Below are 57671 nucleotides of genomic sequence, written 5' to 3' on the forward strand. Positions count from 1 at the left end.
AACCGCAAGTATCAACAATCTGTATCGGTATGGCTGCATCTATGGGTGCATTCTTACTTGCAGCAGGTGAAAAAGGAAAACGTTATGCACTTCCAAACAGTGAAGTAATGATTCACCAACCACTTGGTGGTGCACAAGGTCAAGCGACTGAAATCGAAATCGCTGCTAAACGTATTCTATTCTTACGTGAAAAACTAAACCAAATTCTTGCTGACCGCACAGGTCAACCACTTGAAGTGCTACAACGCGACACAGACCGCGACAACTTCATGACAGCAGAAAAAGCTTTAGAATACGGTTTAATCGATAAGATCTTTACAAATCGTTAATAGATATTTAAAGCGGAAGCGGCTTATTTAGAGTCGCTGGAGCTGGATACATAAAAAAGCGCCTATTACAGGGCGCTTTTTTATAGTTAAATCTCCGCACGAACATACCCCACTCAGTATCCCTCTAAATATATCGGCGATTTTTCAAATATATCGACCGTAACTCCAATTATATCGGCGATTATTTTAATATATCGACGTTTCGACACAACTTATCGACTTACCGACAATCCTCGACAAGAACGCACATCTCACATACCCCCACCAACAAGCCCCAAACAACAAAAAAGCTATCGCACATGCGCGATAGCTTCTTATTGTACATATGCAGCTAATGCCTCTAAAGCCTCTTCTGCATCTGAACCTTCTGTTGTAATTGTTATCATGCTACCAGTTCCAATTGCTAAGCTCATAATCCCCATTATGCTCTTTGCATTTACTGTCTTCCCATCTTTTTCGATGAAAATATCTGCATGAAAGCGATTGGCCTCTTGTACAAACAACGCAGCCGGACGTGCTTGTAAACCGTTTTTTAATGAAACCTGAACTCTTTTTTGAACCACAGCTCCATTTCCCCTTTAACCTCTTATTTTTTTGCTACCGTTTCCCCCGCGCGTAATTTCTCTGCAATATCATCAATTTTACGCAAACGATGATTAATACCCGATTTACTAATTTTCCCCCCGGATACCATCTCACCTAACTCTTTCAATGTTACATCTTGATAATCTCTTCGTAATTGCGCAATTTCTCGTAATTTATCCGGCAATATATCAAGACCAACTGTCTCATCAATATAACGGATATTTTCAATCTGCCTTAGCGCTGCACCAATTGTTTTATTTAAATTAGCTGTTTCGCAGTTCACTAAGCGATTTACAGAATTACGCATATCACGTACGATTCGAATGTCTTCAAATCTTAAAAGTGCATTATGAGCACCTATAATATTTAAAAACTCTGTAATCTTTTCTGCTTCTTTCAAATACGTAATGTACCCTTTTCTTCTTTCCAACGTCTTACTATTTAAATCAAATCCGTTCATCAGTTCACATATAGCATCATTATGTTCCTTATATAACGAAAAGATCTCTAAATGATAAGATGATGTTTCTGGGTTATTTACTGAACCACCTGCTAAAAATGCACCGCGTAAATACGATCGTTTACAACATTTCTTCTCAATTAATTCTTGTGATATATTTCGAATAAATGAAAAGTCGTCTCGAACGATATGAAGATCAGCTAATATTTCGCGTGACTTCTCAACAAGCCTTACGATATATACATTGTTTTTCTTCAATCGCATTTTTTTACGAACAAGTAATTCTACCGTCACGTCATATCCTTTTTTCAAAAGCGTATAAATCCTTCTTGCAATTGCCGCATTTTCCGTTTGAATATCGATTGATAGACGACGATTTGAAAAAGAAAGCGATCCGTTCATGCGAAGTAACGCTGATAATTCTGCTTTCTCACAGCATTCCTTCATCTCCAGATTCGTCAACTCTTTCTTTGTTTCTGATGCAAATGACACAGTCAACACCTCCTTATACGATTATTGTGGAACAAAAATCTTGTCCTATATGAAATGAGGAGCGTTACCTCAAACGAGGCAACGCACATCTACAACAGTGAATATAAAATAGAAGCTAGTTTTAATGTATCGTGTCTTACAACACGGTCATCATACTTCGCTAATTGATCTTGAATCACGTTAATATTATTTTCAGTAAAACGCTCTTCATCTACTACAACTGGCGCTGACATTTCTTCCTCATATAACTGACGTAATTCACAAGGAATATCACGGTTATTTACAATTGCAGTATCGATAAATGGTTCACCTAAATGATCATGTAACGCCTGCACATGATCAAACGCAGTATATCCCATCGTTTCACCAGCTTGCGTCATAACATTACACACATATACCTTCTTCGCTTTTGCAGCAAGAACAGCGTCCCCGATTTTGTTAACAACTAAATTCGGTAATATACTCGTATACAAACTTCCTGGACCGAAAACAAGTAAATCAGCTCGTTTAATCTCAGTCAACGTTTCATGTAACGGCTCTACATCTTCTGGAGTTAAAAAGACACGGTTAATCTTCTTTCCGAAATAAGGAATCTTTGATTCACCTGTTACAATTTCTCCATCTTCTAGTTCCGCATGCAGTACTGCACTTTGATTCGCCGCCGGTAATACACGTCCTCTAACATTTAAAACTTTACTCGTTTCTGTAATAGCATGGAAGAAGTCTCCTGTAATCGAGGTCATACCTGCCAATAATAAATTTCCTAACGCATGACCTTTCAGCCCATCTCCCGTTGTGAAACGATGCTGGAATAAAGCTTCCACCAGTGGTTCTACATCTGATAACGCAACAAGTACGTTACGAATGTCACCTGGGGGTGGAATTTCTAGCTCATCACGTAATCTACCTGAACTGCCACCATCATCAGCGATTGTAACAACTGCTGTAATATCAACCGGATATTGTTTTAATCCTCGTAATAAAACAGAAAGTCCCGTTCCGCCTCCCATGATAACAATTTTAGGTTTTCTCTCTTTTTTCATCCCTTAATGACCCTTTCTCTTCTCCACATCACGATGAGATACATGAACGCTATACTCTGGTTTCAGATGTTTCCCAAGGTATTCTGTAAGCGTAACAGAACGATGCTGTCCACCTGTACATCCAATTGCAATTACAAGTTGACTCTTGCCTTCTCTTTTATAATGAGGCAGCATGAAAGTGATAAGATCAGTCAATTTCTCTAAAAACTTATGCGTCTCATTAAATTTCAGCACATACGATGAAACTTCTTCATCTAGTCCTGTTAATGGCTTCATATGTGGAATGTAATATGGATTTGGTAAAAAACGAACATCAAATACTAAATCTGCATCAATTGGAATACCGTACTTAAATCCAAATGACATAACATTTACACGAAATGCTTGCTCAGTTTCAGTTGAAAATAGGTGAACAATTTTTTCACGTAATTCTTTCGGTTTTAAATCAGATGTATCAAGCACAATATTCGCGCGTGCCTTCATATCTGTTAATAAATTACGCTCTGCTTCGATTCCCTTTAACGGCAGACCAGTTGGTGCAAGTGGATGCGAGCGTCTCGTTTCTTTATAACGAGTTACAAGTGTGCTATCTTTCGCATCTAAGAATAAAATATGAGGAATAATCCATGTACGTTCTGATAAATCATCAAGCGCTTCCCATAAATGTTCGAAAAACTCTCGGCCGCGTAAATCAATACCAAGTGCTACTTTATTCATTTTTCCTTTTGAATCCGCCATAAGCTCAATAAACTTTGGCAATAACATCGGTGGTAAATTATCTACACAGAAATATCCTAAATCTTCAAAACTTTGTAAAGCTACTGTCTTTCCAGCTCCAGACATTCCTGTAATAATTACCATTTTTATATCATTATTCTCTGTCATCGTATCCTCTCCTTGACGGTTTAACTCGGATCTAATCGATATGAAAGCAACTCAAAATCTGGGGTATATACAAATGTACCGTAGATTATGCCATTTCCTTTAATTAAATAATCAATAATGTGATAATCTCCTGGTGCCATTGCTAAATCATCAATTTTATCAAATGTATGCCAACCAATGATGCCTTCTTCGCTCTCTAGTTTGTTTTCTCCTGCAAAATCTGTCGCTAAAAAGGAGAACATCATCCATTCAGAAACAACTTTATCACCTTCTTGGATGACAAAGGTGAAGACCCCCTTTAACGCTGGGTTCTTTAAATAAATACCTGTTTCTTCACGATACTCGCGAACAACGGAATCTCTTACAGTCTCACCACGCTCCATTTTCCCGCCTGGTGCAACCCACCAATTCCGGCGAGGTTTTTGGAGTAAGAGTACTTCATTATCTCTAATTAACACACAGTTTGTCACTCTTTGCATGTTTCTTCACCTCAGCTACTTGCAGCAAATTTCTCACTGCATACTCATTTCATTATACTATCAAAAACAGTTTGCTACAACGAAGGAGCCAGTCCCCCTTTCGCTAAGCACTGCTACTCAACAATTTTAAAAAAGCTTTTTATAACAAGCAATGTAAATGCCTGGACTTTCCGTGAATAGCATGAAAAATCCCCTTAACGACTTTTATCGCCAAGGGGACTCCAGCGCCCTTACTTCTTACCGAAATAAGTAACAATCGCAAATCCTAAAATAAAGGTAATAATTGAACTTATAATTGAAAATCCTCCAGTTGGAATACCAGGGAACACAATTACAATCGAACCGATAACTAGTCCAATAATTGCCGCAAATGTCATACTTTTATATCGATCTAATAAGAAACTAATTCCTTTACTACTTACAACGAACCCTACCATAACGCCAGCACCAATAACTGCAATTAAAGGTAAGTTGAGTGTAGTTAAAGCATTAATTGCTGTCGGATATACACCAATAATTAATAAAATAAACGATCCGCTAATTCCAGGAAGTAACATCGCCATACTAGCCATCCATCCTGCGAAAAATAAACCAATTGCATTTAAAATTGTTAACGTCGTAATTGGATCTGCTGTCTTATCTGGTTTAAAGAAAGCTGTGATGGCAACAAGAATTGCTGCAACGATTAATAAAACAACGTGCTTACCTTTAAACGACGACTTTGCATCAGCTTCTCTCATTAACATCGGTAATATACTAATAATTAAACCGAGGAAGAAAAATTGAGTCGGTTCATAATGATTTGCAAGTAAATATTTAATAACGTGACTTAACGTTAAAAACGCTGCTGCCACACCAGCTGCAAGTGGAATTAAAAATCCTAAATGTTTTTTCCATTCACGACTAAAGAATCCGCTAATTGCCGCAAGCAATTGTTCATAAATCCCTAACACAACAGCGATTGTACCGCCGCTCACACCAGGAATTAAATCACTAACACCCATACAAAATCCACGATATATATTACGCCATTCCATACTGAATAAATTCCTCATTTCTTATAGTGATTTTTTCCGTAAAGTCCAGTATATCAATAAGAAAGCTTATAATCCCAATATTTTTTGACAAAACTTTGACATTTTCACACAAAAAAAGAAGAAAGCTCCTATCGGTAGCTTTCTTCTCAAAAGGTATATTATCCCTTATTTTTCTGATACAGTTTTTAGTTCTTCTAATAATTCTTCTACGTAATGTTGTGCACTTTGTGCTGCAATACTACCATCACCTGTTGCAGTTACAATTTGACGTAGCATTTTTTCACGAACATCACCTGCTGCGAAAATACCAGGAACTTTCGTTTCCATACGCTCGTTTGTTTCAAGGTAACCATTTTCATTTGTAATACCTAGTTCAACAAATGGTTTTGATAGTGGTAACATACCGATGTATACGAATACGCCGTCAGTTTTGACTTCTTTCTCTTCTCCACTGTTTACATCTACAAGTGTTACACTTCCTACTTTACCATTTGCTTCGTTAATTTCTTTTATCGTGTGGTTCCAAATGAAGTCTACTTTTTCGTTTTGGAAAGCACGATCTTGTAAAATTTTCTGTGCGCGAAGCGTGTCACGACGGTGAACGATCGTTACTTTTGATGCGAAGCGTGTTAAGAACACACCCTCTTCAACAGCAGAATCTCCGCCGCCAATAACTACAAGTTCTTTACCTTTAAAGAATGCGCCATCACATACCGCACAATATGATACACCGCGGCCGCCAAGTTCTGTTTCACCTGGTACACCGATTTTTTTATACTCTGCACCACTTGCAACGATAATTGCACGTGCTTTATATTCTTTTTTACCAGCAATAATTGTTTTGTATTCTTTACCATCGATGACTTCTTTCACATCACCGTATGCATATTCAGCACCAAATTTCTTCGCATGCTCGAACATTTTATTTGATAAGTCTGGTCCTAAAATAGACTCATAACCTGGGTAGTTTTCTACATCTTCTGTATTTGCCATTTGCCCGCCTGGAATACCACGCTCAAGCATTAATGTGCTTAAATTCGCACGAGATGTATATACTGCAGCTGTCATACCAGCTGGTCCTGCACCAATAATAATGACATCATAAATTTTTTCTTCTGACACACTATTCACTCCTATCCATTCCTACACAATTAAGTTACCCTCATTATACTGTTCGCATCATTTTTTTCCCAATGATTTGCTTATCTATGTGTGCGTACGCTTAACAGCTTGCACATACTTTCGAACAGTCGCTACAGATACATTATACACATCTCCGAGCTCCGACTGTGTCATCTTATTTCCTTGTTCACTGCGTACGATATATTCAACCGCAGCTGACCAGCCGTATACATTTGTAAAAACTGCCCCAGATGTATATAAACGTATGAACGTACAAAACCAAAATTGTAAACACTCTTCGATTAATTCATCATCTTTTTTCGTATAATTGTATAAAGCATCCGCGATTCGCGCGCACTGTTCAAATTGCTGTAAATCAGCTGGAATACTCTTATGGCTATTCAGTAAAAAGAAATACTTTGCAAGTTGCGATACGATTGGAACACCATTCTTCGCCTGCGTTACATCAAAGAAGAATCCAACCTTCTCCGGCGTTGATAATTCATTCATTAAATATAAAGCTAGCATTTGTTCCTCTAGCGTCGCACTTTGCTGGAATGATTTTCGTAATTCTTCAAATAACACATTTTGTCCTTCATCCGCTAAATTCAATGCATTCCACGGTTCTTTTCCCTTTTTATCAGGGTGCAATTCTACAACATGTTGCCACATTTTTTCAGCTACTTGCTGATCTTTCACCATATACGCAGAATATGCAAACCAATAATAGAAACTAACGTCTCCTTCGTATCCTTGACGCTTTAATAATTTGAACCATTTATATGCAGGCTCGAAATGACCAATTGTTGCAAGTGTCGTCCCAAGTTTCAAACGATGTTCAAACGAAATCGGATATACCGAAACTAACTGAGCAGCTAACACCTCTACTTGTTTATGCTCTCCAATTGAATATAGAAAAATAAGTGTATTACAAAGCGCATGTATATTACCAGGATTTTTCTCTAAAATCATTTCCGTTAATTTCAGTGCCTTATCTACATTACCAGATTGAAAATGCGCAATGGCTAAATTATTATGCCCTGACCAAAATTCCGGATAGTCTTTCGTAACAATTTCTAATGTAGCAATTGCTTCTTCCAATTGTCCATTACGAATATAACGATTGGCTTCTTCCTGCATAACAATTAAATCATCTTCATCCTCAATCTCTTCCGCACCCATCGCTTCTTCTTCCATAATTTCAAGTAATTCTAATGTATCTTCAACAAATTCCTTCTCTTCTGCAACTTCTAAATAGCGATCCGCATACTTCTTCGCCTGCTGAAATAGACCCATATACGCATAATTATTTGCAATAAAATAATAACATTGTTCAAGTTCTGGATTAGATCTAACAAGCTTAAAGAAGGTTTGATTCGACTCTTGATATTCACCAGCCTCAGATAATACTGTTGCTAATTGACATAAAATAAACGGCTCCTTCTCGCTTTGTGCCGCTCTTCGAAAATATTTAATTGCATCTTGCAATTTTTGTCCTTTGTAAGCCCTCATCCCTTTTTTATAAAAGAAGTCCGCTAATTGATTAAAAGAGATAACTTGTCCGTTCTCCTTATATATTCTTTGATTTTTCCCCATATATCCTCCAGTTTTTTGTTTTCTTCGTTCACACATTCTTCTATCTATAAGTATAAACGATTCCGTAAAAAACAAAACAGTATATTATACTCAATTATTTCCTTTTTATTCATTAAAAAAGAAGAGAAATGTTACATTTCTAGTATGAACCTTCTCTAGCCTCCATTTGCTCTTTCGTATAAATAACACGCATTGGATTCCCACCCACGAAAGCACCGCCTGGCACATCTTTATGAATAAGTGTGCCAGCTGAAACAATCGCGCCATCCCCAATTTTCACACCTGGTAATATAGTCGTATTTGCCCCGATCATCACTTCGTTTCCAATAACGATCTCTCCAAGTCGATATTCGCGAATTAAATATTCGTGCGCTAAAAGCGTCGTGTTATAGCCAATAATCGAATTATCTCCCACAGTTATCTTTTCCGGGAACATAATATCCGGCATTACCATGAGCGCAAACGATGTTTTCTTTCCTACTTTCATCCGCAAAAATGTGCGGTACAACCAATTTTTTACAGATAAAAATGGCGTGTAACGTGCAATTTGGATAATAATAAAATTCTTCATTACCTTCCAAAAAGACACTGTCTTATACACATTCCATAATGAATTTTCTCCTGAAACAGGATAGCGCGTTGTCCGTCGCACTTCACTCGCTCCTCTACTTATCTTTACGAACGATTCATGTCGGACAAAATCGGCAATAAATCACTCATTTTATCTAGCATAAAGTCTGGCTTGTAAGCCTCTAAATACGCTCTACCTTTCAATGTCCATGAAACCGCAGCTGTTTTCGTACCCGCATTTTGTCCGCCAACAATATCATGATGATTATCCCCAACCATCAATGCTTCTTCCGGTTTCGCATCTAATAACTGAAGCGCTTTTTGAAGTGGCTCTGGATGTGGTTTCACATGCTCGACATCATCAATTGTCACAACAACATCAAAAAACTCATCAAGCTTCGATAACTTTAATCCCATCTCAACAGTTTGTCGTGCTTTCGTTGTAACAATACCAACCTTATAGCCTTGTTTCTTCAACTCTTGAACTGTTTCATATACAGTTTCATATTCTTCTACTAATTCATCATGATGATCATGATTAAATTGACGATAACTCGTAATTAACTCTTCAACCTTGCTTTCATCAATCTTACTGAACGTATCATGCAAAGACGGACCGATAAATGGTAATACATCTTCACGCTTATATTGATTTGGATAATATGTATGTAAAGTATGTAAAAAAGAAGAAATAATAAGTTCATTTGTATTAATTAACGTTCCATCTAAATCAAATAACACTGTATTTATTTTCATTGCCTTAGTCCTTTCTCTTTCCTGAATATGAAAGAAGCAGCATCTTATAATAAGATGCTACTTTTCTCTAATTTTCTAAATATCTTTTATCAGCTTGCCCCATTTTTCGTCTCACAATAATGAAAATAATAGAAATAACAACAAGTCCAATTGACATTACTTGTGCAATACGAAGTGGCCCTAGCATTAAACTATCTGTACGTAACCCTTCTACGAAGAAGCGTCCTACTGAATACCAAATTAAATATGTGAAGAATAATTCCCCGCGGCGTAAATTCACTTTTCTTAATGCAAGTAATAAAATGACACCTGCAAAATTCCATAATGATTCATATAAAAACGTCGGGTGATAGTAAACACCATCAATATACATTTGATTAATAATGAAATCCGGTAAATGAAGGCCTTCTAAAAACTGTCTTGTTACTTCATCACCATGTGCCTCTTGGTTCATAAAGTTTCCCCATCGGCCAATTGCTTGTCCTAGTAAAATACTTGGTGCAGCAATATCTGCCAACTTCCAGAATGAAACCCCGCGGTGTTTCGCAAAAAGAATCCCTGTAATAACAGCCCCGATTAAACCACCATGAATCGCCAAGCCACCTTGACGAATATTAATAATTTGACTCGGGTTTTGCGCGTAATATTCCCATTCAAAAATAACATAGTACATTCTCGCAAATAGAATAGCGATCGGTACTGCAATTAATACAAGGTCAACAAATGTATCTTTTGGAATACCTAGCCTTTCTCCTTCGCGAGTTGCTAGCCAAAGACCTAATAGCACACCTGTACCGATAATAATCCCGTACCAATAAACAGGAAACGGTCCAAGTTGGATAGCTACGCGGTCAAGCTGTGGTACAGAACCTAACAGCATATGTATGACCTCCCTCTCCAATGTTTACTCCTGATTTCCTAACTCAATCGCACTCATTAATCGTTCTGAGAACTGCTGTGCTGCATTGACTCCCATACGTTTTAAACGGAAGTTCATCGCTGCCACTTCAATAATAACAGCTAAGTTTCGACCAGGACGAACTGGAAGTGTAATCTTCGTAAGTTCTGTATCAATAATCTTCATCTTCTCTTCATCAAGACCTAAGCGATCATAATTTTTCTTTTGATCCCAAATTTCAAGATTAATAACAAGTGTAATACGCTTATAATTTCGCACTGCTCCTGCACCGAATAACGTCATAACGTTAATAATGCCTAGACCACGAATTTCTAATAAATGCTCAATTAAATCTGGTGAGCTTCCGACTAACATGTCTTCATCTTCTTGGCGAATTTCTACACTATCATCCGCAACAAGGCGATGACCACGTTTTACAAGCTCAAGAGCTGTCTCACTTTTACCGACACCACTTTGTCCTGTAATTAAAACACCAACGCCGTAAATATCTACTAACACACCATGAACAGCTGTTGTTGGTGCTAACTTACCTTCTAAATAATTTGTTAAACGACTTGATAATCTCGTTGTCGTTTGAGAAGAGCGTAATAAAGGCATGCCTGATTCACGTGATGCTTGCAGCAACTCATCTGGTACATCTTGATTACGAGTTACAATAATACATGGCGTCTCCTCAGTACAAAGCGCTTTCATTCTCTCTTGTTTTTGATCTGACGTTAACGTGTCAAAGAACGTCAGCTCCGTCTTCCCAAGAAGCTGCACGCGATCAGCTGGATAATATGTAAAAAATCCTGCCATTTCAATTCCAGGTCGTGATAAATCACTTGTATCAATCGGACGATGAATTCCTTCTTCACCACTTATTAACTCCAATTGAAATTGTTCAATTAAATCTTTTGTCCTTACTTTCGGCATATGTATAAACCTCCACTCCGCTGCGGGTTCAGTCTCATTTGATGTAAAATTCCATTCTATCGGATATTGTACCATTTTTTTCTGGAAACAAGAAATACGGTTTCTAATAAATAGAAAAAAACATTTCATACATATCATGAAATGTTTTTCTTTTTGTCATTTTCTCTTTTTTTCATATAAAGGTTCCACAATTGCCTTTTCAATAATCATATTAAAAATTGAAATACAAATTGCCGCAACGATCGCTACACCGAAACCCGATATATTAAATGCGTCTCCTAATAATGAATCTGCTATTTTTAACGTAATCGCATTAATAACAATTAAGAAGAAACCGAAAGTTACAACAGTAATTGGTAGCGTAATTAAAATTAAAAACGGTTTTACGAACACATTTAAAACAGCCAAAATAATACTCGCAATAATTGCAGTTTGTATATTTGCTACGTAAAACGCGTCTGGTGCAATCCCTTTTAAAAGTCCCGATACAGCGATTAACACAACGCTATTTACAAGAAGTGATACAATCCATCTCATTTTCTTACACATCCTTTTAAACATATATCTTTCATCATACGCTAATAGACAATAAACGCAAGTATGATACGGACACTTATATCAACTTATTCTACTCTTCATGCTTGTATACCTACTAGCACTTCTTTGCGAAATAAGGCCCACACCATCTATGTTCATGCGTTTTTACAAAAGTCCAAGTGAACTCTCTATCTACAATGTAAATATCGCCTTTATACATATCATCCATACTTAATAAACTTGCATCTTTTATTAGTAGTACATCATCACAGTGTTGATAGAAGATGTAGCACTCCTTTTTCCCTTCATTATGAAACGTGTTTTCCGCTTCTTTACCCTCTAAACACTTCTTTTTCTCATCACTTACATGATTTTCAAAGTTATCCTCCCAGCGCTTGCGAAAACATACACCCCAACTTTGAAACTCTCTCACCTTCATATTTTTCTTTCTTAAAACATCTATAAACTCCATGTTCTCCCCCTATGAACGAAAAACCGAGTGTCATTGCCACTCGGTTTTTCATAATACCTTATTGTGATAGTTCTACTTCTTTTATCTTCTCTTTCATTCTTGCTTTATCACGATTTAAAATCTCTTTTAAATACTTACCCGTATACGAACGCTCTTCTTTCACTACTTGCTCTGGAGTTCCGGAAGCAACGATTTGTCCACCTTTGTCTCCGCCCTCTGGTCCAAGGTCAACGATATAATCTGCTGTTTTAATTACATCTAAATTATGTTCAATTACAAGTACCGTCTCACCGCTCTCAACAAGACGTTGCAGCACTTCTAGAAGACGCGCGATATCATGCGCATGTAAACCAGTCGTTGGCTCGTCTAAAATGTATAGTGTACGCCCTGTAGAACGACGGTGTAATTCAGAAGCTAATTTCACACGCTGTGCTTCACCACCAGATAACGTCGTAGCTGGTTGCCCTAATTTCATATAACCAAGTCCAACATCTACAAGCGTTTGAAGTTTACGCTTAATTTTTGGGATGTTAGCGAAGAACTCTACCCCATCTTCAATTGTCATTCCTAATACTTCAGAAATGTTCTTATCTTTATATTTCACTTCTAACGTTTCACGGTTGTAACGTTTACCATGACAAACTTCACACGGCACGTATACATCTGGTAAGAAGTGCATTTCGATTTTAATAATTCCATCACCACGGCACGCTTCACAACGTCCACCTTTTACATTAAAGCTGAAACGTCCTTTTTGATATCCACGCACTTTCGCTTCATTCGTTTGGGCAAACACATCACGAATATCATCGAATACACCTGTATAAGTCGCAGGGTTAGAACGCGGTGTACGACCGATTGGCGATTGATCAATATCGATTACTTTATCTAAATGCTCAAGACCTTTAATCTCTTTATGAGTACCTGGCTTCGCTTTCGCTTTATATAACTTTTGCGCTAACGATTTATATAATACTTCATTAATCATCGTACTTTTACCAGAACCAGATACACCCGTTACCGCTACAAACGTACCAAGCGGGAATGACATTTTCGCGTTCTTTAAATTATTCTCTTTTGCACCGACGATTTCCACTTTTCGTCCGTCACCTTTACGTCTTTCAAGTGGAACTGGAATAAACTCTTTACCGCTTAAATACTTACCGGTTAGCGAATTCTCGTCTTGCATCACTTCAGCTGGTGTACCTGCTGATACGACTTGTCCACCGTGAATACCTGCGCCAGGCCCGATATCAAGTAAATAATCAGCTGCCATCATCGTATCTTCATCATGCTCAACAACAATTAACGTATTACCTAAATCACGCATTTCTTGCAATGTACGAATAAGACGATCGTTATCGCGCTGATGCAAACCGATAGAAGGCTCATCAAGAATGTAAAGTACGCCAGTAAGACGAGAACCAATTTGCGTTGCTAAACGAATACGTTGCGCCTCACCACCTGATAAAGTTCCTGCGGCACGACTTAACGTTAAATAATCTAAACCGACGTTCACTAAGAACCCAACGCGCTCCTGAATTTCTCTTAAAATTAAATGAGCAATTTTTTGTTGTTTCTCTGTTAGCTCCACACTTGAGAAGAATTCCTGTACTTCTTGAACAGAATATTTCGTTACATCAGCAATCGTTTTTCCGCCAACGAAAACAGCTAAACTCTCAGGCTTTAAACGTCCACCTTTACACTTCGGACAAGCTTGCTCTGCCATATACTTTTCCATTTGCTCACGAACGTAATCCGAACTCGTTTCACGATAACGACGTTCAATATTTGGAATAACACCTTCAAATAAAATCTCATTTTCCTTTACTTGACCAAATTCATTCACATAACGGAAATAAACTTTCTCTTCTCCGCTTCCGTACAACACTTTATCAAACAAATCTTTCGGTATATCTTTCACAGGCACATCCATATCAACGCCGTAATGATTACATACAGATTGTAAAAGTTGTGGGTAATATTGTGAACTTGTCGGCTCCCAAGGCGCAATCGCATGTTCATTTAATGATAAATCCCAGTTCGGAATAACAAGTTCTAAATCTACCTCTAACTTTGAACCAAGCCCATCACAAGAAGGACATGCCCCGAAAGGACTATTGAATGAGAACATACGCGGTTCTAATTCTCCAATTGAAAAACCACAATGCGGACAAGCATGATGTTCACTAAATAGAAGTTCCTCTTCTCCCATAACATCGATTAACACTCGTCCCCCGCCAAGCTTTAATGCACTTTCAAGAGAATCTGCAAGACGGCTTGCGATCCCTTCTTTTACAACAATACGGTCTATTACAACTTCAATGGAATGCTTCTTATTTTTATCTAACGCAATATCTTCAGACACATCAAGCATTTTACCATCAACACGTACACGAACATATCCTTGCTTCTTAATATCTTCAAGCACTTTCACATGTGCACCTTTACGACCAGAAACGATAGGAGCTAGCACTTGTAATTTCGTACGTTCAGGATATTCAAGTACACGGTCTACCATCTGCTCTACTGTTTGTGACGTAATTTCAATGCCATGATTCGGACAAATTGGCGTACCAATTCGCGCAAATAATAAACGTAAATAATCATAAATCTCCGTTACCGTTCCAACAGTTGAACGCGGATTACGACTCGTCGTTTTTTGATCAATTGAAATTGCTGGTGACAATCCTTCAATCGTATCTACATCCGGTTTATCCATTTGCCCTAAAAACTGGCGTGCATACGCAGATAACGATTCTACGTATCTGCGCTGCCCTTCTGCATAAATCGTATCAAATGCTAATGATGATTTCCCCGAACCAGACAATCCCGTTACAACGACAAGCTGATTTCTCGGAATGGTTACATCAATATTTTTTAAGTTATGTGCTCTAGCACCTTTTACAACGATAAAATCCTTGCTCTTACTCACTCTTTTCACCCTTCCGCTTTTAATTCTAATAGTAAATCTCTTAATTCAGCTGCACGCTCGAAGTCTAACGCTTTTGCTGCTTCTTTCATTTCTGCTTCCATCTTCGCAATTGTCTTTTCACGCTCTTTTTTCGTCATCTTCTTAGCTGGCGTTGCTTCATATGTTTCTGTCTCTTCAGCAGCTGTCGTTGCACGTATCACATCACGCACACCTTTTTGAATCGTTTTCGGCGTAATACCATGCTCTTTATTGTAAGCTTCTTGTATAGTGCGACGACGCTTCGTTTCTTCAATCGCAATTCCCATCGATCTCGTTATACGATCTGCGTACATAATAACGCGGCCGTTTTCATTACGTGCTGCACGGCCAATTGTTTGAATTAATGAACGTTCTGAACGTAAGAATCCTTCCTTATCAGCATCTAAAATCGCTACAAGGGATACTTCTGGAATATCTAATCCTTCTCGCAATAAGTTAATACCAACGAGAACATCAAACTTACCAAGGCGAAGATCTCGTATAATTTCAATACGTTCTAACGTTTTCACTTCAGAATGCAGGTAATTCACCTTAATTCCTACATCTTTTAAGTAGTCTGTTAAATCCTCTGACATCTTCTTCGTTAAAGTCGTAATTAATACACGTTCATTTTTTGCAATGCGATCTTGAATTTCTCCTAATAAATCGTCAATTTGCCCTTCAATTGGTCGTATATCAATTGGCGGATCTAAAAGCCCTGTTGGACGAATAATTTGTTCTATTACTTCTGGCGACTGCTCTAATTCATACGGTCCTGGCGTTGCTGAAACGTAAATAACTTGATTCGTTTTCTCTTCAAACTCATCAAAAGTGAGCGGTCTATTATCTAAAGCTGATGGCAGACGGAATCCATGATCCACAAGTACTTGCTTACGCGCTTGGTCCCCGTTATACATCGCTCTTACTTGCGGCACTGATACGTGCGACTCATCCATAACAATTAAGAAATCTTCCGGGAAATAGTCTAATAACGTATACGGCGTTGCCCCCGCTGGACGAAGTGTTAAATGACGGGAATAGTTTTCAATACCTGAACAAAAGCCCATCTCACGCATCATTTCTAAATCATAACGTGTACGCTGCTCTATACGCTGCGCTTCTAACAACTTGCCGTTATCATTTAATTCCTTTAAACGCTCTTCTAGTTCTTTTTCGATATTTTCAATAGCGACCTTCATCTTTTCTTCACGTGTAACGAAGTGAGATGCTGGGAAGATTGCTACATGATCACGTTCTGCTAATACTTCCCCCGTTAAAGCATTTACTTCGCGAATACGATCAATTTCATCGCCAAAAAACTCAATTCGAATACAATGCTCGTCAAGTGATGCCGGGAAGATTTCAACTACATCTCCGCGCACACGGAATGTACCACGCTTGAAATCAATATCATTACGACCATACTGCACATCAACAAGTTCACGAAGCAATTGATTGCGATCCTTTTCCATACCAACTCGAAGTGAAACAACTAACTCGCGGTATTCTTCTGGAGAACCTAAACCATATATACACGAAACACTCGCAACGATAATTACATCATCCCGTTCAAATAATGCAGACGTTGCCGAGTGACGCAATTTATCAATTTCATCATTAATCTGTGCGTCTTTTTCAATAAACGTATCTGTTTGCGGCACATACGCTTCTGGTTGATAATAATCGTAATAACTAACAAAATATTCAACTGCATTATTCGGGAAAAAGTCTTTCAACTCACTATATAACTGTCCTGCTAACGTTTTATTGTGAGCCATGACAAGTGTTGGCTTTTGCACTTCTTTAATGACATTTGAAATCGTAAATGTCTTACCCGTTCCTGTCGCTCCAAGCAACACTTGCTTTTTCTTTCCACTATTAATTCCCTCTACAAGCTTCTCTATAGCTACCGGCTGATCACCTTGTGGGGAATACGCTGAGACAATTTCAAATTGACGTTCCAAGAAAATCCGACCTCCTCATAAAAATCTGTATTATTATTTTACCACGAATGCCCATAAAAAACCTAAAAAAACGAACAGATATTCGGTAAAGTTTTCGACAATATATATAGAAAAAGGAAGGAGAGTACACTTCCTTCCTTATCAAATCTTCTTCCGCATGAACAAACAGTAAGCACCACACTGATTAAGATTCCACTTCATTTAAAATCCGCTCTTTTTCCTACTGTCATCCTCTCCTATACAAACTATCGGTATACTAAAAAAGCTACTTTCCTCTAAGAAAGTAGCTTCTCTTTCCCCTTCTCCTTCTTCGGAAAAAGAACATATGAAAATGAAATAACTGTATCCACTAAAAGTATAATCGCCCAAACTTGGCTAACCCGACTCGCTGCTTTATTTAAAACAATTCCCGTTTCTAACCAATTACGCCATTGTTCAACCGGGGCAAGACCGTACAGAAAGAAAAAGAAAATATGCACAACAACAAACAAACTAAGGTGCAATACCCAATTTTTCATTTCCTGCTTCGCATAAGCCATACCTGTTAATTCTACCTGTTCTTCTATAATAGGCGCCGGCTCATTCCGCCATTTCGCAACTAATTTTTGCGCAAATATATCAAGCTTCTTCAAATCCTTTTTCCCGTAGAAGACTGCATACAATAAAATGATTACAGTAATGATTTGAAAGTTAGAAAACTTTCCTGTTTGATAATAGTCCACTACCCCTAAAGTTAAAATAAACACTTCATTTACGAGTAGCACAATTCCCATAATAAAACTCGCCTTTTTCAAACGAAATCCGTAACGGAGTAAAAAGAAACCGATAGCCGCTAACCAAAATACAATTTCTGCCCCAATTAGAAAATACCAACGATATTCTGCGAGCATACTCATTTAGCCTTCTCCTTTTCATCATAGATACGAAAAGCTTCATCCATATATAGTAAAAGTTCTTCTTCAATCGGATACAGGCTCATTTTCTGTGAATCTTCCTTCGATTTTCTAACTTCCCATAACTTATCTAAAAACGCTTCATCACCATTAGCCATTTCTAAACATTTCTGCATTAATTTCTTCGTTGCCCCTTGTACCTCATCACTAGCTACTTCTTTACCGTCTTTCATAAAAGTACGGAATTGCTTTAATAAATCTACCCATTCTAAAACATTCGGATCTTCCTTACTCATGTTTGGTAAATTATGAAGCAATTTTTGTTCTTCCTTTGAAAATACTTCATTTTGAAATATTTCACGTATACGAGAAGACTGCTTCGAAAGCTGAATCAGTTCAAACATAACTTTCCAATCGAGTTCTCCTTCCACATCTACCGAATAAACAACTGCTTGTAAAACACTCTCCATTCGATTAAATTTCTTTTGTTCTTCTTGTACAAACCGAAGTTGTTTTTCAAGCGAATTTTTTAAATCTAGCTCACCTTTTACTAACATATTCGCAGTTTCTTTTAATGAAAATCCCATTTCCTTTAAAAACAAAATTTGTTGCAAACGAATAACGTCCGCTTCACTATATAACCGATGTCCACCCTCTGTTTTACCACTCGGCTTTAATAAATCTATTTGATCATAATAACGTAATGTACGTACCGTAACCCCTGTTTCTCTCGTCAATTGTTGAATTGAAATCACTACCATCACCTCTTCTCCTTCATTATAAAAGATGACGTTACGTAACTTTCAAGTGTTTTGTAAAAAAAATACAAAAGGCTGTTTATACGCTTCGTATAAACAGCCTTTACGGAAATAACCCCTTTTGCACAGCACGACCACAAAATAAAATAAGTGCCCCAACAACAACACTCGTTGCTGTTTTATGATAATGAGCTGAAACTAATAAATAATACGATAAACCTACAGTACCAAGCATAATACAAATACTCGGCACTGGATTATGAGAAAAGTTCTGCATTCCCCAAAACAAAGCAAAAATAGCCGTAGCGACACATAATACCGGTAATCCCATCCCAGTTCCCCTTTTTCTATCTATTCCTTGTTGCTAACACGCTCGTCGATGCCATACTTATTAATAGACCAAAAATAGCAATATATAATAACTCATTTACATGTACTACTGGCCTGTCTAAATACTTATTTACACAAAGATACATAATGAACAAGAAAACGAAGCTTGTCATACTAATCGTAAAATATGACTTCATCTTATTCACAACTCGCTCATCAATCGACGGTATTCCCTCTTCTTTCAAACGCTTCTGTTCTCTATATTCCGCAATGCCATATAAAATGACTAACGCTACATTTGATATGAAGATTGTTCCCCATGAAATATTTAAAATCATTAAGCTCACATTTAGCACAAGCCCCGCTAAAAATAAACTTCCTATGAACCGTATAACCTCTTGCTTACTCATACACGATTAACCTCTTTACTATTTCTATATCTCCACTTCGGCCAATAGTTCACAAAGGAATAAACAAACTGCCCTAGTACAAATAACACAAACGGCATACCAGCACTTCCGTAAACAATTAAATTGTACAAACTCCATATGGCTAAACTAATCGCTAAAAACAACCCTAAATATTTAAACGCTTTATCTGACTGAAATCTCTCAAACTCATCCTGCATTTTTCTCTCCCCTTACTCTAGCGTAAAGATTTCCTCCACCTTCACTCCAAAATATTTGGCAATTTTTAAGGATAACTCTAGACTCGGGTTGTAATGATGGTTTTCAATCGCCACGATTGTCTGCCGCGTCACCTGCATCGCCTTTGCCATTTCAACTTGCGTTATATGATGTTGCTTTCTTAATTCTTTAATTTTATTTTTTACACCCATAGGCTCCACCTTCAAAAGTAAAGATATCTTTACTTAAATTATAAATATTTTCCAGTTATAAGTAAAGATATCTTTACAAATTTTAGAAAAATATTTCACTGAACATCTTTTCTAACAAAGTACAGAGGGAATTAAATTTATATCAGCGATTTCCTAAATATATCAGCGCAACTGAAATTATATCGGCGATTCCCCAAATATATCAGCGCAACTCCATTTATATCGGCGATTTTTTCAATATATCGACTTACCGACAAATACCGACATCCGTAGCACTATAAACATAAGAAAGAAGCTGTCCCAAAATATCTTTTGGAACAGCTTCTTCTTCCTACTACATAAATCCTAACGCATATACAAGAACATATCCAAGCACCGATAAGCAAACCGAGCCAATTAGCCCTGCCACGAATGCTTTGCTTCCTAACTTCCGGAACGTTTTAAACTCTACATTTAAGCCAAGCCCCGCCATCGCCATTGCGATAAGCATATAAGCGATGACTACAATATATCCCGCAACAACTTCTGGAATCACGCTAAGAGAATGCACCGCACTCATCGCTAAAAATCCGAAAATGAACCACGGAATTGGAAGGTCGCGCCATGATCTTTTTTCCTTGCTTCCCTCACTCTTACCAAACCATAATCCAATTAAAATCGCTACTGGTACAAGCATTGCAACGCGCGTTAACTTCACGATAACTGCGATGTCTACAGCCGTACTTCCTCCTGGCGCCGCAGCTGCTATGACATGAGCGATTTCATGCAGCGTCGCACCCGAGAATACACCGTAGCCGTACGGAGAAAAGCCAAGCACTGGATATAATAACGTATAAATAAGCGTAAATATCGTACCTAAAATAGCAATGATTGCAGCCCCAACTGCCGTTTCATCATCTTTTGCTTTCACTTGCGGCGCAATTGCCACGACCGCTGCCGCGCCACAAATCGCTGTTCCGCATGCTGTTAAAATTCCAAGCTTCTTCTCTACTTTAAATACTTTCGTTAGTCCGTATACAACGAAAATCGTAAATGTAATAACAACCGCTGCGATGACCAATACTTTCGGTCCCGCCTTCGCAATATCAACAAGATTTAATCGCATTCCAAGTAAGATGATCCCAAAGCGCAGCAACTTCTTACTCGCAAAGTTCGTCCCCGCAATCGCATCATGAGGAACTCCAATTGTCGCACGCCAAACCATCCCAATTAGAATAGCAATTACTAATTGTCCCATAATATTTAAAAATGGAAGCTCCGCTAAATATTTCGCCACAATTGCGATTAATAGTGTAATCCCAATCCCTTGCGAAAATCCAAAACGCTTCTTCTTTTGTATAACAAGTGTCTGTTCCACTTTGAACCACTCCAATAATCATATTGGAACATGCATGTTCTTTCTACTTACATTATAAGAGAGTTTCTATAATAAGTTTAATACCAATACCAAATCTCTATCATCAGAAATACTTATGATAAGATGATAGAAAAAGAAAGGAGCCGATTATATGAACGTAGATATTTTAAAAATTTTTGTTACTGTCGTTGAGCAGAAACATTTCTCCCGTGCAGCAGAATTATTAAACCTTTCACAGCCTGGCGTAAGTATGCACATTCGCAACTTAGAAAACGAATTTGGAACTACACTCATTCAGCGATCCCCGAAGCACGTTCAAGTGACCGAGGCCGGAAACATATTATATATACACGCAAAGCAAATGCTCTCTCTTTATGAAGATGCCAAACAAGAAATTAATGAACTACATAACGTTGTAACAGGAACGCTTCGCATCGGTGCTAGTTTTACAATTGGCGAATACTTACTTCCAAAAATACTCGCTAATTATGCCAATGAAAATCCACGCGTCGAAGTTCATACCCTTATTTCAAATACAGAAGACGTTTTGCAAAGCCTTCGCTCTAATCAAATTGATATCGGCTTAGTAGAAGGTCAAGTTGTATACGCCGACGTTGACGTTGAAACGTTTATGCAAGATGAAATGAAACTCGTCGTCCCGCCAAACCATCCACTACTCCGCACAAATGAAATAAATGAAAGGACACTCCAAGATCAAGTATGGGTATTAAGAGAAAGTGGTTCTGGTACACGTGCTTATAGTGACCGTTTTATTCATCAACACCATTTAAAACTAAAGCGTTCCTTTACATTCAGCAGTATTCAAAGCGTGAAGGAAGCGGTGAGTGCTGGGCTTGGCATCGCTATCCTTTCTGATTGGACTGTACGGAAAGAGCTACTGGCAAAAGAACTATTCCACGTCGAAGTTCCAGATGAACAACTCATCCGTCCATTCTCCATCGTGCGCGGCAAATATTTTATTCCGTCTAAAGCTATTCAAGTGTTTTTAAATCATGTAAATTCTTTTGCGAAAAAACAGCATTGACCTTCACATTAGTGTGAAGGTTTACAATACATGTAGAAGGAGTGAAACGCATTGCGAATCGGGGAGTTATCAAAAGAAACTGGCGTTAGCGAAAGATCACTAAGACATTACGAAGAAAAGGGATTACTTCCTTCGAAGCGCCTCGCAAATGGCTATCGTGATTTTGACGAAAGTGCCATCGAAAAAGTGGAGCTTATTCAAATGTACTTACAAATTGGCTTGAATTTAGAAGAGACGGCAAGGATGCTGCGCTGCCTTGAAATTGAACCGCACTTATACGACAATCCGTGCAGCAGCATCCTTACGCTTTATGAAGATAAACTTAATGAAGTAACAAAGCAAATCTCATTGCTTTCCCATATTCAAACGAATTTGCAAAAACACGTTTCACTCCTAAAAAAAGAAAAAGAAAAGGAATGATTACATGTTTGTTATACACGGCAGTTCAAGACAAAATGGAAATACGGAAGCTTTAACACATATGATGATTGATGGAATTGAAACAGAACAAATTTATTTACGTGATCATACAGTCTATCCTATTACAGATCAGCGTCATGATACAGAAGGATTCCAACCTGTAGATGATGACTACGAGCAGTTAACCAAGCGCATGTTAGAGCACGACACAATTATCTTTGCTACACCATTATATTGGTACGGGATGAGTGGTCATATGAAAAACTTCGTCGATCGCTGGTCACAAAGCTTGCGCGATACATCTCTTCATTTCAAAGAAAAAATGAAAGGCAAAAAAATGTACGTTGTTATCGTTGGCGGCGATAATCCGAAACTAAAAGCATTACCACTTATCTCCCAGTTCCAATACATCTTTGATTTTGTTGGTTCATCGTTTGAGGGTTATATTATTGGGGATGCGAATGGGTTAGATGAAATCCAAAATGATGCTGAGGCGATAGCTAAGGCACAAGTTTATAATAACGAATTCAAAAATCACAAGCTGAAATAAGTTTGACAAACTTATTTGTATGCGCATACAATAAAAGTAATATTATGAAAGGAAGGTACTTTGACCAATGAAGTTCTAATTCTCTTATTTATTTCATCCATCACAAATAGTGAACAAAAATGATGAAAACTAGCAGAGGATTAGTCTGTCCATTTGTCGATACTTTCTTTCGAAACGATCATGTGAAAAATCGTTTATTTATGTACGATTTTTACATGCAAGGGCGACGTTTATCCTCTCTAGTGAAACTAGGGAGGTTTTTTTATGACTATTTTATTCGCACGTAATATTGAAAAGGGCTTTGGTGATCGTACACTATTTACGTTACCATCACTGGAAATTCAATCACAGGATCGCATAGGAATTGTCGGAGTCAACGGTGCTGGTAAATCTACGTTATTACAAATATTAAGTAAAGAAATAGAAGCTGACAAAGGCATAGTAACTCATCATAGTTCTATCAGCATCATTCCTCAGCTTAGCGAGGAAGTACCGGAAACCACTTCTTCTCTCGCAAAAGGAAAATGGAGCATTTCAAACGTTTCAAATTCAATGAGCGGCGGTGAACGAATGCGTCTAAAGATTGCCCACGCTCTTGAACAGAATGCAGGCATTTTATTCGCTGATGAACCAACAAGCCACTTAGATATGGCCGGTACAGAACAATTAGAAAAGGCACTTTTATCTTATAAAGGGGCACTTGTTTTAATATCACATGATCGTGACTTTTTAGATGCGATATGTACAAAAATCATCGAAATCGAAGATGGTACGATTCAAGAGTATAAAGGTAATTATTCAAACTATCGCAAGCAAAAAGAACGTGAACGAATACAAAAACAAGCAGAATATGAGCAATATGTACAAGAAAAAAATCGTTTAGAGCAGTCCATTTTACAAAAAAAGCAACGTGCTTCTAGCATGACAAAAATCCCAACACGGTTCAGTTCATCTGAATCTAAACTTTATAAATTAAGTGGGGCTCATGGCCAAGAACAGGTTAGTAAAGTAGCGAAAGCATTAGAAACACGTCTCGAAAAACTAGAAAAGAAGGAAAAGCCAAAGGATCTTTCTCAAGCTCAGTTTGACGTACAATACCATACACCTATTCATAGTAAAGTGGCAGTACAGTTCAATAAAGCCACAAAGAAAATAGGTAATCGTACACTATTTAAAAATCTGAATGGAACTATTGCTCCAGGTGCAAAGCTTGCTATTTTAGGCGCAAACGGAAGTGGAAAAACGACTTTGTTCAACATGCTTCTCGCAAATGAGCGTGGCATGCAGCTTTCGAAAAGTTGTAAAATTGGATACTTCGAACAAACACTATCCATTTTAAAAACAGATAAAACCATTTTAGAAAATGTTCTAGAAGAAACAAATTATACAGAATCGTTCGTTCGCACAATACTTGCAAGGCTTCTATTCCGCCGTGAAGATGTTCATAAGCCTGTGCACGTTCTAAGCGGGGGTGAGCGAATGAAGGTTGCACTCGCAAAAGTATTTTTAGGAAACTATAATATGCTTCTGCTCGATGAACCGACAAACTATTTAGACTTAGCGACGCAAGAAGAATTAGAAAGCATGTTACAAGAATATCCTGGCACTATACTTTTCATTAGCCATGACCGTGCCTTTATTCGCTCTGTGGCAGACCATATTCTAAAAGTAGACGAGAGTGAACCTAGAGTATTCCACGGCAATTATGAGCAATACACCAAGAGAACAACCGAGGATTCTGTAAATGTTACTGAACAAGAATTGTTACGATTACAAACAAAATTAACAGAAATCATCGGCCGAATTTCCATACAAAATCATCACGATGACATCACATCTCTCGAACAAGAATACGAAACATTATTAGTTCAAATCCGGAAATGTAAAGAAGCGCTCTAATGTCTTCCCTATATATCGACGGGACCTGCCGCATTTCCCAAGAAATATTGAATCTTCGACATAGCATACAAAAAGCCGTGCATCAGCACGGCTTTTTACTTCAGATACGGACAGCAGTCCCGCTCACAGCAACCATTAGCATTCCTTCGCGAACGACTTCATAATCCACATCGATACCAACGATGGCATTCGCATTTTTTTGCCTTGCGAGAGTTTTCATCTCTTCCATTGCAATGTCACGTGCTTCTTTCAATTTGCTTTCGTAAGCGCCTGAGCGACCACCGACAACGTCACGGACAGAAGCAAAAAGGTCACGAACGATATTCGCCCCCATAATCGCTTCTCCATTCACGATATCGACATAATCAATAATTTCTTTCCCTTGAATTGTAGAAGTTGTTGTTACAATCATACCGTATAGCCTCCCATATAAGATTTCCACTTACTTATGGTGCGCTAATTCGGCAAAAATTATATTTACGAACTAAACTGCGCTTCGTATAACCTGCTGTATCCTCCGCCTTGTTCAATTAATTCATCATGTGAACCTTGTTCTGCAATACCATCTTTATTTACAACGACGATTCGATCTGCATTTTTAATCGTTGCAAGCCTATGAGCGATAACTAATGTTGTACGGCCGACAGATAGTTCAGCAAGTGATTTTTGAATCGCAAGTTCCGTCTCTGTATCTAGTGCGGAAGTTGCTTCATCTAGTATTAAAATTGGCGGATTTTTTAAGAACATACGAGCAATAGCTAGACGTTGCTTCTGTCCGCCTGAAAGTTTCACGCCGCGCTCACCGATAACTGTATCTAAACCGTCTGGCTGCGAGTAAATTAAATCCTCTAACTGAGCTCTCTTTACCGCCTGCCAAATATCAGCTTCTGATGCCTTTAAATTTCCGTAAGCAATGTTTTCACGAATCGTTCCTGAGAATAAGAACACATCTTGCTGCACGATTCCAATTTGCTTACGGAGTGAAGATAACGTCATGTCTTTCGTATCAATACCATCAATTTGAATCGATCCAGATGATTGCTCATAAAAGCGTGGTAATAAACTACATAACGTCGTTTTTCCAGCTCCAGATGGCCCAACGAACGCAACCGTTTCACCTGCGTGTATTTTTAAACTAATGTCATTTAAAATCGGTTCTTTGTTTTCATATCCGAATGTAATGTTGTTATATTGAATATCACCATGTACATGTTTTACTTCCATTGCATCTTTAGAGTCCACAATATCTGGCTCTGTTTCAAGAAGCTCTACATACCTTTTAAAACCGGCGATCCCTTTCGGATAGCTTTCGATTACCGCATTAATTTTTTCAATTGGACGGAAGAAAATATTCGTTAATAGAACGAATCCGATAAATCCACCGTACGTTAATTCTCCTTGCAGAACAAACCACGTACCGCATATTAAGACGAAGAGCGTTACGAGACGCATAAGCATATAACTAATTGACGAATTTAGCGCCATAATTTTATACGCCATTAATTTCGTTGTACGGAAACGAGCGTTGTTAACAGCAAATTGCTCTTTCTCAAACTTTTCATTTCCGAATGCTTGTACAACGCGAATACCACCAACGTTGTTCTCAATACATGCATTGAAATCAGCAACATCTGAGAATAAACGTCTAAATGTACCTGTCATTTTTTTATTGAAGTAAAGTGCCAACCATAATAAGAATGGAATAACGAAGAACGTTAATAGCGCTAACTTCCAGTTGATCATCATCATAAATGAAAATGCCCCAACTAAAGTCATTACGGCGATAAATAAATCTTCTGGTCCATGATGAGCAATTTCCCCAATTTCCATTAAATCGTTTGTAAGGCGTGAAATTAAATGACCTGTTTTATTATTATCAAAAAATCTAAATGATAGCTTTTGAATATGATCAAATAATTTCTGCCTCATATCTGTTTCAATGTTAACACCAAGCATATGTCCCCAATATGTAACGACATATTGTAAGCCTGCATTTAACATATAAACTGCGAGTAAACCGAAACAAGCCCATAAAATAAGCGTCCAGTTTTGCCCTGGCAATAACTTATCAATAAATTGATTTACGATAAGCGGGAAGCCGAGTTCTAATAATCCTGCGACGACCGCACAAGAAAAGTCGAGTATAAATAAACCTTTATACGGTTTATAGTAAGAAAAAAATTTACGCAGCATATCTTACCTCCATTTTCCAAAATTAAAAAGACTCCCTAAATGATAACCATTATCAAATAATTATTCAAGTTATCCGTCTATGAAACTGAAAATAAGCTTTGCGATAGTTGTCGTTTTTGGCCGGAAAGTCGATATATTCGAATAATCGCCGATATATTTCGAGTTGCGCTGATATATTTGCAAAATCGCCGATATATTTCAAGTTGCGCTGATATATTTGCAAAATCGCCGATATAAATTTCATGTACTATAACTACCGCCCTGCTTACACAAAAAAAGGCATCACCACAAGGTGATACCTTTTCTTCTATTACATCGCTTCCGAATCCCACTCATGCTCCTGCTGAACAAACACAATACCTAATTCGTGATGTCCACCAGCGTATAATGCCGTTTGAGCAAGGCGAAGTTCTCCATTTGTATCTAAAACTTCTAACTTACAAAATGCTCCTGTCGTCTTCGTTTGAAGCGCATCATAAAATTCCTCAGCACTTCTTGGAATGACTCCATTTACTTTCGTAATCATTTCTCCAGGCAGTAAATTCAGCTCTGCTCCAATTGTATTTGGAATTGTATCTAGTACAACGAGTCCATCATTACGTGCAGCGAAGTACGCTGGTCTTGTTTCATCCGCAATTTTCTCTTGCATGGAAATTGTAAAACGTCCAAGCATTGCAACGCCCATTGCAATAATGGCAAGTACGTGCCACCAATAACTTGCGATTCCTAAAACAAGCACAAGTCCTGCTAATCCGTACACACGTCTTCCTGTAAATAATAAAGCTTCCGTCGGCTCATAACTTCTAATCCTTCTCATAAATCCAATTAAAAATGGAACGAGGAATAGAGAATATGTATGTGAACCGATTGAAACGACAGGCCACCATGAAATAAACTGCGTTACTGCGTCACCTGGTACAAGAATAAAAATAGGAATGATCCATAAACGCTTTGATTCGTGTAAACCAATCTTTAATCCGCGCTTACCCTTCCTAATCTTCGGCGTCGAATATCCTACTGCATTTTTAGAAATCAACAAGCCCTCTACAACGAGCATGATGCCTAGCAAAATAGCAAGGGATACGATTGTATTCTCTTCACCTTCTCCAAGCTGTAAGAAAGAAACTGGTAGCTTAGAAGATAATAGAACACATACAATCGCGATACTAAACGTATAAGCCGCTGATAAATATCGATACATAGCAGTTAATCCAAATAGTAACGTCCAAAGTAAAATGGCCCATAAGCTCGCCTTAGAAACAACAAGTCCGAGCCCAATCGTAATGATAGATACGATTAATCCGTATTTAACTCCCGCCAATAAAGATGTTCGCAGTTCAAACCAAATATCATAAACTTTAAAAGAAAAATCTTTTCGTTCTCGTAACATACGTAAGTATCCAACGAAGATACTACTTATTAAAAATACATAGACAGCAGGGTGTAAGAAAAAACGTCCAACTGCCCGCATTATTTCAAAAATCCATGCCTCCACGAACCCATTCACCACCATTTATATCATTCTTTCTTTTTATATTATCATAACTGGACAAACGTTTGTTTAACACAAAAAAATACAGGCAGCAAACTGCCTGTATTTCTTTTTATCCCACTTTAATGGGCAGTAAGCCTCCCACCTCAAAATTCAGCGAAAACAAAGAATTTAGGTGGGGAGTCAACTGTCCATAAAAGTCCGATTGGTTCAACTAATAATCAGTGGGGGATGAAGCTCCCCACTGATTAAAGTTTCACTTTACTTCGCCATTAATTTTAATGCTGACTGTAATTGTAGATCATTTTCTCCAGAACGGATTTTTTCAATAATTTTCGTTTGAATCGCCTCAGCTGTCTTTTTATCGAGCTGTCCTGTCGCTTCCATCTTATTCGCATTTTGGAATGCTTTCAGTGCTGATTCTGTCTCTTTACTAAAGTAGCCATCTTCACGTCCTGGTACATACCCTAAACTCTTAAGCATTTCTTGGGCATGTTTTACTTGTACATCATTTGCATTGTATGAAAGTGTCTTTTCAATTTGAATTGGTGTCGCATGATAATAATCTGGTTGTTTCACTTCTACAGTTGGCTTGATTCCTTTTTTATGAATCCAGTTTCCATCCGGTGTTAACCATTTGAACATCGTTAATTTGATGTTGCTGCCATCTTTAAATGGAACAGCTTGCTGAACAGTACCTTTGCCAAACGTTTTTTCACCAATTAAATCGTATCCTTCTCCCTCTTTTAGCGCACCCGCTAAAATCTCTGAAGCAGAAGCACTTCCGTTATCAATTAGTACTGAAATCGGATATGGCTTTCTCTCTTTTAGTTCCGTAGAGAATTTCTTCTTCTCACCATTTCTTTGCTCTACTTGTAGCATCGGCTTTTTATCCGTCATAATTTCTCCTAGTATCTCTTCTACACTATTTAAGTAGCCACCTGGATTACCACGTACGTCAATAACTAAGCCTTTTATGTTTTTCTTCTCTAACTCTTTTAACTGATCCTTAAATTCTTTCGCTGTATTTTCAGCAAAAGAAGTGATTTGCATATAACCGATATCTTTTCCACTCTCTTGTTTCACAGAGCTAAACACTGTGAAGATTGGAATTTTTTCACGCTTAATTTTAAATACAATCGGATCAGCTACTCCTGCACGCTTAATTTCAATCGCAACAGTCGTTCCTTTTTTACCACGAATCTTTAATACTGCTTCTTCACGTGATAAATCTTTCACACTATTTCCATCTACAGATAAAATTTGGTCATTCGGTTTAATTCCAATCTTTTCTGCTGGTGAGCCTTTAATTGGAGATACGATAATAAGCTTACCGTCCGTTTTGTTCACCTCAGCCCCAATCCCTTCTAACTCGGGATCAAGCGATTCACTAAACTGTTTAGCCGTTTCTTTATCCATATACGTGGAATAAGGGTCCTTCAGCGTAGACAACATGCCTTGTATTGCACCTTCGACTAATTTTTCATCTTTCACGTCTTCCACATAACGTGAATCAATTAGTGCATACGCCTCATTAATTTTTGCCAAATTCCCTTGCGCAGTGCTAGCGTTTCCATTCGAAATTGTTTGCGTTACTTCTGCTGGATTAACCCCAAATAAAGACATACCCGCAAACATTCCGCCAGCACCAATTAAAAATGCAACAACCATTCCAATAATTGCAACTCTACGTTTCAATGCGGAATTCCCCTTTCCAAAACACACAGGTGGTGTAGCAAAAGGCATCACACAGTGTGTGATGCCTTTACCTATTTCTACTATATGATAAGCTTGTACGAATTATGTTTGCAACTTTTTATACTTTTAAGAAGCGACGAATTGACATTACACTTCCCCACATACCGATTAAAGCCCCGATTAACACTAGTAAACCAGCTAATTGGAATACGAATGGACTGTATGGTAGAAGTTCGAAAATTGTTCCGCCAAGTTTTTCGTTAAACACACCTTGCAACGAATTATACGTAACTAGAATTAAGCCAATTGGAATAATTGATCCTAATACTCCTAGGAATAATCCCTCTAATAAGAACGGCCAACGAATAAACCAGTTTGTTGCACCTACAAGTTTCATAATTTCGATTTCTGTACTACGAGCATAAATTGTAATTTTAATTGTATTAGAGATTAAGAACATCGCTGTGAATAAAAGACCAGCAATTAACACAATCCCGATGTTACGACCAGTTTTTACAGTATCAAATAATCGTTCAACTTGCCCTTTTCCGTACTGAACATTACTTACAAACTGCATTTTTTCAATCTTTTTCGCAATTGTTGCTGTATCTGTTGGTTCTTTTGCTTTTACAACGAATACGTTTTTAAGTGGGTTATCTTGTTCAAATAACTCAAATGTCTTTCCGCTATCGCCTAAACTTTTAATTAAACGTTTTAACTCTTCTTCTTTAGAAGAATATTTAATAGAGTCTACTTTTGCAATCTTACTCATATCATCTTCTAATTTCTTTTGGTCAGCTTCTTTTGCTGCTGGATCAATGTGTACACGAATTTCTACATCTTGCTCTACTTTCGTCGCAAAATGGTTCATATTCATAATCGCTGTTAAAAAGACACCTACAAGTAATAATGTAACTGTTACTGCACTAACAGAAGCAAACGTCATCCATCCGTTACGTGATAGATTCTTTACACCTTCTCGCAAATGTCGACTAAGGGTCTTAGCCTTCATATCCGTATCCTCCCTCCATCTCATCTCGAACAATTTTTCCGCCTTCAATCGCGATTACACGATGACGGATTGTATTTACGATATCTGCGTTATGTGTCGCCATAACGATCGTTGTACCACGCTCATTAATGCGCGTGAAAATCTTCATAATATCAAGAGCTGTTTCAATATCTAAGTTACCTGTTGGCTCATCGGCAATTACAACCTTTGGTCTATTAACAATTGCTCTCGCAATCGCAACACGTTGCTGCTCCCCGCCTGAAAGTTCGCTTGGAAGTGCGTCTGCACGATCTTCAAGACCTACAAGACCTAACACTTCTGTTACACGCTCACGAATTGCATCTGGCTCTTCTTCAATTACTTCTAAGGCAAACGCAACATTCTCATATACCGTTAATTTAGGTAGTAATTTAAAGTCTTGGAAAATCACGCCTAATTGACGACGGAAATATGGAACGTCTCTTTCTGCTAATGACTCGATAGTAAGACCATTTACATTAATTGATCCTGTAGATGGCTTCTCTTCACGATACATCATTTTAATAAATGTAGATTTTCCGGCTCCACTCGGTCCAACTACGTATACAAACTCGCCTTGTTTAATGTTAACTGTGAGACCAGCAATGGCTTTCATACCATTCGGGTACTCCTTATAAACATTCGTCATTTTTATCATTATTTATCACCCAATACTTAATGATTTTTTTCGAAATACTTTTCTGTACATTTGAAAATAAAAGCTAAACCTTTATTCTCTTTTAAACCACTCTTGTTGAAGGTAGTCTACTTATACTCTTTTTCTAAGCAATACTACTCTATGTAATATATTTCAGCAAAATTCTACAAACCTCATTGTAACATCAAACGGTTTCCAGTTTGGATACATTTTTGTTACAGTTATGTTACATTCCAAAAAAAGGGAAACGAGTTGATTATATGAATCAACTCGTCCATTTTACCCCTTTTTATTTATGTTCAGCTAACCACTCAGCTACTTTTTTCGCATCTTCACCTTGAATAAGTCCTGGCGACATTGAACCGCGACCTTTTTTAATAATTTCTTCGATATCTGCAGCGTCGTACTTCCCGCCTACTTTTCTTAAATCAGGTCCAGTTGCTCCTGATAAATCTGTTGCGTGACACCCAGCACAACTTCTTTGGAAAATTTGTTCTGCACTGTCTGTACTTGCAGACTGGTTCGAAGACTTACTCTCTTCTTTATTTCCACACGCTCCTAAAGCAAAAACGACTGATGTTCCTAGCGCAATAGCCAATAATTTCTTTTTCACTTCTATCGCTCCCCATTGTTGATATTCTTTTCATTCCTAACACACTCATTTTCATTATAAGCATTATCTTTATATAGAAAAACTAAGGTGTATTTCATATTCTTCAAAAATAAAGTGAGAACCCTAATGATATAAAGCTTTTATAAGTTGTTTCAATTCTGTGAACAACTTATAAACTTCTATAAAGGATTCTTTTTGAACGGGAATTTAGAAAAATTCTGTAGAAAGCCTTACTCTATTGCCAATCTGTTTTACTATTTTCTACTTTTTACAAAACAATATACAACATTGTATGCTACATATAATCCCATCAAAAAGAGAAGTTGTCGTTTCCAACTTCTCTTCCTCTGTACTTCATCCATATAAATAAAATAGCACTCTTTATGTCCTCTATATCCTCAACGTGCGCCAACAATTTTGTTGGCTTTTTTTCACTTAGCTTATTAGATGCGAGAACGTAAGTAAGCATCAATAAACGGATCAATTTCTCCATCCATAACTGCTTGCACATTACCGACCTCAGTATTTGTACGGTGGTCTTTCACAAGAGAATATGGGTGGAATACATAAGAACGGATTTGGCTACCCCATCCGATTTCTTTTTGTTCTCCGCGAATTTCATCTAACTCCGCTTGTTGCTCTTCTAATTTCTTTTGATATAATTTCGCTTTTAACATCTTCATCGCATGCTCACGGTTTTTAATTTGAGAACGCTCTGACTGACACGTTACAACCGTATTTGTCGGTGTATGCGTAATACGAACTGCTGAATCTGTCGTATTAACGTGCTGTCCACCCGCTCCACTTGCACGATACGTATCAATTTTCAAGTCTTCTGTACGTATTTCAATTTCAACTTCATCATTGAATTCAGGTACAACTTCACAAGATACGAACGATGTATGACGACGGCCTGAAGAATCGAATGGTGAAATACGTACAAGACGATGTACACCTTTCTCAGCTTTTAAGTAACCGTAAGCGTTATGACCCTTAATTAATAAAGTAACGCTCTTAATACCAGCTTCATCACCTGGTAAGTAGTCAACAGTTTCTACTTTAAACCCACGTTTTTCAGCCCAACGTGTGTACATACGTAATAACATAGAACCCCAGTCTTGTGACTCTGTTCCACCTGCACCTGGGTGTAATTCTAAAATGGCGTTATTTTTATCATAAGGATCGCTAAGTAGTAACTGCAGCTCATACTCATTCATTTCTTGAATTAAGCCTTTTACTTCTGATTCAAGCTCCTCATGTAAATCTTCATCATACTCTTCTTTTAAAAGTTCATGCGTTATTTCTAAATTTTCGAATGTCTCATCTAACTGACGGAAACTCCCAACCATATCTTTTAACGCATTTGCTTCGTTAATGACAGCTTGTGCGCCTTGTTGATCATCCCAAAATCCTGCGCCCATCATTTTCTCTTCTAATTCTGAAATTTGTTTCTCCTTAGTAGGGAGGTCAAAGAGACCCCCTAAAAGCCGCTAATCTCTTAGCCATTTTCTCTAATTCCTGTCTAATTTCTACTAATTCCATTTCCTTCACCTCTATGTAATTGCTGTTACTTTCGTATGAAAACAAGGGAAACTCTCTCCACTTATGACGGAGAGAGTTTAATCCTTCTTAATTATACATTTTTGATGTAAAAGTTTGCAAAGCAGCCTGGGCTACCGCCCTATATTACTTCCCGATACCACAGCAGTTTTTATATTTTTTACCGCTACCACATTTACATAAATCGTTGCGGCCCACTTGGTCACCTTTTACAACTGGTTTTTTCTTCGCTTCTTCGCCATCGCTAGATGGGTGAACAGCTTCACCTTGAACAACTTCTTGACGCTCTAAGTTTTGTTCAATTTCAGCTTTCATAATGTAACGAGAAATTTCCTCTTCAATAGAAGCAATCATTGATTCGAACATTGCGAACCCTTCCATTTGATACTCACGAAGTGGATCAATTTGACCGTAAGCACGTAAATGAATACCTTCACGAAGGTGATCCATCGCATCGATATGCTCTGTCCATTTCGTATCTACAACACGGAATACAACAACTTTTTCGAACTCACGCATTTGCTCTTCTGGCATAAGCTTTTCCTTGTCATTGTAACGCTCTATTAATTTCGCGATAATTGGCTCGCTCATTTCCTCTGGAGCAAGGCGACGTAATTCTTCTTCTTTCACATCTCCTTCTTGCAGAAGGTTTGTATTTAAGTAGTCAACAAGACCTTTAATGTTCCAATCTTCTTCAATTTCCTCTTGTGTATGAAGTGCAACCGCACGCTCTACTGTAGATTTCATCATACCTTCAATAATACCGCGTAAGTTCTCAGACTCCATTACCTCTTGACGCTGTTTGTAAATAACTTCACGTTGCTGACGAAGTACATCATCATATTGTAGTAACTGCTTACGTGCATCATAGTTATTTCCTTCTACACGTTTTTGCGCAGATTCTACTGCACGAGAAACCATTTTACTTTCGATTGGCTGAGAATCATCCATACCAAGGCGATCCATCATCGCTTTCATATTATCAGAACCGAAGCGACGCATTAGTTCATCTTCCATTGATAAGTAGAACTGCGTAACACCTGGGTCCCCTTGACGACCAGCACGACCACGTAACTGGTTATCAATACGACGACTTTCGTGACGCTCTGTACCGATAACGGCTAAACCAACGTTTTTCACATCGTCTCCAAGCTTAATATCTGTACCACGACCTGCCATGTTCGTCGCAATCGTTACAGCGCCTTTTATACCTGCTTCTGCAATGATATCCGCTTCACGCGCATGGTTTTTCGCATTTAAGATGTTATGACGTACACCTTTACGCGTTAACATTTTTGAAATAAGTTCTGACGTTTCGATTGCAACTGTACCGACAAGAACTGGTTGCCCTTGTTTATGACGATTTACAATATCCTCAACAACAGCATTAAATTTACCTTCCATTGATTTGAAGATTAAATCTGCACGGTCATCACGAATAATCGGTTTGTTCGTTGGAATTACGATAACGTTCATATTATAAATGTTACGGAATTCCTCTTCCTCTGTTTTCGCTGTACCAGTCATACCAGATAACTTTTCGTACATACGGAAGTAGTTCTGGAATGTAATTGTCGCAAGCGTCATACTTTCATTTTGAATTTCTACGCCTTCTTTTGCCTCGATAGCTTGGTGTAACCCTTCGCTATAACGACGACCTTTCATAAGACGACCAGTAAATTGGTCTACAATTACGATTTCGCCTTCTTGTACAACATAATCTGTATCACGATGCATAACAACGTGCGCACGAAGTGCCTGATTAATATGGTGAAGAAGCGCTACATGTTTTAAATCAAATAAGTTTTCAATATGGAAAGCTTTCTCCGCTTTCGTAATACCATCTTCTGTTAACATTACATTTTTCGTCTTCACATCAAATGAATAATCTTTTTCATTTTCTAACGTACGAACGAATGCATTTGCAAACATGTACAGCTCTGTTGATTTTTGAGCTTGTCCAGAAATAATAAGTGGCGTACGCGCTTCATCGACTAAGATAGAATCGACTTCATCGATAATAGCAAAGTGCAGTGGGCGTTGAACGCACTGCTCTTTATATAAAACCATGTTGTCACGTAAGTAATCGAATCCAAGCTCATTATTTGTGCTATACGTAATATCAGCAGCATAAGCCTCTTGTTTCTCTTCGCGTGACATACTGTTTAAATTAATTCCTACTGTTAATCCTAGGAACTCATGAAGTTGTCCCATTTCGCTCGCATCACGTTGTGCTAAGTATTCATTGACTGTAACAACGTGAACACCTTTTCCTGTTAAAGCATTTAAATATACAGGTAATGTAGATGTTAACGTTTTACCTTCACCCGTTTTCATCTCAGAGATATTCCCTTCATGTAAGGCAATACCACCCATTAACTGTACACCATACGGACGCATTCCAAGAACACGAGTCGCAGCTTCACGAACAACCGCAAAAGCTTCAGGTAGTAGATCATCTACTGTTTCACCTTTTGTTAGACGTTCTTTAAATTCAAGCGTCTTCCCTTTTAATTGTTCATCAGTTAATGGCTTAATAGATGACTCTAATGCATCAATTTGCTCAACTGTTTTCTGCATACGTTTAATTTGGCGTTGATTTACATCAAACACCTTTTTTAAAATACCGATCATAGGAAATACGCTCCTCTTTTTATTAAAATAAAACTTCCGATTGTTTTTCTTTTTCTCTATTACAATCAGTCGTTATAAAAATCAAATGTATGTTATGCCAATTTTTCTCCTAATTAAAAAAACTAAAATGTATATACCTAATGATAATTGTAACACTTGTCTTATAACTATGACAACAATCGGCCGAATGTCTCGTTCTAAATTGAGAAAACTTTTTTTAAAAATCTATTTTCAGCAAAAAAAGCGCAGCCATTTCGGCTGCGCTTTTGAATTATTATTTAGTTTCAATTAAACCATATTTCCCATCTTTACGGCCATATACAACGTTAGTTTCATTTGTATCAGCATTTGTGAAGACGAAGAAATTATGTCCTAGCATATCCATTTGTAGGATTGCCTCTTCAACGTCCATCGGTTTTAAATCGAATCGTTTTGTACGTACAAGTTCTAGTTCATCCTCTTCTACCTCATCCAGAACAGCTACTGCTTCTGGAAGGATAAAGTTCGTTTTCATAGAACCTTTCTCACGTAACTTACGATTTACTTTTGTTTTATGTTTACGAATTTGTCGCTCAAGTTTATCAACTACTAAATCGATAGCAGCGTACATATCGCTATTAGTTTCTTCTGCACGAAGTAATAAATCAGTAAATGGAATTGTTACCTCGACACGTTGCTTGTCAGAGTATACTTTTAAATTAACTTTAATCTCTGGGAATGTATCAAAATAACGCTCTAACTTACTTAGTTTTTTCTCTACATATTCCTTTAATGCTGGAGTTACTTCAATATTTTCACCACGAATGTTGAATTTCATAGATGAATTCCTCCTTTCAAGCCTATGTACTATAATTTCGACACCGGCTTAAAAACTCCTTCTAACTTTTTTAAAAAAATTAGTGGAATTGCGATTTTTTTATCGTTTTTTGTTGAAATGAAAAGATGCATCGTTTCTATCTTTATTTTATCCTATTAACATCGTGAATAACGAATATAACTGTGGACAATTCGTTACAGAAAAGAAACAACTTTTTGACAACTCATTTTATAACAAAAACCCCTTGCAAAAAAACAAGAGGTTCTACCATATATATAACGTTGCCACAAGCGCAGCTTTCTCTTCCCAAAAACAATATACCTACAGTTTTACAACATTAGCTGCTTGCGGTCCACGTGCTCCCTCTACAATATCAAACTCAACTTGTTGCCCTTCTTCCAATGACTTATATCCATCTTGTTGAATAGCAGAAAAATGAACAAACACATCATCACCGTCTTCACGCTCAATAAACCCAAATCCCTTTTCTGCATTGAACCATTTTACTCTTCCTTGCATGTTCATTCCATTCCCTTCACTCTAAAAATCAGGGCATTTGCCCCATAATTTCACTATAACGAATGACAACTTACGAAGTCAAAGAAGACTTATCGTCTTTTTATTATCTCTTTCGACAGTTACAGATCAACTTCTACAGAGCGTCAAACTAGAAACTTCGCTTGCTCCTTTATCATAGAAAAGACTTCCAATTTGTCTCACTGTAATTCCTGTCGTATATACATCATCAACAAGTAAAATATGTTGACCATGAAACATCTCTTCTCTCTGAAAATAAAAAGGATTACTTCCCGAAAGCCTTTCTTTACGCGACTTCTTACTTTGCTTTTCTGTTTCCTTCCTTCTTAATGATGAATAAAAATTTTTGACAGGCAAACAAGCTGCTAATAACTCTGCTTGATTAAAACCTCGTTCATATTCCCGTTCCCTACTAAGCGGAACAGCAATAACAGTTGAAACGTCCGTAAAATACTTTTGAAATAACTCCCGAAAAGATTGATAAAAAATACGAACTAACTCCGCATCACCTCGAAACTTAAATTGCGCTAGTATACCTTTCATATCATCATTGTACACGTACAACGAACGATTTTTAAAAGGACGATATCCTTCCTCATTCCTCCATCTTACACAGTCCATGCAAATGTCATTTTCTTTATATCGAGTAGGTAAGTCATCTAAAGGACGACCACAATCCATGCAAATTCCTCCTATAATATAGGAAAGTTTTTGCTCACATCTATCACATACATATTTTTTTGGGGACTTTACAAAAAAGGTGTACCAACTAACTGTTTCCACCATATACTCATCACAAAGTAAACAATGCATTAATCGATCAATCCTTGTTCTTTCGCATTTTTGTTCATACTTTGAATATGTTTTTTCGCGCGTACCATTGCCTCTGTCTTACCGTAATGAAAATACATAACCTCACCATATGGCTCTTCAAAACTACGCCCCGCTCGGCCTGCAATTTGTACGAGCGCACTCTCTGAAAAAATTTCTTCTTCAGCTCCTAACACAGCCACTTGTAAGTTCTTCACAGTTACTCCTCTTTCTAAAATTGTCGTTGTAACTAATAACGGAATGTCTCCCCTTCTGAAAGATGCTACTTTTTCTTTTCTCATCGAATCTTCTGCATGCACGCCATCGATTCTATTATCCAACCCTTTCAACAACTGACTTATTTCTTCTATATATCGCACATGAGGAACAAATAAAAAAATAGGATACTTTTTGATTAAGTTCATTTTTAACCATTGTAGTAACACGCGAGGAATTTTTTTATGATGGAGGCTTTTCTTCCAATTTCCGCACCAACTAAATAGAGGAACTGGTAACGGGTGACGATGGTATCTTCCCGAAACAATGATACCTTTTTGTTTCCCTCTTCTGAAATTACGCTTCCACTTTTCATCAGGGGTTGCAGTTAAATAAATACGCGCTGCTTTCTCTTTCATTGCTTGCCTAACTGCATACTGTAACATTTGATCTGCATGATACGGGAAGGCATCAATCTCATCTACAATCATCACATGAAACGCTCTATAGTAACGTAACAGTTGGTGAGTCGTTGCAACGACTAACGCTGCATCTTTTTTATGATCTACACTCCCTCCGTATAAAGCAGCTACAGTTATACTTGGAAACACTTCTTGTAATCTCGGCGCTAATTCCAGTACAACGTCAGTCCTTGGCGTTGCGATACAAACTCTTTCTCCTTTTTGGAGCGCCTCTTCTATACCGTAAAATAACATTTCTGTTTTTCCAGCCCCGCACACAGCCCAAATAAAAAAAGATTCTTTCTGCTTAATCGCTTCTATAACTCCTTGCGCCGCCAACTCCTGACCAATCGATAAAGCCCCATTCCACTGTAATGGATTTAGCTCCCTGTCTCCGTTTCTTTCATGAATCCCGCGAACAAGTACAGCACATTCACTAACTCTCCCCATCGTGATACACTTCCGGCAATACGCGCATGCTTTACCGCACCTTTTACATAAAAATGATGCAAATAGCCGCTGCTCTATATTTCCGCAGCGCTGACATATATATTTAGAAGTATTCTTCGTTATACCTTGTACACATACAACCTCTCCCCTCTTTTTCAAATCACTTAATTCTCTCCGTAAATCTGAAGAGAGTTCTTCTAATAGCAACTGTTTTCCAGCAAGCATTAGCAATCACCTCCAGCACTACTATAAGCCTTTCTTATAATCTCGTAAAAACGCAAAAAAGCCGATAACCTACTTATAAAATAGTAAGCTATCGACTTTATACACGTTTTTTATTCAATTATAATCCTATAATCTACCGTAACCTAAGAAATGTTTTTGGTTGTAAGAGCTATTTACGCTACCGTAAGTAACACCTGTTGATTCATCAGCAGCATGAATCATTTGACCGCCACCAATATAAATACCAACGTGAGATACGCCTGTTCTGTAAGTACCTTGTAAGAAGATAAGATCTCCTGGTTTTGCTTCAGATGCGCTAATCTTTTGTACAGAGTTCCATAAACCTCTAGTATCTTGACGACCTAAACCGTAAACATAAGAGATTAAACCACTGCAGTCAAATCCACCATTTGAAATTGACGCACTACCCCATACGTATTTTAAACCTACTAAGCCTTTAGCTTTTTCAACAACATCTTGTCTTCCGCCACCATTGTCAGCTGGTACTACTGGGGCTGGTGTTGCTTTTTTCTCTTCTTTTTTCTTAGGCTCTTCTTTTTTATCTTGTCCGTCATTGTTTGCTGGAGCTGCTGGCTCTGCTTGTGTTTGTGCTGGCTGAGCTGGAGCCTGTGACGGTTGTGCTGGAGCTTGCGCTTGTGCTTGTTGTGCAGCTTGTTCTGCTTGTTTTTGAGCAGCAACTTCTTGTGCTGCTTTTTCTTGTGCTTCTTTTTCAGCAATTTGCTGTAATTTTAATGCCTGTTGTTCAAGCTCCTTCAATTGTTCTTCCGTACTTGTCATTGAAGTTACAACTGTATCCATTTTACCGCTTAAATCGTTTACTGCCGCTGCTTTTTTCGCTTTTTCAACATCAAGTTCTTTTTTAGCAGTTTCAATTTGAGCTTGTGCTTCTTTTAATTCTTTTTGCTTTGTTTTTACCGTTTCAACATCTTTTTTCACGTTCGCTTGATCTTCTTGTTGTGTTTTCATGATGTCTTCGTCAGACTCAAGAATTTTAGAAACTGAATTTAAACGATCAACTAAATCTGCAAGATTTTTAGAGTTTACAAGAACTTCTGTTACAACGTTTGTGTTTGGTTGCTCTTGAAGTGCAACTAAACGTTTTCTTAATAACTCCTCACGTTTTGCAATTTTCGTTTGTAATTCTGCAATATCTTTATTTTTCTTTTCGATTAATTGCTCAGTGTCCGCAACTTTTTTCGTTGTTTCATCAAGCTTTGCAGCATTCTCTTGAACAGACTTATCTAAACCTTGAATTGTTTTGTTTAAGTCATTCATTTGTTTTTGTAATTCATCACGTTCTTTTTGTTGTTTATGTAAAGTGTCATTTTGTGTATTAATTTGTGATTTCACGTCAGAAATTTTATCTTCAGCAAATACATTTGGTGTTAGTCCTGAAAACATTAACCCTGCCACTAATGCGCAAGATGCCATTTTTAGCTTTTTCATTTTATTTTTTACACCGCTTTCTTTTTTCTTTTTCCGTATATAACCTATAAAATTTATACCATAATTCGGGATTTTTTTTGCTAATGTTACGCTTTTGTAAAACAAATGTAATATTATATGTAACACCATCGCAAAATATGCATATTTTTGTATATATGTGTAGATTTTTAAAAGGTTTTTATAAGCAAAGAAAAAAACGCAAGGTTTCCCTTACGTTTTATTAAATATACTAATACGGATGAAATCAAAACGTTATTTCATCCATTTCTCAGCCCAATTTTGGACTTCATCCATAACACTTTCTAACGCTTTTCCCTTGTCCGTTAAGCCGTACTCGATTCGAACTGGTACTTCTGGATAAACATTACGAACTACAATGCCTTCGCTTTCCAATTCCTTTAAACGCTCTGATAACATACGATCGCTCATATTCGGTATAATATCTGCGATTTCTCTAAAACGTTTTGACTCTTCCAGCAAAGATTTAATAATTAAGCCAGTCCATTTCTTACTAAGCAAAGTAAAAGCTGACTCAAACTTTGGACATAAACAAGAATTATGCTCCATATGTTTCACCTCTCTTCTATTATAATATAGTTTCTTGTAAAAAGTAAGTTATAAAACTTTCCTCATTATTTTATTTTACGTACATTTTACCATTTCCAAATATTAACTTGTCAACTTCACGTAAAATATCCGTAAAAAAACCCTCTTCCGAAAGAGAGCTTTTTATATCTTTATTACTTCGTATACCATCCAAGACCTAATGCACCTTCACCTAAATGCGTTCCAATTACAGCACCGAAATAACCTGTGCGGATTGTAACATGAGGATATTTTGCTTCTAATTCTGCCTTCCATTCATTCGCTTCCTCTTCACGTTGTGCATGAATGATAACTGCTTCCATAGGTACACCTTTACTTGCTTGCTCATCAAAAATTTCAATGATACGTTTTAACGCTTTTTTACGCGTACGAATCTTTTCAAACGGGATAATGATTTTGTCTCTAAAATATAAAACCGGCTTTACTTGTAACAGACTACCGATGAAAGCTTGCGCACTATTTAATCGGCCTCCACGTTGTAAATGGTGTAAATCATCTACTACAAAATAAGCGTCCATCGTTTTCTTCATTTCATCAAAACGGGCGATAATCTCTTTTGGATCCTTCCCTTCGCTTGCTAGCTTTGCACCTTCACGCACGTAGAATCCTTGTACTTCACAACTAATTTCAGAGTCGTACGTATATACATCAATACCCTCTACCATTTGACCAGCTGTCGTTGAAGTTTGATATGTACCACTAATCCCACTTGAAAGATGAATGCTAATAACTGCATCATAATCCTTAGATAATTCTTCATATAGCTCAACAAACTTTCCGATTGCTGGTTGAGAAGTTTTTGGAAGTTCTTCTTGCTCACGTACTTTTACATAAAAATCATCTGCTGAAATTTCAGCTTCTTCTTGATAAGATTCCGTTCCAAACACAACGTTTAATGGAATCATATATATATTGAGTTCATCACGAATATGCTTCGGTATATATGCTGTACTATCAGTAACAATAGCTGTTTTCATTTTCGTACCTGCCTTATAAAAAAGTTTTTATTTCCTAATTTTACACGAAAACTAAAAATGGTGCATCCATACATGAAAATGCGGGTTTGAAATTATACTCATCATCTCGACAAATTACAACAAAAAGGTAAAACACTCACCAAAAATTTCAGCTTATTTATAAAAAATGTTTGAATATAAAAACGCCCGCTTTTAAAATGTAAAGTACTAGTCATTTTGATGGATAGGAGCGTATACAAGTGTTATTACAATATTTAACAATAAAAGACTACGGTGAACACGAAATTGTTATTCAAAAATCAAGATTCATCTGTTATGTTAGTCGTGCTACAACCGAAGAAGAGGCTCAAGAATTCATACAAAAAATCAAAAAACAAAACTGGAATGCAACACATAATTGTTCTGCTTATTTAATTGGCGAACAAGATCAAATTCAAAAAGCAAATGATGATGGTGAACCTAGCGGTACAGCTGGCGTACCTATGTTAGAGGTACTAAAAAAACGCGGTTTAAAAGATACCGTCGTTGTCGTTACCCGCTATTTTGGTGGCATCAAACTGGGCGCTGGTGGATTAATTCGCGCATATGGAAAATGTACAAGCGAAGGCATTAATCATGTCGGTGTTGTCGAGCGAAAATTAATGCGTGTTATGCAGACCGAAATTGATTACACATTACTTGGTAAAATTGAAAATGAATTACGCAATTCAAAATATGCTATTAAAGATATACATTACCTCGAAAATGTCACATTTGATACGTATGTAGAAGAAGATGGAAAACAACCATTCACGGATTGGATGATTGAATTAACAAATGGGAAATGTACAATTACAGAAGGAGATATGTTGTACTTAGAACAAGATGTTATCTAAGAATAAATACTGTATCGCCTTTAAAGATTAATGTAGTGAATTACTTTCCTACAAATGAACTAAGGAGATTATATATGGAAGAACGTTATTATCATCTCCAAAATAGCAGAATAAAAAAGAAACGAAGAAGAAAGTTTTTCTACTTCCTTATTTTCTTATTTTTATTTGGTAGTGTAGGACTTTATATATTAAATTCCTACTCTTCTCTCATGGGGATGTATAGTGGTTTTACTCGTGAAAAATCGGATTTGAGAACCGAAGATGTAGAAATTACAAAGGAGCCTTTTACACTCCTTATTATGGGTATAGAAGATTATGCAACAGACGGCCAAAATGGTCGTACAGATTCATTAATGTTTGCGACAGTCAATCCGAAAACGCAAAAGATTTCGCTTATGAGTATTCCTCGGGATAGTCGCGTTCCAATTGTCGGAAAGAATAAAGAGGACAAAATTAACGCTGCGCATGCTTACGGCGGAGAAGAAATGGCAATCAAAACTGTCGAAGGTTTTCTAAAAGTGCCTGTCGACCATTATCTTAAAATTGATTTCCAAGGCTTTAAAGGTATTGTTGATGCTGTTGGCGGTGTTACTGTTGATGTCCCCTTCGATTTTTGGGAGCGTTCAGACGTGGATTACTACAAAAAAATCGAATTTAAGCAAGGACAACAAGAATTAAATGGTGAAGAAGCACTCGCTTACGTTCGTATGCGAAAGCAAGATCCGAATGGTGACTATGGCCGGGCTGCTAGACAAAGACAATTACTAGCTGCTGTTGCTCAAAAACTAAATTCCACCTCTACCGTATTTAAAATTAAAGATTTGACAGCAGTCGTTGGAAAATATATAAAAACTGACATTCCTATTTCAGATGGCCTTGCTCTTTACAAGAAACTTTCTGGGTTTGATCCTTCCACAATACAAACACTCAAACTTGAAGGAGAAGACAAAAAAATAGGTGGTATTTATTACTTCCTTCCAGATCCAAACGGTGTTGAGGCAGTACGTAACGAAATTAAAAAAGAACTAGGAGAAAAGGTAACCACGCAAGAAAATTCAACAACAAAAACGGAATCCACTCCTTCTTCAAATTCGAACTCTAACGAGAAAGCGAAGAAAGAAACGAATCATAATCAGAACAAAACACCAACTGATCCCCCTCCTTCTACGAATGCTCATGCAGAGTGGATTATGAGAAATCAGCAATAAAACAGCCAAATCGCATGCGATTTGGCTGTTTTTTTATTTATTAAAATGTTTTAAGATTGCTTCTACAATACGCTCTGATGCGCGGCCATCACCGTACGGATTAGATGCTTTTGACATCTTATCATGAGCTTCTTTGTCTGATAACAACTCATCAGCAAGACTAAAGATTGTCTCTTCGTCTGTTCCCGCTAATTTCAACGTACCTGCTTCAATACCTTCTGGACGCTCTGTTGTATCACGAAGAACAAGAACCGGTACACCTAATGACGGAGCTTCCTCTTGTACACCACCAGAATCAGTTAGCATTAAGTATGAACGAGCTGCAACATTGTGGAAATCAATTACATCTAGCGGCTCAATTAAATGAATGCGGCCATGATCGCCTAAAATATCATTTGCAGTTTCACGAACAACAGGGTTCATATGAACCGGATACACAACTTGTACGTCTTCATGCTTATCAACAAGACGCTTAATTGCACGGAACATATTACGCATTGGCTCTCCTAGGTTTTCACGACGGTGAGCTGTCATAAGTACAAGACGATCACTTCCAAGTTTCTCTAGTACAGGATGACTATATGTTTCTTTTACAGTCGTTTTTAGTGCGTCAATCGCTGTATTTCCTGTTATGAAAATACGTGATTCATCTTTATTTTCTTTCTGTAAGTTCGTTGCTGATTTTGCTGTAGGTGAGAAATGAAGATCTGCCATTACACCTGTTAATTGACGATTCATCTCTTCTGGGTATGGAGAATATTTATCCCATGTACGAAGTCCTGCCTCGACATGACCTACTGGAATTTGATTATAGAAAGCAGCTAAGCTTGCGATAAACGTTGTCGTCGTATCACCATGTACAAGTACGATATCCGGCTTTGCTTCTTTCATTACTTTATCCAAACCTTCTAAACCACGCGTTGTAATATCGATTAAAGTTTGGCGATCCTTCATAATATTCAAATCGAAATCTGGTGTAATTCCAAAGATACTTAATACTTGGTCTAACATTTGACGATGTTGTGCTGTTACAGTCACAATCGATTCAATTTTCTCTGGATGCTTTTGCAACTCTAATACAAGAGGTGCCATTTTAATTGCTTCTGGACGTGTCCCGAAAATTGTCATTACTTTTAAACGTTCAGTCATTTCATTGCCTCTTTTCTTTCACTAGTTACAAATCCTATTATGACATATAAGAATATACATGAATACATACCTTTTTAACGAATAACGGAAAAATCCCTCTTATGAATACTTTCTCTTCCAACAGAATAATAATCTATTCCTTGTTTCTTAACATCCTCATTAGTATAACAATTTCTTCCATCAAATAAAATAGGTTCTCTCATAAGTTGTACGTACTTTCCTAACGGATACGTTCGGATAGCCTCCCATTCTGTCACGATAAAAGCCGCACTCGCTCCTCTAATCGATTCATCTATACATTCGCTATATTGTATAGCCTCTCCAAAGATATTTTTCATATTTTGAATCGCCTTCGGGTCATATAGCACTATGTCTGCACCTATATTCATTAATTCTTGTATCATAATAAGGGACGGTGCGTCTCTTATATCATCTGTATTCGGTTTAAATGCTGCTCCCAGCACTGCAATTCGCTTCTTGTTCATATTTATTACTTTCTTCGCTTTCTCAATCAATAATAGCTGTTGTTTATTATTTACTTCAATGACGGCTTTTAACAAACGAAAATCATGTGCCACATTCCCTGCAATTTGCACAAGCGCTTTCGTATCTTTCGGAAAACACGATCCCCCGTAACCAATGCCCGCATTTAAAAAAGACGACCCAATTCTCTTATCCATTCCCATTCCTTTTGCAACATCTAATACATTAGCTCCTACCTTCTCACATATATTTGAAATTTCATTGATAAAACTAATTTTTGTCGCTAAAAAGGCATTCGATGCGTATTTAATCATCTCTGCACTTTTTATATCTGTAACATACGTTTGCAAATGTAATTTACTATATAAATTCTCAACTTTTCGCGCCGCTTCCTCATTATCAGCTCCAATTACAATACGATCTCCCTGAAAAAAATCGTAAATCCCTGAACCCTCCCGTAAAAATTCGGGATTCGATACAATATGTAATTCATGCCTATTTTGTAATGTCTCCTCAATCCATCCCCTCATAGCACCATTCGTCCCTACAGGAACAGTACTTTTTGTAACAACAATAATGTCTTTAGTCGCATATGTTCCAATATCAAAACATGCATTTTGAATATATGTTAAATCTGCTGTCCCATCTAATAACGATGGCGTTCCAACTGCAATAAATATAAATTCTGCATCATGAAATGCTTCTTCTTTACTTGTTGTAAAAGTTAAACGATTATTCTCACACGCATCATGTATTAATTCATATAAGCCAACTTCATAAATAGGCAGATCCCCTTGTTTTATCCGTTCAATTTTCTCATCATTTATATCAAAACATGTAACCGAATGTCCCAATACTGCCAATCCTACTCCTGTAATCAATCCAACGTATCCGGTACCTATTATCGTAATTTTCATTTCCTTTTCGCACAGGAATATACAATAGAAAATATACGAATACATAGAATTTCCCCTGTGCTTCCCCCCTCTCACATTAAAAATGAGAAAACTTTTTTACTTCTTTATTATATGAATTGCTTTCTTCATTCTTTTTTAAGTTTTTGTAAAATTAAATATTGTCCATAAAACAAATAGAAATTTTACCGAGATTAAAGTTGCACATTCAGGCTTGAAAAATTCCCACATTTTAACACGGAACTTACTCATTTCTACGTGTAACACTTATAATATTGAAATAAAATTATTCGCTATTAAAGAGAAAGAGAAAATGTCATATTCCAAAGCCCAATACGATTAACCTTCTCAAACGATTCAACATTCTGTATACCATTGTCATATATTCTATCTGCTTCCATTTACCATAAAACGAAAAAAAGATTGAATTCTAATCTTTTTGTGATACCATATGTTATGAGCCTGTAAATAAACATCATAATTTTCAGATAAATATATTTAAAAAAATTACGTTAGACTATAAAAGGGTGGGGTATTAATGGACTCACAAGTGATTTATGCCATTTTGGCATCTTTCATCACTGTACTCGTCGTTACTCCTTTAGTTATTAAGTTAGCTTTTAAAATAGGAGCAACAGATAAGCCAAACGCGCGTAAAGTGCACCAAAAGATTATGCCTCGTCTTGGCGGGTTAGCAATATTTATTGGTGTGGCTGTTGGATTTGTTGTCGGTGGCTTATATGAACAAAGAATGTTATCGATAACGCTAGGTGCGATTATCATTGTAATCATCGGTATTTTAGATGATATGTACGAGTTATCTGCGAAGGTAAAATTCGGTGGACAACTATTAGTTGCCATTATGATTGTAAAAAGTGGATTATTAGTGCAAGTATTATATATTCCAATCCTCGGGGATACTGAACTTGGATGGCTTGCTTACCCAATTACAGTATTTTGGATTGTAGGTATTACAAATGCAATCAACTTAATTGACGGCTTAGATGGATTATCCGCTGGTATTTCATCTATCGTACTGGCAACGCTAGCATACATGGCCTTCACTAGCCCATGGGGTACTGGAACGGCTATCATTTTACCGCTAGCACTAATTGCACTTGCAAGTACAATTGGATTTTTATTCTACAACTTCCATCCAGCAAAAATTTTCATGGGAGATACAGGAGCACTATTTTTAGGATACTGTATTTCTGTTATATCGTTACTTGGATTATACAAAAGTGTAACGTTATTCAGCTTTATCGTTCCAGTTATCATTTTAGGCGTACCTGTATTTGATACGGCATTTGCAATTATCCGTCGTATCGTAAATAAAAAACCTATTTCAGCACCAGATAAATCGCATTTACATCACCGTTTACTTGCAATGGGCTTCTCACATCGCAAAACGGTACTAATTATATACGCGTTTGGTATCTTCTTTAGCGTAAATGCTATTATTTTTACTAGTGCAACATTATGGTTATCCATTATTCTTCTTTTCGTTTTAATCTTCTTTACAGAAATTATTGCTGAAGTAATTGGACTTGTACATGAACGTTACAAACCACTTATTTCCTTTTATAAAAAAGTGAAAAAACGCGAAGACTAATTGTAGTATAGCCTTTACTATTATGAAATATTCAAATAGCATCCTCTTTCTTATAAGAGGATGCTATTTTTTATTCATTATTTTACATTTCCAAAATATAGCTTGTTTGAGAGTTCCACTATTGGAGAAAGATATACATAATAAGAAAAGGATTATATTTTCTTTTTTACATCTTGATTGTCAAACTGAGGGTGAATGTTATGATCAAGCGAGTATTTCAATACATTATTTTATTTTTAACGATTACTATGTACGCGTCATCTCATGCAGGAGCGACTACCATTCCCCCTGCTGAACATCATCCAAATACCGAAACTACCTCTTCTACCAAAAAAATCGCGTACTTAACATTTGATGACGGACCAAACAAATATACTACGCAAATTTTAAACATCTTAAAAGAAAAGAACGGAAAAGCAACTTTCTTTGTTATTGGCGGAAAAGTGCCACATTATAAAAAGACAATGCAACGATTAATTAAAGACGGACATTATATCGGGCTTCACAGTATGTCACATGATGTAAAACGCCTTTACACCGGTGATCCATCTGCTTTAATTACAGAGATGGAACAAACACAAAGCATCGTTCAGCAAGTTACAAAATTAAATTCACATCTCGTTCGTGTCCCGTATGGTAGCATGCCTTATTTAAAAAAGAATTACCGTGATGCACTTGTATCAGCCCAGTATAAAATGTGGGATTGGACAATCGATACATACGACTGGAAAAGCTATGATAACCCTTCTGCCATACTAGAAAGGGTACGTAATCAGAGCGATGAACAAGTCGAAGTAATTTTAATGCATGATTCGAGTGTAACCGTACAAATACTGCCACAAGTAATTGATTACTTACAGTCACAAGGATACAAGCTTCTTCCCTATAATCCATCTTCTCATCTCGAAGTAAACTTTTGGAAAGACACAAGATTGTAACAGCTTTAGTGCCTATGTGCTAAAGCTGTTTTATTTTTCTCTTCCCACCCTTCCCATTTTTGTGTAAAATTTTAAATAGTGATGAAGTTTCGAGGTGAATAGAAATGAAACGAATAGATCTCATTTTTAACGCAATACAAAAAAGCAATTATACAGAAGGTGTAACTGCATCAGAACTCGCTACCCTGTTGCAGCTAGATCGAGCCAATGTAAGTAGCGACTTAAACAAACTCGTAAAAGATAAACGTTTATTAAAAACAAATACGCGTCCTGTTCGTTTTTATATAGAAACGAACACTTCGTTGGAAACGCATTCAAAAGAAGCAACTTCATTAGATACATTTGCAGTTGAAAATACGAGCCTTAAAATCGCAATCGAAAAAGCGAAAGCTTCTATTCTCTATCCTCCAAACGGTATGCATACTTTACTGCTCGGAGAAACAGGCGTCGGAAAATCCATGTTTGCTTCTTTAATGCACGAATATGCAATTGAAGTTGAACAGCTTCCTAAAAATGCACCATTTATCGTCTTTAACTGTGCTGATTATGCAAATAACCCACAGCTACTACTCGGGCAATTATTTGGGATTAAAAAAGGAGCGTATACAGGGGCAAGTGATCAAAAAGGGTTAATTGAAAAAGCACATGAAGGGATCCTTTTCTTAGATGAGGTACATCGCCTTCCTCCAGAGGGACAAGAAATGCTTTTCACCTTTATTGACCGCGGAGTATATCGCCGCCTTGGAGAAACAGAAAACGAACGTAAAGCACAAGTATTGATCATTACTGCAACAACAGAAGAACCAAATTCATTTTTATTAAAAACATTTACAAGACGTATACCAATGACTGTCACGCTGCCACCACTTCGTGAGCGTACACATAAAGAACGTTTTGCTTTACTGCAACTATTTTTCACAAATGAAGCAATTCGCTTGCGAAAAGAAATTCACGTTAGCCCAAATGCAATGCGTGCTTTCGTCTTTTACAATTGTCCCAATAACATCGGCCAATTAAAAACGGATGTACAAATTGCCTGTGCGAAAGCCTATTCTGACTTCGTGACAAAGAAACGTGATTCTGTCTATGTTTCAAGCACAGACTTACCTTGGTATATGAAAGAAGGACTATTCATTGAAAGAAAGAGCCGTCATCTATACCAAATACCGAATGAAACATTTATATTTACAGGTGATGAAGGTTGGAGTAATCATAAAATAGAAAATGAAAAACAGTCTTCTATTTACGATTATATTGACTATAAATATGAAGAACTTCAAGCTCGTGGTATTGAAGAGGAAGAATTAGAATTACTAATAGAAAATGATATTCAAAGCTTTTTCGTACAATATTTTAACCAAATGTCAAAAAAGACAAGTCATGAAAATGTTTTTAAAATTGTAGATCGTAATATCGTTTCCGTTTGTGAAAAAATTGCTGAACTTGCTGAAAAACATTTATCCAAAACGTTCGATGAAAAAGTATTTCTCGCTTTAAGTTTACATGTACAGACAACTCTACAACGTTTACAGGCCGGAAAACAAATTCATCACCCGCAATTAAATCAAATTCGTACGAAATATAAAGAAGCTTTTTCCGTAGCTATGCAATGCATTCAACTACTGGAAGACGAATTACAAATAACAATGCCTATCGATGAAGCAGGCTTTTTAACAATGTTCTTCGTTGTTGATCCAATTCCTGCCTCACAAACAGAAGTAAAAGTATTAATATTAGCGCACGGCAACGGCATAGCAACAGAAATGGCAAACGTCGCAAATGAACTGCTCGGCATTGACGAAGTAACCGGTATCGATATGCCGTTACATGAATCGCCGAAAGATTTCTTAGAGCGTGTGAAAGTGTATATGAAAACACTCCAAAATGTAAACGGGCTTCTCTTACTCGTTGATATGGGATCTCTCGCTTATATTGGTGATATATTAGAAACTGAGTTCAAAATTCCAGTGCGTGTTCTTTCCATGACAAGCACTCCACATGCACTAGAAGCGGCTCGAAAAGCTCAGCTTGGCTACTCGTTAGATGCATTATATGAAACGGTGAAGAACTTAACACCGTTTTACTTAAACGTACAAGAAGAAAAGAAAAAACCACTATCACCAATGAAATCTGTTATTTTGACAGCTTGTTTAACTGGGGAAGGCAGTGCTTTAGCTATTCAAAAAATGTTGGAGAACTATTTACGATTTGACAAAGACTTAATTGAAATCATTCCGATTAGTATCGTCCATGAAAAAGATTTAACGAAAATGATTGAGAACATAAAAAAAGAGCGGAATATCATTTGTATTGTTACGAATTTCGATGTGCAAGTGCCATGCTTAACGTATCATTTCCAAGAAATTGTAAACTACACAGCGATTCAGCCAATTCAAGAATTAATTACGTACGAAGAAACATATGCAAAAATGGCTGATATTCTTGAACAACAAATGCAGCGTAACGACGGAGCATTACTTATCAAAACAATTCGTTACGCATTAAATACAATTCAAGAATTAATTTCCTTACAGCTAACTCCTGACAGTTTAATGGGTGTTATTCTGCATATGAGCTGTATGGTTGACCGTCTTCAAAAGGGAGAAAGCCTTCTCCCTCATCCAGATAAAGAGAAACGAAGACAAGATGAATACTGGATGTATATGAAAGTAAAAAAAGCATTGCAGCCAATTGAAAATACATTTGAAATACAAATACCTGATGACGAAGTGTTTTATGTTATGGACTTCTTCATTAAAAATCAGCCTCTAAAAAATTAATCGTGGCAGTTTTTTAGTATATCGATCTTAACTCAGATTTTATCGGCGATTTTCAAAATATATCAGCGCAACTCAGGTTTTATCGGCGATTTTTAAAATATATCAGCGCAACTCGAGTTTTATCAGCGATTTTTCTAATATATCGATTTACCGTCAATAATCGCTAAAATTCGCACCTTATAACAGAAAAGGCTGTTCAATATGAACAGCCTTTTTGCTACTTCTTTACTTTCCTAATTCTCCCCCTTATTTCACCCTTCTTATGGGACTTCGTATAAACATTTACATATACATTCGCCTGAATGATTTCTTGCAGTAAGCTATCAAACGCTCGCCCCTGTAAAGGCCCTTCAAAATCCCCCACATTAACTACACCAGTGACGACTCCTTCATTAACACTAATACCTTGCTTTAATGGACCAAATAAACTTAAAACAATTGGACCAATTTGATTTGCTTTCCCTAAATGAATTTGGCATGATGTAACTTTTTCGATGTTTTTCAATATGACCCGATATTGCAACTTCTTTAAATCCTCACTAAATATAAACTCTGCTACGCCATAAGCTTCTGTATTTACAGGAGGTATTTCCCTCTTACCTGTTAACCTCGCAAAGAAATGTGTTGTCATACGGGCATTCTCCTTATATAAATTTCCCAGCACTACTTCTACTACTTTATGGTTTATACATAATCATTTATGACTTTTTCAAGTGTTAATTACGAAGAAAAGATTCACATAATCTTTACATTAGAATCGTTCCTTTTGCTTTACTACCTCTTGTATAATGCACTTAGAAAAACATTCTAGGAGGTCGTTTTGGAAAATAACAAATACACTTTTCACACATTATTAGAGATTTTTCTCGTCTCATTTAAATTAGGACTTACTTCGTTTGGTGGCCCCGTCGCCCATCTTGGGTATTTCCACCACGAATATGTACAAAAAAGAAAATGGATGGATGAACGAATCTATGGAGATTTAGTAGCACTATGTCAATTCCTCCCTGGTCCTGCTAGCAGCCAAGTCGGTATGGGCGTTGGATTATTAAGGGGCGGACTATTAGGAGCTATTATTTCATGGATTGGATTCACTTTACCGTCTGTGCTTGTTTTAGTTTTCTTCGCCTCATTCCTTAATCAGTTCGACCTTGGAAGTACTGGCTGGATTCATGGACTAAAACTTGTAGCAGTCGCTATTGTCGCTCATGCCATATGGGGAATGGCGCAAAAATTAACGCCAGACCGAAATCGTGCGACGATTGCAATTGCAACTGCCTCAATCGCCCTATTATGGCCAAGTAGCTGGACACAAGTCACTCTCATTATCATATCTGGCTTTATCGGCTGGCTTTTATATCGCAACGAACCAATTAGTCAATCTCAACATATAAAAGTACCTATTTCAAAAAAGATAGCAGTTTCTTGTCTCGTCTTATTCTTCGGACTATTACTACTGCTACCAATATTAAGACCGTTCTCTTATTACATCGCTTTATTTGATAGTTTCTATCGCTCTGGCGCACTTGTATTTGGAGGCGGACACGTCGTCCTCCCCCTTCTTGAAGGTGAGTTCGTACAAAACGGAATGATGACGAAAGAACAATTCCTAGCTGGATACGGATTAACACAAGCAATGCCAGGACCACTATTTACATTCGCCTCTTATATAGGAGCAGTGTTAAACGGGACGCTTGGTGCCATACTTGCAACAATTGCGATCTTTCTTCCTGCTTTCTTACTCGTTATTGGTGTTTTACCCTTTTGGGACAGTGTGAGAAAAATATCTTTCATACAAGGCGCACTACTTGGAGTCAATGCGGCCGTTGTCGGTATTTTAATTGCCGCTTTTTATGACCCTATTTGGACAAGCACGATTAAGAACGCTGTAGATTTTGTTTTTGCATCTCTTCTATTTTGCTTGCTCGCTTTTTGGAAAACACCACCTTGGGTTATCGTTATACTTGGAGCCTTTGGCGGATATATTCTATCCATTTTGTAAATAAAAAAAGACGGCATAATGTAGCCGTCTTTTTTCTATTAAAACTTTACAAGCTCTATTCCTTCAGGCAACTCACTCTCTGTTAAAATACGCAATTCTTTCACGCGATCCATTACGTAAGAAGAACGCTTCACAAGCTCTGGGTCAATATAAGCTGGATGAACCATAATTTCTACCGTTTGTTCACCTTGTACTCTTTCTTTTAACTTCGCAAAGTAATCTTCCGTCACACCATCTGCGTAAAAATCACTGTAAAATACGTCAGAAAATGGGCGTACTGCTCGCTCTTCTTCACAACGACGAATTGGAACATTATATTTAACAGCTAACCTTTCAAGAACATCGTGCAAAATTGGCAATCCATGCACGTGATGATGACTATCTAAATGAGTTGGTTTTAATCCGTAAGATAGGAATTTCTCAATTTGAGCAGTCCACTCTCTCTCAACTTCCTCTGGATTTACTTTCCCTTCCCATACGACACTTTGTTTATGAAACAATCCATCGCTACTTACAAGTGACGGTACATCTCCAAGAAGCGGTTTCCCTGCCGTTAATACGAGATGTACTCCTATCCCTAACGTTTTATACTCTTTTGCTAAGCGTACCGCATGCTCTGTTCCTGGCATATTCATCATCATCGTCGTTGAATTTACAAGTCCATTTATATGTCCATCAATAATGCCATAATTTGTACCTTCTGTAAGACCGAAATCATCTGCATTTACAATTAATTTAATCATCATAATACCTCCTAATAGAATAAAAAAAGCGGGCTAAATAGCGCCGCTTTTATTTCTCTACCTTTTTGAAGAACTGCGGAAGATATTCTTTATGCGCTTCCAACATTTCATCTAAAATTTGTTTTGCCACTTTATCTGATGGTACAAGTGGGTTAATTGTCATAGCAAGCAGCGCTTTATGATAATCCCCTGTAACAGCAGCTTCAATTGTTGTGCGCTCAAATGATTTAATTTGTTGTACTAAACCGCGAACTGGTACTGGAAGATCTCCAACTGCAATTGGTTTTGGACCTTCTTTCGTAATAATACAGTTCACTTCAACAGCCGAATCATGTGGCAAGCTTGCAATTGTTCCGTTGTTTCGTGTATTAACAGGCTGGATATCACCTTTATTATTATAAATAGACGTAATTAAGCTACATGCTGCGTCACTATAATAAGCGCCTCCACGTTTTTCTAATTGTGGTGGTTTAATATCTAAATTCGGGTCTTTATATAACTCGAATAAATCATCTTCTAATTGTTTTACTACTTCTGCACGTGTACCTTTTTCAACCGAAGCTTCTTTCTCTTCTTCTAGCATTTCACGTGTTTTGTAGTAGTAACGATGGTATGGACATGGAATTGCACGAAGGCCGCGAATAAAGTCTGGCTCCCAGTTAAGCGCAGCGATATTTTCCATCGTAATTTGCTTTTCTGGATCTGTTACAAGTTCTAACACACGATCCATTACACTTACGCCATCCAAATATACATCTAGTCCGTATACCATATGGTTTAAACCTGCGAAGTCAACGTGTACACGACTTGCATCTACCTCAAGTAATCTCGCAAGGCCCATACGGATTCCGATTGGAACGTTACATAGACCAACTACTCTTTGAATATTTGTATAACGAAGAACAGCTTCTGTTACCATACCAGCTGGGTTTGCAAAGTTAATTAACCATGCATTCGGACAAAGCTCCTCCATATCCTTACAAATATCTAAAATAACAGGAATCGTTCTCAATGCTTTGAATAAACCACCAGGACCATTCGTTTCCTGACCGATTACATCATATTTTAACGGAATCGCTTCATCTTTTGCACGAGCTTCTAATAAACCTACGCGAAGTTGCGTCGTTACGAAGTCAGCATCTTTTAATGCTTCGCGACGATCAAGCGTTAAATGTACCTCAATTGGTAAACCAGATTTTTTTACCATACGTTTCGCTAAGTTACCAACGATTTCTAACTTTTCTTTTCCTGCCTCAATATCTACTAACCAAATTTCACGAACAGGAAGCTCATCATAACGTTTAATAAATCCTTCAATT

General features: G+C 37.3%; 55 protein-coding genes (1 of these 55 running past the window's edge). 11 read left to right on the forward strand and 44 right to left on the reverse strand.

The features are described 5' to 3' along the window. On the forward strand, window positions 1-329 hold a 329-nt coding region (locus PQF83_RS17460), incomplete at its 5' end, for an ATP-dependent Clp protease proteolytic subunit (protein WP_191904307.1). Between the two features lie 314 nt (window positions 330-643). Here PQF83_RS17460 and PQF83_RS17465 read toward each other — a convergent pair. From PQF83_RS17465 to PQF83_RS17575, 23 genes are all read right to left on the reverse strand, one after another. Beyond that, window positions 644-892, reverse strand: coding sequence for an HPr family phosphocarrier protein (locus tag PQF83_RS17465; protein ID WP_000250307.1), 249 nt, complete (start codon window positions 890-892; stop codon window positions 644-646). 23 nt (window positions 893-915) lie between these two features. Continuing rightward, window positions 916-1866, reverse strand: coding sequence for a DNA-binding protein WhiA (gene whiA, locus PQF83_RS17470; protein WP_000006561.1), 951 nt, complete (start codon window positions 1864-1866; stop codon window positions 916-918). Between the two features lie 89 nt (window positions 1867-1955). Continuing rightward, window positions 1956-2909 (reverse strand): gluconeogenesis factor YvcK family protein, encoded by a 954-nt coding sequence (locus tag PQF83_RS17475; RefSeq protein ID WP_000712175.1) that lies wholly within the window; start codon window positions 2907-2909, stop codon window positions 1956-1958. A 3-nt stretch (window positions 2910-2912) separates the two neighbouring features. After that, window positions 2913-3794 carry an RNase adapter RapZ gene (gene rapZ, locus PQF83_RS17480; protein WP_000138457.1) on the reverse strand — a complete coding sequence of 294 codons (882 nt, stop codon included), beginning with the start codon at window positions 3792-3794 and terminating at the stop codon, window positions 2913-2915. A 20-nt stretch (window positions 3795-3814) separates the two neighbouring features. Continuing rightward, a complete protein-coding gene (locus tag PQF83_RS17485; RefSeq protein WP_001190080.1) occupies window positions 3815-4273 on the reverse strand; it encodes an NUDIX hydrolase in 459 nt (152 codons plus the stop codon). A 230-nt stretch (window positions 4274-4503) separates the two neighbouring features. Further along, on the reverse strand, window positions 4504-5310 hold the full coding sequence (locus PQF83_RS17490; RefSeq protein WP_000455205.1) for a DUF368 domain-containing protein: 807 nt from the start codon (window positions 5308-5310) through the stop codon (window positions 4504-4506). Window positions 5311-5475: 165 nt separating this feature from the next. Then, window positions 5476-6432, reverse strand: a complete 957-nt coding sequence (gene trxB / locus PQF83_RS17495; protein WP_001288072.1) for a thioredoxin-disulfide reductase — start codon at window positions 6430-6432, stop codon at window positions 5476-5478. Between the two features lie 84 nt (window positions 6433-6516). Next, window positions 6517-8028, reverse strand: a complete 1512-nt coding sequence (locus PQF83_RS17500) for a tetratricopeptide repeat protein (protein ID WP_000517738.1) — start codon at window positions 8026-8028, stop codon at window positions 6517-6519. A gap of 139 nt (window positions 8029-8167) precedes the next feature. Further along, entirely contained in the window at window positions 8168-8680 is a 513-nt protein-coding gene (locus PQF83_RS17505) for an acyltransferase (RefSeq protein ID WP_001255061.1), read from the reverse strand. 23 nt (window positions 8681-8703) lie between these two features. After that, a complete protein-coding gene (ppaX, locus tag PQF83_RS17510; RefSeq protein ID WP_000700956.1) occupies window positions 8704-9354 on the reverse strand; it encodes a pyrophosphatase PpaX in 651 nt (216 codons plus the stop codon). A gap of 67 nt (window positions 9355-9421) precedes the next feature. Beyond that, window positions 9422-10234, reverse strand: a complete 813-nt coding sequence (lgt, locus tag PQF83_RS17515; protein WP_000924229.1) for a prolipoprotein diacylglyceryl transferase — start codon at window positions 10232-10234, stop codon at window positions 9422-9424. A gap of 24 nt (window positions 10235-10258) precedes the next feature. Next, window positions 10259-11188, reverse strand: a complete 930-nt coding sequence (gene hprK / locus PQF83_RS17520) for an HPr(Ser) kinase/phosphatase (protein ID WP_001127244.1) — start codon at window positions 11186-11188, stop codon at window positions 10259-10261. A gap of 156 nt (window positions 11189-11344) precedes the next feature. After that, entirely contained in the window at window positions 11345-11725 is a 381-nt protein-coding gene (locus tag PQF83_RS17525; RefSeq protein WP_001267308.1) for a phage holin family protein, read from the reverse strand. 115 nt (window positions 11726-11840) lie between these two features. Then, complete coding sequence (locus tag PQF83_RS17530; RefSeq protein ID WP_000394321.1) at window positions 11841-12197, reverse strand: DUF4275 family protein; 357 nt, start codon at window positions 12195-12197, stop codon at window positions 11841-11843. A 58-nt stretch (window positions 12198-12255) separates the two neighbouring features. Then, a complete protein-coding gene (gene uvrA / locus PQF83_RS17535) occupies window positions 12256-15132 on the reverse strand; it encodes an excinuclease ABC subunit UvrA (RefSeq protein WP_000045591.1) in 2877 nt (958 codons plus the stop codon). A 5-nt stretch (window positions 15133-15137) separates the two neighbouring features. Further along, window positions 15138-17114: an excinuclease ABC subunit B gene (gene uvrB / locus PQF83_RS17540; RefSeq protein WP_000441051.1), complete on the reverse strand. Its 1977-nt coding sequence runs from the start codon at window positions 17112-17114 to the stop codon at window positions 15138-15140. 275 nt (window positions 17115-17389) lie between these two features. Beyond that, window positions 17390-18010: a hypothetical protein gene (locus PQF83_RS17545; RefSeq protein WP_000062167.1), complete on the reverse strand. Its 621-nt coding sequence runs from the start codon at window positions 18008-18010 to the stop codon at window positions 17390-17392. After that, complete coding sequence (locus tag PQF83_RS17550; RefSeq protein ID WP_000260364.1) at window positions 18007-18768, reverse strand: MerR family transcriptional regulator; 762 nt, start codon at window positions 18766-18768, stop codon at window positions 18007-18009. Before PQF83_RS17550 ends, PQF83_RS17545 begins: the two co-directional genes overlap by 4 nt. Before the next feature lie 100 nt (window positions 18769-18868). Continuing rightward, window positions 18869-19096, reverse strand: coding sequence for a hypothetical protein (locus tag PQF83_RS17555; protein WP_000524119.1), 228 nt, complete (start codon window positions 19094-19096; stop codon window positions 18869-18871). Window positions 19097-19112: 16 nt separating this feature from the next. Continuing rightward, on the reverse strand, window positions 19113-19505 hold the full coding sequence (locus PQF83_RS17560) for a hypothetical protein (protein ID WP_000043138.1): 393 nt from the start codon (window positions 19503-19505) through the stop codon (window positions 19113-19115). Continuing rightward, entirely contained in the window at window positions 19502-19723 is a 222-nt protein-coding gene (locus tag PQF83_RS17565) for a hypothetical protein (RefSeq protein ID WP_001150193.1), read from the reverse strand. Before PQF83_RS17565 ends, PQF83_RS17560 begins: the two co-directional genes overlap by 4 nt. Window positions 19724-19735: 12 nt before the next feature. Beyond that, window positions 19736-19933: a helix-turn-helix transcriptional regulator gene (locus PQF83_RS17570; RefSeq protein ID WP_000538359.1), complete on the reverse strand. Its 198-nt coding sequence runs from the start codon at window positions 19931-19933 to the stop codon at window positions 19736-19738. 334 nt (window positions 19934-20267) lie between these two features. Further along, the gene (locus PQF83_RS17575; RefSeq protein WP_000438462.1) at window positions 20268-21290 is read right to left on the reverse strand and encodes a YeiH family protein; all 1023 of its coding nucleotides are present in this window, start codon (window positions 21288-21290) and stop codon (window positions 20268-20270) included. 151 nt (window positions 21291-21441) lie between these two features. Between PQF83_RS17575 and PQF83_RS17580 the strand changes: the two genes are divergently transcribed. The 4 genes from PQF83_RS17580 to abc-f all read left to right on the forward strand — a co-directional run bounded on the left by PQF83_RS17580 (window position 21442) and on the right by abc-f (window position 25204). After that, the gene (locus tag PQF83_RS17580) at window positions 21442-22335 is read left to right on the forward strand and encodes a LysR family transcriptional regulator (RefSeq protein ID WP_001100010.1); all 894 of its coding nucleotides are present in this window, start codon (window positions 21442-21444) and stop codon (window positions 22333-22335) included. A gap of 51 nt (window positions 22336-22386) precedes the next feature. Beyond that, on the forward strand, window positions 22387-22755 hold the full coding sequence (locus tag PQF83_RS17585) for a MerR family transcriptional regulator (RefSeq protein ID WP_001219197.1): 369 nt from the start codon (window positions 22387-22389) through the stop codon (window positions 22753-22755). 4 nt (window positions 22756-22759) lie between these two features. After that, the gene (locus tag PQF83_RS17590; RefSeq protein WP_000497606.1) at window positions 22760-23305 is read left to right on the forward strand and encodes a flavodoxin family protein; all 546 of its coding nucleotides are present in this window, start codon (window positions 22760-22762) and stop codon (window positions 23303-23305) included. A gap of 264 nt (window positions 23306-23569) precedes the next feature. After that, on the forward strand, window positions 23570-25204 hold the full coding sequence (abc-f, locus tag PQF83_RS17595; RefSeq protein ID WP_000153739.1) for a ribosomal protection-like ABC-F family protein: 1635 nt from the start codon (window positions 23570-23572) through the stop codon (window positions 25202-25204). A gap of 100 nt (window positions 25205-25304) precedes the next feature. Here the strand turns inward: abc-f and PQF83_RS17600 are convergent, their stop codons facing one another. The 16 genes from PQF83_RS17600 to PQF83_RS17675 all read right to left on the reverse strand — a co-directional run bounded on the left by PQF83_RS17600 (window position 25305) and on the right by PQF83_RS17675 (window position 43648). Further along, entirely contained in the window at window positions 25305-25616 is a 312-nt protein-coding gene (locus PQF83_RS17600; protein ID WP_000637521.1) for a YbjQ family protein, read from the reverse strand. A 65-nt stretch (window positions 25617-25681) separates the two neighbouring features. Beyond that, window positions 25682-27397 carry an ABC transporter ATP-binding protein gene (locus PQF83_RS17605; protein ID WP_000944618.1) on the reverse strand — a complete coding sequence of 572 codons (1716 nt, stop codon included), beginning with the start codon at window positions 27395-27397 and terminating at the stop codon, window positions 25682-25684. 310 nt (window positions 27398-27707) lie between these two features. Beyond that, window positions 27708-28910 carry a PDZ domain-containing protein gene (locus PQF83_RS17610; protein WP_033671838.1) on the reverse strand — a complete coding sequence of 401 codons (1203 nt, stop codon included), beginning with the start codon at window positions 28908-28910 and terminating at the stop codon, window positions 27708-27710. A 240-nt stretch (window positions 28911-29150) separates the two neighbouring features. Continuing rightward, the gene (locus tag PQF83_RS17615) at window positions 29151-30587 is read right to left on the reverse strand and encodes a S41 family peptidase (protein WP_000830290.1); all 1437 of its coding nucleotides are present in this window, start codon (window positions 30585-30587) and stop codon (window positions 29151-29153) included. Window positions 30588-30705: 118 nt separating this feature from the next. Beyond that, complete coding sequence (gene ftsX / locus PQF83_RS17620) at window positions 30706-31599, reverse strand: permease-like cell division protein FtsX (RefSeq protein WP_000645019.1); 894 nt, start codon at window positions 31597-31599, stop codon at window positions 30706-30708. Then, window positions 31589-32275 (reverse strand): cell division ATP-binding protein FtsE, encoded by a 687-nt coding sequence (gene ftsE / locus PQF83_RS17625; protein WP_000594318.1) that lies wholly within the window; start codon window positions 32273-32275, stop codon window positions 31589-31591. Before ftsE ends, ftsX begins: the two co-directional genes overlap by 11 nt. 289 nt (window positions 32276-32564) lie before the next feature. Further along, window positions 32565-32888, reverse strand: coding sequence for a cytochrome c551 (gene cccB / locus PQF83_RS17630; protein WP_000727972.1), 324 nt, complete (start codon window positions 32886-32888; stop codon window positions 32565-32567). Window positions 32889-33331: 443 nt separating this feature from the next. After that, window positions 33332-34430 (reverse strand): peptide chain release factor 2 gene (gene prfB, locus PQF83_RS17635; protein WP_096001580.1). Its coding sequence is split into 2 segments (ribosomal slippage): window positions 33332-34357 and window positions 34359-34430, totalling 1098 coding nucleotides; the frame shifts between segments, so codons are not numbered across the junction. 144 nt (window positions 34431-34574) lie between these two features. Continuing rightward, window positions 34575-37082, reverse strand: coding sequence for a preprotein translocase subunit SecA (gene secA, locus PQF83_RS17640; protein WP_000579381.1), 2508 nt, complete (start codon window positions 37080-37082; stop codon window positions 34575-34577). Between the two features lie 274 nt (window positions 37083-37356). Next, window positions 37357-37899 (reverse strand): ribosome hibernation-promoting factor, HPF/YfiA family, encoded by a 543-nt coding sequence (hpf, locus tag PQF83_RS17645; RefSeq protein WP_000671190.1) that lies wholly within the window; start codon window positions 37897-37899, stop codon window positions 37357-37359. Between the two features lie 321 nt (window positions 37900-38220). After that, window positions 38221-38418 (reverse strand): cold shock protein CspC, encoded by a 198-nt coding sequence (gene cspC, locus PQF83_RS17650; protein WP_001162041.1) that lies wholly within the window; start codon window positions 38416-38418, stop codon window positions 38221-38223. Between the two features lie 126 nt (window positions 38419-38544). Next, window positions 38545-39249: a ComF family protein gene (locus PQF83_RS17655; protein WP_001998620.1), complete on the reverse strand. Its 705-nt coding sequence runs from the start codon at window positions 39247-39249 to the stop codon at window positions 38545-38547. After that, on the reverse strand, window positions 39249-40598 hold the full coding sequence (gene comFA, locus PQF83_RS17660) for an ATP-dependent helicase ComFA (RefSeq protein ID WP_000879440.1): 1350 nt from the start codon (window positions 40596-40598) through the stop codon (window positions 39249-39251). Before comFA ends, PQF83_RS17655 begins: the two co-directional genes overlap by 1 nt. A gap of 126 nt (window positions 40599-40724) precedes the next feature. Then, a complete protein-coding gene (locus PQF83_RS17665) occupies window positions 40725-42170 on the reverse strand; it encodes a C40 family peptidase (RefSeq protein WP_000499500.1) in 1446 nt (481 codons plus the stop codon). A 147-nt stretch (window positions 42171-42317) separates the two neighbouring features. Next, window positions 42318-42632 (reverse strand): winged helix-turn-helix transcriptional regulator, encoded by a 315-nt coding sequence (locus PQF83_RS17670; protein WP_000400857.1) that lies wholly within the window; start codon window positions 42630-42632, stop codon window positions 42318-42320. 173 nt (window positions 42633-42805) lie between these two features. Next, window positions 42806-43648, reverse strand: a complete 843-nt coding sequence (locus tag PQF83_RS17675; protein ID WP_000844764.1) for a DegV family protein — start codon at window positions 43646-43648, stop codon at window positions 42806-42808. Between the two features lie 239 nt (window positions 43649-43887). Between PQF83_RS17675 and PQF83_RS17680 the strand changes: the two genes are divergently transcribed. Both PQF83_RS17680 and PQF83_RS17685 read left to right on the forward strand, forming a co-directional pair. Beyond that, window positions 43888-44523, forward strand: coding sequence for a YigZ family protein (locus PQF83_RS17680; protein WP_000926683.1), 636 nt, complete (start codon window positions 43888-43890; stop codon window positions 44521-44523). A gap of 74 nt (window positions 44524-44597) precedes the next feature. After that, window positions 44598-45731, forward strand: a complete 1134-nt coding sequence (locus PQF83_RS17685) for an LCP family protein (protein ID WP_000392769.1) — start codon at window positions 44598-44600, stop codon at window positions 45729-45731. 33 nt (window positions 45732-45764) lie between these two features. Here the strand turns inward: PQF83_RS17685 and wecB are convergent, their stop codons facing one another. Next, complete coding sequence (wecB, locus tag PQF83_RS17690; RefSeq protein WP_000140134.1) at window positions 45765-46880, reverse strand: non-hydrolyzing UDP-N-acetylglucosamine 2-epimerase; 1116 nt, start codon at window positions 46878-46880, stop codon at window positions 45765-45767. Window positions 46881-46954: 74 nt separating this feature from the next. Beyond that, complete coding sequence (locus PQF83_RS17695; RefSeq protein ID WP_000287649.1) at window positions 46955-48325, reverse strand: UDP-glucose dehydrogenase family protein; 1371 nt, start codon at window positions 48323-48325, stop codon at window positions 46955-46957. Window positions 48326-48815: 490 nt separating this feature from the next. On the opposite strand from PQF83_RS17695, the gene PQF83_RS17700 reads away from it, so the two are divergent. The 3 genes from PQF83_RS17700 (at window position 48816) to PQF83_RS17710 (ending at window position 53607) form a co-directional block, all read left to right on the forward strand. Next, entirely contained in the window at window positions 48816-49889 is a 1074-nt protein-coding gene (locus PQF83_RS17700) for a glycosyltransferase family 4 protein (protein ID WP_000378309.1), read from the forward strand. A 200-nt stretch (window positions 49890-50089) separates the two neighbouring features. Continuing rightward, complete coding sequence (locus PQF83_RS17705; protein ID WP_000597163.1) at window positions 50090-50827, forward strand: polysaccharide deacetylase family protein; 738 nt, start codon at window positions 50090-50092, stop codon at window positions 50825-50827. Window positions 50828-50931: 104 nt separating this feature from the next. Beyond that, window positions 50932-53607 carry a PRD domain-containing protein gene (locus tag PQF83_RS17710; protein ID WP_000820983.1) on the forward strand — a complete coding sequence of 892 codons (2676 nt, stop codon included), beginning with the start codon at window positions 50932-50934 and terminating at the stop codon, window positions 53605-53607. 217 nt (window positions 53608-53824) lie between these two features. On the opposite strand, the gene exsM is transcribed toward PQF83_RS17710, so the two are convergent. Further along, window positions 53825-54238 carry an exosporium regulatory protein ExsM gene (exsM, locus tag PQF83_RS17715; RefSeq protein WP_000207029.1) on the reverse strand — a complete coding sequence of 138 codons (414 nt, stop codon included), beginning with the start codon at window positions 54236-54238 and terminating at the stop codon, window positions 53825-53827. A 189-nt stretch (window positions 54239-54427) separates the two neighbouring features. Between exsM and PQF83_RS17720 the strand changes: the two genes are divergently transcribed. Further along, window positions 54428-55609, forward strand: a complete 1182-nt coding sequence (locus PQF83_RS17720; protein ID WP_000429770.1) for a chromate transporter — start codon at window positions 54428-54430, stop codon at window positions 55607-55609. 38 nt (window positions 55610-55647) lie between these two features. Here PQF83_RS17720 and chbG read toward each other — a convergent pair whose 3' ends face one another. Further along, window positions 55648-56352, reverse strand: a complete 705-nt coding sequence (gene chbG / locus PQF83_RS17725) for a chitin disaccharide deacetylase (protein ID WP_000593467.1) — start codon at window positions 56350-56352, stop codon at window positions 55648-55650. Between the two features lie 49 nt (window positions 56353-56401). Next, window positions 56402-57671, reverse strand: the 3' portion of a protein-coding gene (gene celF, locus PQF83_RS17730) for a 6-phospho-beta-glucosidase (protein WP_000145757.1). 56 nt of this gene lie beyond the right edge of the window; 1270 of the gene's 1326 nt are visible here — the last part of the coding sequence; its start codon lies beyond the right edge, outside the window — the gene reads right to left on this strand; its stop codon occupies window positions 56402-56404.

It is taken from the genome of Bacillus sp. FF-1 (genome assembly GCF_028548245.1).
GTDB lineage: Bacteria > Bacillota > Bacilli > Bacillales > Bacillaceae_G > Bacillus_A > Bacillus_A paranthracis.

What these genes read in the sequence shown, in the direction of transcription:
- PQF83_RS17475 (WP_000712175.1), bottom strand. Translation starts at nt 2,909, where the DNA reads ATGAAAAAAGAGAGAAAACCTAAAATTGTTATCATGGGAGGCGGAACG.
- rapZ (WP_000138457.1), bottom strand. Translation starts at nt 3,794, where the DNA reads ATGACAGAGAATAATGATATAAAAATGGTAATTATTACAGGAATGTCT.
- PQF83_RS17485 (WP_001190080.1), bottom strand. Translation starts at nt 4,273, where the DNA reads ATGCAAAGAGTGACAAACTGTGTGTTAATTAGAGATAATGAAGTACTC.
- PQF83_RS17490 (WP_000455205.1), bottom strand. Translation starts at nt 5,310, where the DNA reads ATGGAATGGCGTAATATATATCGTGGATTTTGTATGGGTGTTAGTGAT.
- PQF83_RS17500 (WP_000517738.1), bottom strand. Translation starts at nt 8,028, where the DNA reads ATGGGGAAAAATCAAAGAATATATAAGGAGAACGGACAAGTTATCTCT.
- ppaX (WP_000700956.1), bottom strand. Translation starts at nt 9,354, where the DNA reads ATGAAAATAAATACAGTGTTATTTGATTTAGATGGAACGTTAATTAAT.
- lgt (WP_000924229.1), bottom strand. Translation starts at nt 10,234, where the DNA reads ATGCTGTTAGGTTCTGTACCACAGCTTGACCGCGTAGCTATCCAACTT.
- hprK (WP_001127244.1), bottom strand. Translation starts at nt 11,188, where the DNA reads ATGCCGAAAGTAAGGACAAAAGATTTAATTGAACAATTTCAATTGGAG.
- PQF83_RS17525 (WP_001267308.1), bottom strand. Translation starts at nt 11,725, where the DNA reads ATGAGATGGATTGTATCACTTCTTGTAAATAGCGTTGTGTTAATCGCT.
- PQF83_RS17530 (WP_000394321.1), bottom strand. Translation starts at nt 12,197, where the DNA reads ATGGAGTTTATAGATGTTTTAAGAAAGAAAAATATGAAGGTGAGAGAG.
- PQF83_RS17545 (WP_000062167.1), bottom strand. Translation starts at nt 18,010, where the DNA reads ATGAGTATGCTCGCAGAATATCGTTGGTATTTTCTAATTGGGGCAGAA.
- PQF83_RS17550 (WP_000260364.1), bottom strand. Translation starts at nt 18,768, where the DNA reads ATGGTAGTGATTTCAATTCAACAATTGACGAGAGAAACAGGGGTTACG.
- PQF83_RS17555 (WP_000524119.1), bottom strand. Translation starts at nt 19,096, where the DNA reads ATGGGATTACCGGTATTATGTGTCGCTACGGCTATTTTTGCTTTGTTT.
- PQF83_RS17560 (WP_000043138.1), bottom strand. Translation starts at nt 19,505, where the DNA reads ATGAGTAAGCAAGAGGTTATACGGTTCATAGGAAGTTTATTTTTAGCG.
- PQF83_RS17565 (WP_001150193.1), bottom strand. Translation starts at nt 19,723, where the DNA reads ATGCAGGATGAGTTTGAGAGATTTCAGTCAGATAAAGCGTTTAAATAT.
- PQF83_RS17570 (WP_000538359.1), bottom strand. Translation starts at nt 19,933, where the DNA reads ATGGGTGTAAAAAATAAAATTAAAGAATTAAGAAAGCAACATCATATA.
- PQF83_RS17580 (WP_001100010.1), top strand. Translation starts at nt 21,442, where the DNA reads ATGAACGTAGATATTTTAAAAATTTTTGTTACTGTCGTTGAGCAGAAA.
- PQF83_RS17590 (WP_000497606.1), top strand. Translation starts at nt 22,760, where the DNA reads ATGTTTGTTATACACGGCAGTTCAAGACAAAATGGAAATACGGAAGCT.
- abc-f (WP_000153739.1), top strand. Translation starts at nt 23,570, where the DNA reads ATGACTATTTTATTCGCACGTAATATTGAAAAGGGCTTTGGTGATCGT.
- PQF83_RS17600 (WP_000637521.1), bottom strand. Translation starts at nt 25,616, where the DNA reads ATGATTGTAACAACAACTTCTACAATTCAAGGGAAAGAAATTATTGAT.
- PQF83_RS17605 (WP_000944618.1), bottom strand. Translation starts at nt 27,397, where the DNA reads ATGCTGCGTAAATTTTTTTCTTACTATAAACCGTATAAAGGTTTATTT.
- PQF83_RS17610 (WP_033671838.1), bottom strand. Translation starts at nt 28,910, where the DNA reads ATGGTGGTGAATGGGTTCGTGGAGGCATGGATTTTTGAAATAATGCGG.
- ftsX (WP_000645019.1), bottom strand. Translation starts at nt 31,599, where the DNA reads ATGAAGGCTAAGACCCTTAGTCGACATTTGCGAGAAGGTGTAAAGAAT.
- ftsE (WP_000594318.1), bottom strand. Translation starts at nt 32,275, where the DNA reads ATGATAAAAATGACGAATGTTTATAAGGAGTACCCGAATGGTATGAAA.
- secA (WP_000579381.1), bottom strand. Translation starts at nt 37,082, where the DNA reads ATGATCGGTATTTTAAAAAAGGTGTTTGATGTAAATCAACGCCAAATT.
- hpf (WP_000671190.1), bottom strand. Translation starts at nt 37,899, where the DNA reads ATGAAATTCAACATTCGTGGTGAAAATATTGAAGTAACTCCAGCATTA.
- cspC (WP_001162041.1), bottom strand. Translation starts at nt 38,418, where the DNA reads ATGCAAGGAAGAGTAAAATGGTTCAATGCAGAAAAGGGATTTGGGTTT.
- PQF83_RS17655 (WP_001998620.1), bottom strand. Translation starts at nt 39,249, where the DNA reads ATGCATTGTTTACTTTGTGATGAGTATATGGTGGAAACAGTTAGTTGG.
- comFA (WP_000879440.1), bottom strand. Translation starts at nt 40,598, where the DNA reads ATGCTTGCTGGAAAACAGTTGCTATTAGAAGAACTCTCTTCAGATTTA.
- PQF83_RS17670 (WP_000400857.1), bottom strand. Translation starts at nt 42,632, where the DNA reads ATGGAGCATAATTCTTGTTTATGTCCAAAGTTTGAGTCAGCTTTTACT.
- PQF83_RS17675 (WP_000844764.1), bottom strand. Translation starts at nt 43,648, where the DNA reads ATGAAAACAGCTATTGTTACTGATAGTACAGCATATATACCGAAGCAT.
- PQF83_RS17685 (WP_000392769.1), top strand. Translation starts at nt 44,598, where the DNA reads ATGGAAGAACGTTATTATCATCTCCAAAATAGCAGAATAAAAAAGAAA.
- wecB (WP_000140134.1), bottom strand. Translation starts at nt 46,880, where the DNA reads ATGACTGAACGTTTAAAAGTAATGACAATTTTCGGGACACGTCCAGAA.
- PQF83_RS17695 (WP_000287649.1), bottom strand. Translation starts at nt 48,325, where the DNA reads ATGTATTCGTATATTTTCTATTGTATATTCCTGTGCGAAAAGGAAATG.
- PQF83_RS17700 (WP_000378309.1), top strand. Translation starts at nt 48,816, where the DNA reads ATGGACTCACAAGTGATTTATGCCATTTTGGCATCTTTCATCACTGTA.
- PQF83_RS17705 (WP_000597163.1), top strand. Translation starts at nt 50,090, where the DNA reads ATGATCAAGCGAGTATTTCAATACATTATTTTATTTTTAACGATTACT.
- PQF83_RS17710 (WP_000820983.1), top strand. Translation starts at nt 50,932, where the DNA reads ATGAAACGAATAGATCTCATTTTTAACGCAATACAAAAAAGCAATTAT.
- exsM (WP_000207029.1), bottom strand. Translation starts at nt 54,238, where the DNA reads ATGACAACACATTTCTTTGCGAGGTTAACAGGTAAGAGGGAAATACCT.
- chbG (WP_000593467.1), bottom strand. Translation starts at nt 56,352, where the DNA reads ATGATTAAATTAATTGTAAATGCAGATGATTTCGGTCTTACAGAAGGT.